Source organism: uncultured Bacteroides sp., assembly GCF_949298305.1.
In the GTDB taxonomy this organism is placed as follows: domain Bacteria; phylum Bacteroidota; class Bacteroidia; order Bacteroidales; family Bacteroidaceae; genus Bacteroides.
Genome location: NZ_CASFWU010000002.1, coordinates 1 through 57671, shown reverse-complemented (window position 1 = coordinate 57671; position 57671 = coordinate 1). Strand labels below are relative to the sequence as shown.

Below are 57671 nucleotides of genomic sequence, written 5' to 3'. Positions count from 1 at the left end.
GCTGACAGGGCGCTACAACTGGCGCTCGGAACTGAAGTGTGACGTGCTCTACGGATATTCGGCGGGCATCATACCGCCGGAGCGGGAGACGTTGGGCTCCATGCTGCGCAGGCAGGGCTACACCACCGCCGCCATCGGCAAGTGGCACCTGGGATGGGACTGGCCCGGAGTGGAACGCGGGAAGGACAGCGTGGACTACACCAAGCCCATAGCCAACGGGCCCGCCGACCGCGGATTTGACTACTTCTTCGGCTTCTGCGGCTCGCTGGACATGCCGCCCTACGTCTACGTGGAGAACCGGTTGCCCACCGCCGTGCCGGACACGGTGACGGCCGGACGGACCCGCTTCGGGTGGTGGCGCAAGGGGCCCACGGCGCCCGACTTCCACCACGAACAGGTGCTGCCCGAACTCATTGACCGGGCGTGCCGCTACATCGAAGAACACTCGAAGCAGGACCGGCCCTACTTCCTCTACCTGCCCCTGCCCGCCCCGCACACGCCCATCCTGCCCACGGAAGAGTTCCGCGGGAAGTCGGGAATAGGCGAATACGGTGACTTTGTGCTGATGGTCGACGCCATGGTGGGCCGCGTGATGGAGGCCGTGGAACGCGGAGGAAAGGCAGCGAACACCATCGTGGTCTTCACCACGGACAACGGCTGCAGCCCCGCAGCGGGCATTGAGGAGATGGAGGCGCTGGGCCATCACCCCAACTCCATCTACCGCGGACACAAGGCCGACCTCTACGACGGCGGGCACCGCATTCCCTGCATCCTGCGCTGGTCCCAGGGAGCCAAGCCGCACACGGTGGAGCAGACGGTGTGCCTGACAGACTTCTACGCCACCCTGGCCGACATCTGCGGCTACCGACTGAAGGACACGGAGGGCGAGGACAGCTACAGCCTGCTGCCGGCCATCCGGTCCACAACCGAGGTGGCTCCCATCCGCGAGGCCACCATCCACCACTCCATCGACGGACAGTTTGCCGTCCGGCAGGGAAAGTGGAAGCTGCTGCTCTCGGGCGGTTCGGGCGGATGGAGCTGGCCGACGCCTGCCGATACGGCCGCACTGGACTCGCTGCCCGCCATCCAGCTCTACGACATGGAGGCCGACCCCACCGAAGCACGCAACGTGCAGGACCTCTATCCGCAACAGGCCGACAGCCTGCGGCGCCTGCTGGAGCGCTACATCCGCACGGGACGGAGCACGCCCGGAGCGCCGCAACCGAACGACGGGGAATACCCGTGGAAACAGGCGGCGGAGATTGCGGATTTGTGATTTCAGAGTTCTGATTTCCGATTTCACAGTTCAGGCTTTTGATTCCGGCATCGCCTATAAAAAAAGAGGCAAGACGGCAAGGCATATCGGGATTCTACCGGCCTGACAATCAGCCGTCAGACCATGCAAGCATCGTCCACGGACCGTGCAAGCATCGTCCGCGGACCGTGCAAGCATCGTCCGCAGACCGTGCAAGCGTCGTCCGCGAGCCGTGCAAGCGTCCGACAAGCGGGGCGCAAACACCCCGTTTCGCACCCCCGTACCGATTCCAAGACCGGCCTTGAAATGCAAGGAGAATCACGGAAACGCGTAACGCGGATTTCATTTTTCAGTTGACAGGTTGTCCCAAAGGAAAGGACAACCGGGAAAAAGTCCCAACTAAAAATGAAATCCGCGTTACGCGTTGACTGTATCTTGATGGATGTACCGTCCGCACGGTCATCCTTCAGCGGCCTACATGCCGAAGGTGAAGCGGTCTATGGACTCGTAGACGATGCTGGCTATGCTGAGTGCCACGATGCCCAGCGTACAGAGCACCAGGCCGGCACGCGTATAGCGGTCGCTGCGGAAGGGGGCGGCCGGCTGCTCGGAAGGATTGATGTACATGGCCTTCACTATCTTCAGGTAGTAGTAGAGGGACAGCACCGTGTTGACCAGGGCGATGAACACCAGCAGGTGGAACCCGCCGTGGAAGGCGGCCGCGAAGATGAAGAACTTCGAGAAGAAGCCGGCAAACGGCGGAATGCCCGCCAGCGAGAACAGCGACAGGGTCATCACAAAGGCAATGCGCGGATTGGTGGCATAGAGGCCGTTGTAGTCGTCCAGCGTGTAGCGGCGACGCATGGCCATCACGGTAATGACGGTAAAGACGCAGAGATTGGCCAGCAGATAGACCAGCAGGTAGTAGACGAGCGAGGTCATGCCCTGCTGCGAGCCGCCCATGAGACCCAACATCAGATAGCCCGCCTGCGAGATGCTGGAGAAGGCCATCAGACGCTTCAGGTTCTGCTGGCGCAGGGCGAAGAGGTTGGCCAGCGTGATGGAGGCCACGATGAGCCACCAGAGGGCTTCTTCCCACCAGGCCACCATCGGAGCGAAGACCTTATAGAGGGTCGTCATCAGCACGAAGGCGGCTGCGCCTTTGGAAACGACGCTCAGGTAAGCGGTCACCGTACTGGGCGCACCCTGGTAGACGTCGGCCGTCCAAAGGTGGAAGGGCACCAGTGAAATCTTGAAGCCCATGCCCGAAAGGAAGAACACGAGGGCCATCACCTGCATGGGATTGCCGTCGAGACGGGCAGGCAGGTCGGCAAAGTAGAGGGTACCCGTAGTGCCGTAGATGAGCGAAATACCGTAAAGCAGCAGACCGCTGGAGAAGAGGGCGGCCAGGATGTACTTGGCGCCTGCCTCGGCCGAGTGATGGCGGTACTTGTCGAAGGCCACCAGCGCGGCCATGGGGACGCTGGCCGTCTCCAGTCCGATGAAGAACATGAGGAAGTGGCCGGCGGAAATCATCAGGTACATGCCCAGCAGCGTGCAGAGGGTAAGGAAGTAGAACTCACCCTGCTTGATGCTGGTGTCCGGCAGGCGCATCCATTGATGGGCCATCAGGAAGACAATCAGGGTGCCTACACTCAGGATGGACTTCACGATGCTCTGTATGGGGGTGTTGTGATACATGCCGCCGAAGGCCTCGGCCTCGGGACCGGGGACGATGGTGATGAGCGTGTGTACCAGCAGCAGGATGACGGGCAGCATGGTGTTCAGCACAGGCTTCCCGTCCTGTTTGTGTGCGTCGGGACTCATGAAGAGGTCGGCAATGAAGAGGATGACAATGACCGCTATCAGCGACAACTCTTCTTTCATCAGTAAAAATTGAGTATAATCCATTTTTTCAATGAAATATTAAGAATGAAAAATGAAGAATTCTGTAATCACAGGACTGCTGTCAGAAAGCAGAGACAATCGGCAGCACGCTTTCACCAATCATGCCGCTGATCCACCAGGGAGCCATACCCAGGGCAGCCACGCAGACAATGAGGATGATGACGGCCGTGCGTTCGTCCCACGTGGCGTCGGTCAGCGTCAGGTGGTGCTTGTTGGTGCAGGTTCCGTAAAGTATCTTGCCCACCAGCCGCAGGATGTAGACCGCCGTGATGACGATGCTGCAGCAGGCAATGACCGTCCACGTGCGGTGGAACACGTCAGCGTGCTGGAAGGCGCCGTTGAAGATGGTCATCTCGGCCACGAAGCCGCTCAGACCGGGCAAGCCCAGGTTGGCCAGACCGGCAATGACGTAGCACACGGAGAGGAAGGGCATGATTTTCATCAGCCCCGACAGCTCGCGGACGTCACGGGTGTGGGTGCGTCCGTAAATCATGCCGATGAGGGCGAAGAAGAGGGCTGTCATCAGGCCGTGGCTCAGCATCTGGAGCACGGCGCCCGTGCAGGCCGTCTGGTTCATCATCAGGATGGCGAAGAGCACCAGTCCGCAGTGGCTCACGGAGGAGTAGGCGTTGATGTACTTCAGGTCGGTCTGCACGCAGGCCGAGAAGGCACCGTAAACCACCGAAATGCCCGTCAGCACCAGGAATATCCAACCCAGCTCGTTGGCAGCCTCAGGCATCAGATACATCGCGATGCGGAAGCAGCCGTAGCCTCCCAGCTTCATCAGTACGCCGGCGTGGAGCATGGACACGGCCGTCGGGGCCGAGGCATGACCGTCGGGGCTCCAGGTGTGGAAGGGGAACAGGGCGCCCAGCACGCCGAAGCCCAGGAAGGTGAGCGGGAACCAGATGCGCTGCTGCTCGATGGGGATGTTGTGCAGCGAGGCAATCTCCAGCAGGTTCATGGTCGTGGCGCCGCTGCCGTAGTAGATGCCCAGAATACCGATGAGCAGGAAGGCGGAGCCACCCATCAGCATCAGCGTCAGCTTCATGGCGGAGTATTCCTTACGGCCCGAACCCCATACGCCGATGAGCAGGTACATCGGAATCAGGGCCACTTCGTAGAACATGAACATGGTGAAAAGGTCCGTAGAGATGAAGAACCCGAACACGCCCAAAGACAGGAACGTGAACCACAGGAAGTACTCCTTCGTCAGCGGCTGGAGGCGCCAGGAGGCGAAGGTACCCGTAAAGACGATGATGGCCGAAAGCAGCAGCATGGCCACCGAAATGCCGTCAACGCCTACGGAGTAGTGGATGTTGAGGGCGGGATACCAGGCCATGTCGGCACAGAACAGCATCTCGTCCGTTGCGCCCGCGTGGCGGGCATTGAGATACATCACGGTGAGCACCGCCGACAGGGCAAGCAGGGCCGAAGCTCCCGTCACCATCACGGCGCGTATCTGGCCGATGCCGCGCGCCAGCCAGAGGCCGAGAAGCATCAGCAGGGGAATCAGGACGAATAAGGATAAGAAGTTCATAATCAAAAGCCTCTCCCCCGGCCCCTCTCCCAAAGAGAGGGGAGGCGGGGAGTATTGTTTTTAGGGTTAATATATTAATGTATATTTATAGTCTTGCATATTCTCTTTCAATTCTTTCCCCTCTCTTTGAAAGAGGGGAACGAGGCCAGGCCTACAAAAGAATCAGAATCAGCACCAGCGCGCCCAGCAGGAACACAAACATATACTGCTGGATGCGTCCGCTCTGCAGGCCGCGAATCTCGTCGCTCGTAGCGTCGGCACCCCAGGCCAGGAAGTTGAAGAACCCGTCCACCACGTGGCGGTCCCACCAGGCAATGGGGCGGCAGATGCAGCCGAAGATAATCTTGTGGGTGATGAACTGATAAATCTCGTCGATGTAGAAGCGGTGGTAGGCTGCCGTCCACAGGCCGCGGAAGCGGCGTTGCAGGGCGTCGGCCAGGGGCTGGCGTTCGTACAGATACATCGGAGTGGCAATGGCGATGGCCAGGGCAGCTACGACGATGCTTGTGCCGGCTACCGTCCAGTCGAGGTGGATGTTGTAGGCTTGTCCGTCGGCCGAAACCAGGTGGCCGAAGGGGATGAAGCCTGCCACTACGGTAACGGCGGCCAGGAACATCAGCGGGAAGGTCATGTTCAGCGGGCTTTCGTGCGGCTTGTGCTCGGCGTGCAGCTCCTTGTTCTCCTTACCCCAGAAGATGCCGAAGTAAAGGCGGAACATGTAGAAGGCCGTCATGCCGGCAATCACGGTCATCACCCATCCCATCACGGGGCTGAACTGGAAGCAGGCAGTCAGTATCTCGTCCTTGGAGAAGAAGCCCGAGAACGGCGGGATGCCCGCAATGGCCAGACAGGCGATGAGGAACGTCCAGTGTGTAATGGGCATGTACTTGCGCAGACCTCCCATGGCCGACATCTCGTTGCTGTGGACGGCGTGGATGATGCTGCCCGCGCCGAGGAAGAGCAGGGCCTTGAACATGGCGTGCGTGAAGAGGTGGAACATGCCGGCCATGTAGCCCAGGCCGCCTTCGTGCGGATTGGTCGAGGTACATACGCCGAGGGCCACCATCATGAAACCTATCTGCGAAATGGTGGAGAAGGCCAGCACGCGCTTGATGTCACTCTGCACGCAGGCCACCGAAGCTGCATAGAAGGCGGTGAAAGCACCTACGTAGGCAACGATATGGAGCGTGTCGGGCGCATAGGCAATGAACAGCGGGAACATGCGGGCCACCAGGTAGACACCCGCCACCACCATCGTGGCAGCATGGATGAGGGCGCTGACGGGCGTCGGGCCTTCCATGGCGTCGGGCAGCCAGATGTGCAGGGGGAACATGGCGCTCTTGCCCGCACCGCCAATGAACATCAGCCCCAGGGCCAGCGGCAGCATGGCGCCGCCCTTCATCAGCGTCATTTCATCGGGCGTGAAGGTATAGGTGCCTGCGTAGTAGCCATACACCAGGATGCCGACAAGGAAGCCCAGGTCGGCAAAACGCGTCACGATGAACGCCTTCTTCGAGGCGGCGATGGCGGCAGGTTTGGTATAGTAGAACCCGATGAGCAGGTAGGAAGACACGCCCACCAGCTCCCAGAACAGGTACATCTGGAAGATGTTCGTGGCTACCACCAGTCCCAGCATGGACATGGTGAAGAGCGACAGGAAAGCGTAGTAGCGCTGGAAGCCCCGCTCGCCCTTCATGTAGCCGAAGGAATAAATGTGAACCATCAGGCTGACGGTGGAGATGACGATGAGCATCACTACCGAGATGGGGTCGAGCAGAATGCCCAGGTCGATGCTCAGGCTCTCGGTGAAGGGCAGCCAGCGGAAGTTGTAGGGCATCAGCGTGGCATACGTCCCGTCGGCCAGCCGCGGAGCGCTGAAGTAGCTCCAGGCGGTGAAGTAGGACAGCGCAGTCACTGCACCCAGCACCACCGTGCCGATGAGTCCTGCCGTGCGGTGCGTCATCCATTTGCCCCCAATTCCCAACGTAAGGAAAGAGAGGAATGGAAGGAGGAGAATAAGAATTGTCAGTTCCATATCTGTTTTATTGTTTTAATTTCTGTTTTACATGGCTCGAAGTCAGGAGCAGGCAGTTGTCCGCTTGTTCCTGCGCCCCAAGCCTACTACCTGAGAATTACCACTTCATCTCCTCCAGTCTGTTCACCTGGATGCTGCGGATATTGCGGTAGATGTTAATCATGATGGCAATGGCAATGGCCGTTTCGGCTGCCGAGATGGCGATGGAGAACAGGGAGAAGAAGTAGCCCTCCAGCCCGTCGGGGAACAGGAAACGGTTGAACACGGCGAAGTTAATGTCCGTGGCGTTCAGTATCAGTTCGATGGAAATCAGAATGGCCAGCGTGTTGCGGCGGGTAAAGAACCCGTAGATGCCGGCAAAGAACATGATGGCCGAAACCACCAGATAGTATTCCATGTGTATCATAAGTTGTAAGTTTTTGAGTTTTTAAGTTTTTGAGTTTTTAAGTTCTTGAGTTGATTAGTTTTTGAGGGTCAGTTTTTGGGGGTTCAGTTCTTTGGGGATTCCGAGTCCTTGAGTTGGCAAAGCTCATCAACTCAAAAACTCAAAAACTTAAAAACTCAAAAACTAAAACTTAAATCAAACATTTATCTCTTTCTCGCAATGAGCAGTCCGCCCACGATGCAGGCCAGCAGCAAGACACTGACAGCCTCAAAAGGCAGCAGATAGCCGTACTTCTCGCCGCTCAGCATGTGACTGCCGATGTTTTCTATGGTTACTTCCAAAGGACGGAGGTCGCTGGTGACCAGGAATTTGTGCTTCAACGTAATGAACAGCACAATGACGGCTCCGCCCGCCGTAGCTCCCAGTCCGGCCAGGAACTTGCTTCGCTTCAACTTGACGGTACGGTCACCCTCGCCGCTGGTCAGCAGGATGGAGAACACGTAGAGCACCACGATGCCTCCTGCATAAACCATAATCTGCACAGATCCCAAGAAGGTATAACCCAACAGGAAATAAATGCCGGCCGTGCCGAAGAGCACGAACAGCAGATAGGTGGCCGAACGCACCATGCGGTTGGTGGTCACCGTAAGAATGGAGAACACGGTGATGAAGGCCGCCAGAAAATAGAATACTACTGTTTCAAGAGTCAGTTCCATATTTATTCAGTGGTTAGTGGTTGATGGTTAGTCTGCTCGTCGCTGCCATCCGTACGGTTCAGGGTCAGAATCAGTTTGGAACGGTCGAATACGGCGTGCTCAAAGTTCTGGTCGAAGGTAATGGCGTCGTGCGGACAGGCATTGACGCAGAGCTGGCAGAACATGCACGAGCCCAGATTGTACTCGTACTTCACCAGTACCTTCTTCTTCTTGCCTTCGGGTGTCTCCACCGTCCGGCTGGTAATATGAATGGTGTCGTTGGGACAAGCCATTTGACACAGTCCGCAAGCCACGCAACGGTTTTGGCCGTTCTCGTCATGAGGCATGGTCAACGTCCCGCGGAAACGGTCGAACATTTGCAGTTTTTTGCGGTTTTCGGGATACTGTTCAGTGACTTTGGGCGTGAAGAACTCACGCATGGTAGTCTTAAGTCCGGTACCCAGGCTGCCTATGGCCCGGACTATCCCTCCTAAATATGATTGTTTTTCTTCCATATTGTTCAATAGCTGTTTGTCATTGTTCGTTACATCAGAAGTGCCATCCCAAGGCGGTACATACAGCCATCAGCAGCAGGTTTACCAGCGAGATGGGCATCAGGTATTTCCATTCCAGTGTCAGAATCTGGTCGATTCGTAAACGGGGGAACGTCCAGCGCATCCACATCATCAGGAATACCACGAAGAAGGACTTGGCAAAGAACCAGACGAAACCGGGAATGTAGTCCATCACCATATTGAAGCCGTCCAGCCCGCCGATGTGGAGCGGCATCCATCCGCCCAGGAAGACTGTAGCCGCAATGGCCGAAACGATGAACAGGTTAAGATATTCAGCCAGGTAGAAGAAACCGAAGTGCATACCACTGTATTCCGTGTGGTAACCTGCGGTCAATTCGCTTTCAGCCTCGGGCAAGTCAAAGGGGCCACGGTTACACTCCGCATTGCCTGCAATCAAGTAGATGATGAAAGCGATGACAGCAGGAATATGTCCTTTAAAGATGAGCCATCCGTCGGTTTGTCCTTCTACTAAATGAGAAATCTGCATGGTTCCAGCCAGCACAACCATTGTCAGGATGCTGGTCCCGACAGACAGCTCATAACTGACAATCTGTGCGCCGCTACGCATGGCACCAATCAACGAAAACTTGTTGTTAGAACTCCATCCGGCCAGCAGAATACCTACTACGCCGATGCTTGACGCAGCCAGCAGGAAGAATATGCCAACGTTAAAGTCCAGCACTTCCAAGCCCTTATTCATAGGCAAGCAAGCAAATGTAAGGAATGAGGCCAGCAGAATCATGTAGGGAGCCAGGTTATAGAGCGGTTTGTCCACTCCGTTTGGAGTGAAGATTTCCTTGGTGAGCATCTTCAGCACGTCGCTGATAACCTGGATGCTTCCTCCGGGGCCCACACGCATGGGACCCAACCGACATTGGAAGAAGGCGCAAACCTTACGTTCCATGTAGATGAGCACAATGGCCAAAATGGCATACATCAGGACGATGCACACGCCTACGGCTACACACTCGATAAAGATGGCCAGTCCTTCGGGCATCACCGAGGTGAGCATTTGGTGTATCCAGTTTGTTACAATACTAAAGTCAAACATTTCTTTAAATTGAAAGTTGGAAATTGAAAGTTGAAATCTAATAAACTGAAAGTCGCATCATGGAAAATTGAAAACCTACAAGACGTAAAACAGGATTTGCGCCGCCAGTAAAGCCACATCAACGTTCCATGTTCCTTTCTTATCATCGGTCAATGTCAGGCACCACGTAATCCAATGTACCGCCAATGGCTATAAGGTCGGCAATCTTGGCGTTGCGCGTAATGGTGTCTATAGCTCCTACCAGCGGCAATCCTGTAGAACGGTAGTGCAAACGGTAAGGAGTCTTGTCACCGCGGCTCTCCAGATAAACGCCGAACTCTCCTCGGCTACCCTCAACAGCGGCATACCAGCTGCCTTCGGGCACACGGATAATAGGCTTCATCTTTTCCTGATAAGGCCCTTCGGGAATGTTGTCTATCAGTTGTTCAATGATGCTGAGACTCTCCAGAATCTCGTCCATGCGCACCATGTAACGGGCAAAGCAGTCACCCTCGGTACGGACAATCTCCTTGAACTGGACTTTGTCGTAAGCAGCGTACGGCATGCGCTTGCGCACGTCGCAAGCCCATCCGCTGGCACGGCCCGTACCGCCCGTAGCACCGAAAGAGATAGCATCCTCGCGGCTCAGCATACCGATACCTTGCAGACGCTGGCGGGCTATGATGTTACCCGTAAAGATGTCGTGGTATTCTTTCAGATTCTTACGCATATAAGGAATGAACTCCTTCACACGCTTCACGAAGTTGGGATGGATGTCGGCCTGAACACCTCCAATGGTGTTGTAGTTCAGGATGAGCCGTCCGCCGCAGGTTTCCTCAAAGATGTCCAGCACCTTCTCGCGGTCGCGGAATCCATACAGGAAAGCCGTCGTGGCTCCCAAGTCCTGGCAGAGACAGGAGAAAAACAGGATGTGCGAATCGATGCGTTGCAGTTCGTCCATGATGGTACGGATGTACTGTACACGCTCGCTTACCTCCACACCCATGGCCTTTTCAATGCACATGCACAGTGCATGTCTGTTCTGCATGGCACCCAGATAGTCCAGACGGTCTGTCAAGGCCAGTGTCTGCGGATAAGTCAGACTTTCGTTCATCTTTTCAATGCCTCGATGGATATAGCCGCAGTTCACGTCTATCTTGTGGATGTTCTCACCCTCGAGCGAGACGCGGAAGCGCAACACACCGTGGGTAGCCGGATGCTGCGGACCGATGTTCACCACATATTCCTCGTCACCGAAAAGAGTCTTCACTTCCTCGGTGATGGTTCCGTCCTCGCGTATCTCCATTTGGCGGGTAGTGTCCACGGTAGGCTCGTTATCCATACGAAGTGGATTTTGTGCAGCAGGATCATCATCCTTACGCATCGGCCATCCCACCCAATCAGTCCGGAGGAAAAGACGGCGCATGTCCGGATGACCGCCAAAAGTTATGCCATAAAAATCGTATACCTCACGTTCGGGCAGCTCGGCTCCACGCCAAAGGTCGGTCACGGAGGGCAGTTGCGGATTCTCGCGATTCTCAGTAGCGCACTTTACCACCGCACGCCTTCCTGTTTCGGTCGACTCCAGGTGATAGACCACACCCAGCCCTCTCAAGGCATCCGGCGAGTCATCATCCTTCCGTTCTCCCCAGTCCATGCCCGTCAGACTTTCCAAGAAGTCCATTTTCTGTTCGTAGCGCAGGCTGCGCATCAATTCGTGCAGCCCGGCGGGCTCTGCTATATAGAGATTTGTCTGTTCCATCAATTTTAAAAATTATAAATATTAAGAATGAAGAATATAGGAAAAAGGATAGTTTGCATCAGCCATTTCCCCAACCTATTGTTTCTTCAATCTTTATTTTCTACTTTTTTTTCGATTGATTCCTCCGAAGAATTTTTCCATCTTCACTTTCCGCTGCAATTGCATCATACCATAAAGGAAAGCCTCAGGACGTGGAGGACAACCCGGCACATAAACATCCACAGGGATAATTTGGTCCACACCCTGCACCACGTGATAGGACTTCCGGAAGGGTCCGCCGCTCACGGCACATCCGCCCACAGCCACCACATACTTCGGATCGGCCATCTGGTCGTAGAGCCGCTTGAGAACAGGAGCCATTTTGTTAGTTATGGTACCGCTCACCAGAATCACGTCCGCCTGACGGGGGCTGTTACGCGTCACTTCAAAACCGAAGCGGGCAATGTCGTAACGGGCGGCACAAACGGCCATAAACTCGATACCGCAACAACTGGTAGCGAAAGTCAACGGCCACAACGAGTTGCTGCGTCCCCAGTCCACCAGGTCGTCCAAACGGGCCAGCACCACGTTGGTGCGACCTTCGTTCATCTGCGCCACCAGCTTCTCCAGCGTTTCATTGTCCTGAAACTCTTCGTAGGGGATTGACTTTATTTTCGGTTTTCCTTTTATTTCCATTGCAGCGCTCCTTTCCTCCAGGCGTATGCCAAGCCCAGAATCAAAATGAACAGGAAAAACAGAATGCCCAGCAAACCTCCCATTCCCAACTGGCGTGTCACTACCGCCCAAGGAAAGAGGAACACCGTCTCCACCTCAAACATCAAGAAAAGGATGGCAAACAAGTAATAGCCTACGCGGAATTGCATCCACGAACGTCCTCGTGTAGGAATACCGCATTCATAGGGCTCCATCTTCTGTTCATTGTACGAGTGTGGCGCTATCGCGTTGGATAGAGCAATGACCACACCGACAAAAATGATTGCCGTCAGGATGACGGCTACCAACATTGTAAAACTCATAAATCCGTCTTGTTTATATTTAACAGTTATTTTTCCGGATAAAACAATATTCACCGTCTGGCATCCCTCCGGACGCCAATCGGTATCTCATGGACAAGGCCCGTCACAGGGGCTTGCCATTTAAAGACAGGGAACAGCAGTCCCTTTCTATCTATATAATGATTTCCTCCAGCCCGTAGACATAACGGTCCGGCGGATAGGCCGGTTCGGGTCCGCTATAGGCCGGACGCGAGCCGCAGGCAAGGGCGCGTTCCGTCTGTCCCTGCTGTATATATTCCGTAGGTATCAGCCGATAAGCCTTCTCGGGTACTTGGGTAGAGATTGTTGTTTCCGTGCAGAGAGACATCCTCTGGACAAGGCTGTAATATCTGCGGAGGTTCTGTTGGGGAGTGGGAGCTTGTGTCAGGCATGTGCCTGCAACATGTTGTAAGTGAGTGGTGCGAGTGGCAGCGGACGTATCGGCTACACCTTCGTGCAGGCATACGGCCAGCAGGATTATCATCAGATATTTGAAACATTCTTTCATACAACCAAAACTCGCTTTTCCTTTTGTGCTGCAAAGGTATAATAAATATTGTGCATTTTGTTGGGCGGAATTTACAAAATGCGCAATATTTAGCACTTTTTTTACCTTCGTCAATTCCTTTTCCAGAAATCGGGCGTAAAAAGCAGGAGGATGGTGAACAATTCCAAACGGCCCAGCAACATGAGAAGCGACAGCAACCACTTGGACGCAGCGGGCAACGCGTTCCACGAATAGGCCGGTCCGGTTTCTCCCAATCCCGGCCCCATGTTGCCGATGCTGGACACGACACACCCTATCGACTCTTCGGCGCCGACTCCCATCAGCATCATCAGCAACACGCTGACAATCACAATAGCCAGATAGATAAAGCTGAATGCCAACACCGTAGAAATGATAGAAGGAGGGAGCACCTGCTTGTTGATGCGCACCGGCAATACCGCATTGGGATGGAGGATGTGCTTGAATTCATTTTTTGCCACCTTGCCCAGAATGACCATGCGGATGCACTTCATGCCTCCTGTCGTGCTGCCGGCACAGGCTCCTATCAGCATCACGATGGTCAGCATGCCCCACGTGACAGGCGCCCAAAGCATGTAGTCGTCGGTAGCAAAGCCGGTCGAGGTGTGAAGGGACACGACCTGGAACAAGGACTTCCGGAAAGCCTCTTCAAGCCCCATCGGGCTGGTGTAGCGAAGCACAACGGTAATGAGGCCTGTAAACAGCAATACCGAGCAGAAATACCATTTCAGTTCCGCATCGCAAATGAATTTCTTGAATTTCCGATTGACAAACAGCAGAATCAGCGTAAAGTTGATGCCCGAAATGAACATGAAGATGGAAATGACATATTCGATGTAAGGCGAATGATAGTAGGCGATGCTGGCCTGCTTCGTCGAAAAGCCGCCCGTGCCGGTAGTGGCAAAAGCGTGGCAAATACTGTCGAACCAGTTCATGCCGCCCAGCATCAGCAGGACAACAAGCAGGCACGTGATGCCGGTATAGATGCTCCAAATCCACTTGGCAGTGATGCCTATGCGGGGATGCACCTTGTCGTGGGTAGGGCCGCTGGATTCGGCCGCAAAGACCTGCAGGCCGCTGACGCCGAATATGGGCAGCACGGCAATCGTAAACATAATGATTCCCAAACCGCCTATCCATTGCGTCATGCTCCGCCAGAAGAGCAGGCCCTGGGGCAACGCCTCGATATTGTCCAGTATGGTTGCGCCCGTGCTGGTAAAGCCGGACATGGTCTCAAAAAAAGCATTGGTGACATTGGGGATATAACCACTTATGTAGAAAGGGAGCATGCCGAAAAACGAAAATGCAATCCAGGCCAGGCTGACCAGCACATAGCCGTCACGGCGGGTGAGCTGTCGGTCTCCACCCTTGCCCAGCGCGAACAGGAGTATGCCGACTCCGGCCGTAATGCCGGCCGACACCCAGAAATCCATCAAGGCCTTGTCCTGATAATAAAAGGATATGCCCGAGCACACCAGCAGCATGACCGTTTCGAGCAGAAGCAGGATGCCGATAATCCGTATGATGGTCTTGAAGTTTATCATGCTCAGCTGAAGAATTTCTCTATTTTCTTTATCATCATGCTCAGACAGAACACCACGACATGGTCGCCGGGCTGTATCAGCGTGTTACCCGTCACCACGACGCCCTCGCCCTGCCTGATGAGTCCTCCGATGGTGGTGCCTTTGGGCAGGCCCAGGTCCTTGACGGGATGTTTGGTTATCTTGGAGTCGGGCTTCACGGTGAATTCCGCCACATCGGCATTGGCAAAGGTCAGGCACTTCACGTTGCTCACGTCGGCATCCAGCATCATCTGGTAGATGTGGCTGGCGGCAATCATTTTCTTGTTGATGACGGTGCCGATGTCCAGGCTCTCGGCCATGCCGATGTAGTCAATGTTCTCCACCTCGGCCACCGTCTTGCTGACGCCCATGCGCTTGGCGGCCAGACAGGCCAGGATGTTCGTTTCCGAATTGCCGGTCAGGGCCACGAAAGCCTCCGTGTTCTTCAGCCCTTCTTCCACCAGCAAGTCCATGTCGCGGCCGTCGCCGTTGATAATCATGGTCTTGTCGTCCAGCAGTTCGGTCAGCCGGTTGCAGCGGGCCAGGTCATTGTCCACAATCTTCACCTGCATGTAGTCGGGGACGTACTGTGCCGTGCGGACGGCAATGCGGCTTCCGCCCATAATCATCACGTTGCGCACGTCGGCATAGTTTTCCTTGCCGGTAATCTTGCGGATGTAGGGCACATATTTGCGGGTCGTCGTAAAATAGACGATGTCGTGCAGCTGGATGGCGTCCTCGCCGCGGGGAATCAGGGTCTCCCCTCCCCGCTTGATGGCCACCACGTGATAGGGCAGTTCGGGACTGCCCAGCTTGTAGAGGGGCACATCCAGTATCTCGGCTTTCTCGCGCATCTTGGCGCCTATCAGTATCAGCGCCCCGCCGCAGAACTCCCACCACTGGCGCACCCAGCTCATGCGGACGGAGGAGACAATCTCCTTGGCCGCCAGCATTTCGGGATAGATGAGCGAATCAACGCCCAGTTTCTTGAAGAACTCCTTGTTCTTGGGCAGGAGGTACTCGTAATTGTCTATGCGGGCCACGGTCTTTTCCGCTCCCAGGTTGTTGGCCAGCATACAGGCCGTCATGTTGCGGCTCTCGTCGGGCGTGACGGCTATGAACAGGTCCGCTTCGCCCGCCCCCACTTCCTTCAGTCCGGTGATGGAGGTGGGAGAAGCCGTAACGGTCATCAGGTCGAAATTGGAGCTGAGCGTGCTCAGACGCTCCTCGTTGTCGTCCATCAAGATGATGTCCTGCTTTTCGCGGGACAACAGCTTGGCCAAATGTGTGCCTACTGCGCCGGCACCGGCAATGATTATCTTCACTTCTTCTGGTTGATAGAGGTCAATACTTTATAGATTCCTTCTTCGTCCATTTCGCACAGACGGTACAGCTGCTGTATCGTGCCGTGTTCCACAAACCGGTCGGGCACACCGATGCGCCTTACCTGAGGCGTATAGCCGTTGTCGGCCATGAACTCCAGCAGGGCACTGCCCATGCCCCCCTTCAGCACGCCGTCCTCCACCGTGACGACATGGGCGAAGCGGCTTCCCACTTCGTGCAGCAGTTCCTCGTCCAGCGGCTTCAGGAAACGCAGGTCGTAATAGGCAATGGAGAGTCCCGTCTCCTTTTCGGCCCGGCCAATGGCCTGCGCGGCCAGGTTTCCGATAGGGCCCAGGCTGACCACAGCCACGTCCTTACCCTCCTTCAGCCTGCGTCCCCTGCCCACGGGCACTTCCTCCAGCGGGCAGCGCCAGTCCAGCCGCGTGCCCCGTCCGCGCGGATAGCGGATGACGAAGGGGCCCCGGTCGGGCAGCTGCGCGGTGTACATCAGGCGGCGCAGCTCGCATTCGTCCATCGGCGAAGCGATGGTCAGATTGGGGATGGGACGGAAGTAGGCCAGGTCGAACACGCCGTGATGCGTAGGGCCGTCCTCGCCCACCAGGCCGGCACGGTCCAGGCAGAGCACGACAGGCAGGCGCAGCAGGGCAATGTCGTGTATCACATTGTCATAGGCCCGCTGCATGAAGCTCGAATAGATGTTGCAGAACGGTTGCAGGCCTTCCTTGGCCATGCCTCCCGAGAAGGTGGCGGCATGTCCTTCGGCAATGCCTACGTCGAAAGCACGGCCGGGCATGGTTTCCATCAGCTTGTTCATGGAGCAGCCCGTGGGCATGGCGGGCGTGACGCCCACAATGCGCGGATTGGCCTTGGCCAGTTCCACCAACGTCTCGCCGAACACGTCCTGATAGAGGGGCGGCAGGTGGCTGGTATCGGCCAGGATTCGCTCGCCCGTGTCCGGATTGAACTTTCCGGGCGCGTGCCAGACGCCCGGGTCCTTCTCGGCAGGCTCGAAGCCCTTGCCCTTGATGGTGTGCAGGTGCAGAATCTTAGGACCCTGCAGGTCCTTGATGTCGTGCAGTATCCGCGTCAGGTTCTTGATGTTGTGCCCGTCTATGGGGCCGAAGTATCGGATGTTCATCCCCTCGAAGATGTTCTGCTGCTGGGCAGCCATCGACTTCAGGCTGTTGGCAAAGCGGATGAGCGCCTTGCGGCGCTCCTCGTTCAGCACGCCCATCTTGAACAGCAACTTGGAGACCTTGAACCGCAGCTGGTTGTAGCGGTTCGAGGTCGTCAGATTGAAGAGATACTGCTTCATGCCCCCCACGCTGCGGTCTATGGACATGTCGTTGTCGTTGAGGATGATGAGCAGGTTGTTGGGAGTGGACGAAGCGTTGTTCAGCCCCTCGAAGGCCAGTCCGCCGCTCATGCTTCCGTCGCCGATGACGGCCACCACATGCCTGTCTTTTTCGCCCTTGTTCATGGCCGCTACGGACATGCCCAATGCCGCCGAAATGGAGTTGGACGCATGTCCGCAGACAAAGGTGTCGTATTCGCTCTCTTCGGGCGACGGGAAAGGACGGATGCCCTTGAAGCAGCGGTTGGTCGAGAAAGCCTCGCGCCGCCCTGTCAGTATCTTGTGCCCGTAGGCCTGGTGCCCCACGTCCCACACAATGCGGTCGTAGGGGGTGTTATATACATAATGTAAGGCTACAGTCAGCTCCACAGTCCCCAGACTGGCGGCAAAGTGCCCCGGGTTGCGCGACACTTCCTCGATGATGTCCTGCCTAAGCTCCTTGCACACTTGGGGCAGCTGGTCTACGCTCAGTTTCCGCAGGTCCTCGGGGGTAGAAATAGAATTCAACAAGCTATATGTAGTCAGATTTGTATCCATCTCTTCGTTGTTATAGATTGCAAAAGTAACAAAAAGAAATCGGATGCAGGAAATATTTTCAGGAAAAACACTGCAAAGGGGCTGTGCAGGCACGCCGGAATGCCGCCAGCCGCACACAGGAGGGGCTGCGCAAGGGGCAGGCGGCAGACGGACGCCAGCCGACACCCGCAAAAAACAATTGACCTCCGGTCCGCCCTTATCCCCCCGTCCGGCATCCGTGCCACCCGGCTCCAAGGGGGAAGCTGACACGGACAATATTTCACAGCGCGCACCTCGCCAAGTCCGCCCGCAGGGCAGCGGAAAGAGGTCATCCGCAGCCGCCGCAGACCATGCAAGCATCGTCCGCAGACCATGCAAGCATCGTCCGCGGACCGTGCAAGCGTCCTGCAAACGGAAGAAGAGCACCGCCCCCGACCCGCACAGCCATTCCGCTCCCGCCGTTCACATTTCCACACAACGCACTATCCGTAAGCGGTTTGCGCCGGGATGACTTTTCCCTTTCCTCCGGCGGCCTGATTCAAGCCCGATTCCTCGAAAATAAAAACTTGCAAGGCCCGATTTATTATTTTTTAATGACCGTCTGCTAATTCTCAAAAGAAGGAGTATATTTGCACGAATAAAAAAAACAACCAAGAATATGAAGAAGTTTTGTCGGAGCCTCATCGGGGGGCTCCTGTTGAGCGGAGCATGGACCTTGGGTTCCTGCTATTCCTATGAAGTAACCCAGGTAGAGGGCACCCGCGTAGCGATGGACAGCACATGGGACGCCCGCCCCGACGCGGAAGCGGTGGCCATGCTGAAGCCCTACAAGGCAGCGGTGGACAGTGTGATGGGACGCGTGGTGGGCGAAGCTGAAATGAGCATGGACAGCAAGCGCCCGGAAGACCTGCTCTCCAATCTGGTGGCCGACGTGCTCCGTGAGGCAGGTTCACAGGTCATCGGCATTCCGGCCGACATGGGACTGGTGAACGTAGGCGGACTGCGCAGCGTACTGAGCGCGGGAACCATCACCTACGGCCATGTGTACGAAATATTGCCTTTTGAGAACTCGCTCTGCGTACTGACGCTTTCGGGCGATGTGCTGCGGCAGCTGCTGCAGAACATCGCGGCACGTGGCGGCGAGGGAGTGAGCGGCGTGAAGATGGAAATATCGGCCGACGGACAACTGCTGGACGCCACCATTGGCGGACGCCCCATTGACGACGAGCGCCTCTACTCGGTAGCCACCATCGACTATCTGGCCGAAGGCAACGACGGCATGACAGCCCTGCTGAACGCACAAAGCTGCGACTGCCCCGAAGGGGCCACCCTGCGGAACCTTTTCCTGCAATACGTAGAGAAGCAGACCGCAGAGGGAAAGAAGGTGGCCTCGGCCCTGGAGGGACGGATTACGGTCAAAGCCGGAAAATAAGAGAAAGGAAACTGGAATATTGAAAACCGAAAACAGACAAGAAGATGAAACCAATCAGATACATCCTGTTGCTGCTGTTGGCCTGCACGGCCATGAGCCTGTCCGCCCAACGCACCAAGCAGTTGTTTATCCTGCAAACCAGCGACACGCACAGCCGCATTGAACCCATCGAGGCCCATACGGCCGACCCCAACGCCAACATGGGCGGCATCGTGAGGCGCACCGCTTTTGTCAAGCAGTTCCGCGAGGAACATCCCGACATGCTGCTCTTCGACTGCGGCGACATCTCGCAGGGTACACCTTATTATAATATGTTCAAAGGCGAAGTGGAAATAAAGGCCATGAACCTGATGGGCTATGACGCCATGACCATAGGCAACCACGAATTCGACTTCGGCATGGAGAACCTGGCACGGCTGTTCAAGATGGCCGACTTTCCGGTGGTCTGTGCCAACTACGACGTGACGGGCACGGTGCTCGAAGGCCTTGTGAAACCCTACGTCGTGCTGGAAAAGAACGGCCTGAAGATAGGCGTACTGGGCGTAGGTCCCAAGCTGGAGGGACTGGTGCAGTCCGACAAGTGCAAGGGTGTGAAATACAGCGACCCGGCAACGGCCGCACAAGAGGTGGCCGCCCTGCTGAAGGAGCAGGAGGAATGCGACGTCGTCATCTGCCTGTCCCACCTGGGCGTCATGCCGGGCGCGGAGCCTTCTACGGAGTATGACGACCACCTGGTGTCCACGTCACGCTACATTGACGTGGTGCTGGGCGGACATACCCACACCTACATGAAGCAGCCGGCCATGTACCTGAACGCCGAAGGCCGTAGCATACCGGTAATGCACGTGGGCAAAAGCGGGGTGTACGTCGGCCAACTGAAGCTGACCTTAGAGGGACGCTGAACAGGCGCCGGCCGTTCCCCTTGGACAAGGGGCATATACAGAATATAACTAAACGAACCAATCATGAGAAAAAGCTTTTTATTGCGCGTGCCTGCATTCATTTTGATTCTGCTGCAAATGTCTGTCTTGCAGGGAAACGCATCGGATGTTTCGGACGGCGCAGGCCGTCAGTGGGCAGACTCCATCGCCTCCGCATGGACAGTGGACGAGAAGGCCGGGCAGTTAATGGTTGTAACCGTGCCGGCACGAGCCGACCGCCAGACCAAAAGGCTGGTGCGCGACCTGGTAAAGAAGTACAAGGTAGGCGGACTGATTTTCAAGGGTGGAACCGCCGAAGAGCAGGCCATACTGACCAATCTGGCCCGCAAGGATGCCGTGGCGCCGCTGCTGGTTACGACCAACGGACAGCGGCTGTCGGACTGCCTGTCGGGGGTTCCCGTATTTCCCGGCGACGAAGCCCTGGCCTGCATTGCAGACCAAACGCTGTTGCAGGCCTACCGCCAGGAAATGAAACGCGAATTTAACGAACTGGGCATGGTCTTCGATGACTCTGCGGAAGGGACGGACATCGCCGACTGGGCCTACGTAGTCCGCCCGGGCAAAGTGGCAGTGCTGCTGGATTCGCTCCGGCTTGGCAAGCTGTCCGAGTCCGACCTCGACGCCCGATGCCGCAAGATGCTGGCCTACAAGCACCGGGCAGGGCTGAATGCCCCCCAAAGCCAGCTGCAGGTCAGCGGTCTGAGTTTCCGCATCAACTCGGAAGAGGCGCAGAAGCTGGCCAGGCAGTTGCGCCAGGCAGCCATAACCGTGACACACAACTATTTCAACAGCCTGCCTCTGTCTCCGGTAGAGGGAGGCATAGCAGTACTGAGCATGACCGAGGAAGGAACGGACTCCGTCTTTGTGGAAGCCCTGAAAAAGCATACGCAGATTACGTCCTTCCACCTTTCCCAGTCTGTCGATGAAGCCGGGTGGCAGGAGACGGCCCGTAAACTGCGCTCCTTCCGCCGGGTCATTATCAATGTCATGAACAAGGAAAAGTTCTTTGTCGACGACCAGATGGGCGATTTCCTGAACGGTCTGGAGTTGCAGATGCCGGTAGTCTACACATTCTTCTCACCCTATTATTACCCGCTGCTGACGCTTGAACCGGCAGTATCCCGCTCGAGCGCAATGATTCTGGCCCACTCCATGGAACCCGACTTGCAGCAATACGTAGCCGATTTGCTGTTTGCCCAGGTTCCGGCAGGCGGCAGGCTGGCAGTCGATGTCGGCAGAACGTTCCCGGCCGGTGCCGGATGCGACATCCTGCCCGGCATGAAGCCCGGAAAACTGATTCCCGAAGACCTGGGCATGAAATCATACATCCTGCATCAGGTGGACAGGCTTGCCCGGCAGGGAGTGACGGAAGGAGCGTATCCGGGATGCCGCATTTTGGTACTGAAAGACGGCAAGGCTGTGTATGACAAAGGTTTCGGTACACATTCCGACAAAGACACCACTTCGGTACGCCCGACCGATTTGTTCGACCTCTCTTCGCTGACCATGTCGGCCGCTACGGTATTGGCCGTAATGAAGCTGTATGATGAAGGCAAACTGAATCTGGACGATAAAATCTCCAAATACGTACCCCAGATGCGTACCGGAAACAAGGCCAACATCACACTCCGGGATTTGCTGTTGCACGAATCGGGACTGCCGCCACACCTCCGCTTCTACATAGAAGCCATAGACCCCAACTCCGTACACGGACCGTATGCGCAAAGTTGGGAAGACCAGTGGCACAAAACCCGAATAAGCGAACACAGCTATTTCTGCTCGGACTTCAAGTTCAAGAAAGGGCTGGTCTCTTCACAAAAGACAACCAACCACACCCTGCACATGGCCGAAGACATGTGGATGAACAAAAGCTTCAAGAACACCATCCTCCAGCAAATCGCACGGAGCGACCTCGAAGGCAGGCGTTATATATACAGCCAGGTAGGATTCATCCTTTTGCAGCAGGTTGTCGAAAAGCTTTCGGGACTTCCCATGGACTTGTACGTGGCCAAAGAGTTCTACGCGCCCATGGGCCTGCTGCGCACTATGTTCCTACCGCTTTCCAAGTACCCGAAGGAAGAAATCATACCGACAGCCACCAACGATTTTCTCCGCCGGCAGGATTTGTGCGGTTACGTGTATGATGAGGCGGCAGCCTGTCTGGGCGGCGTTTCGGGCAATGCAGGCCTGTTCTCTACGGCCGAAGAGCTGGCAAAGATTTACCAGATGCTGCTCAATGGAGGCGAATGGAGGGGGAAGCGTTATCTAAGCGAACAAACCTGCCGCTTGTTTACCACCGAAACTTCCCAACGCAGCCGCAGCGGATTGGGCTTTGACCGCCCCGATGTTTCCATCCCCATGAGAAGTCCTTGTGCGGCTCAGGCTCCGGCTGCCGTTTTCGGCCAGAACGGTTTTTCCGGCACGGCGGTTTGGGCAGACCCACAGAACGACCTGATTTATGTCTTCTTGAGCAACCGCCAGTGCCCTCATGCCTGGAACACCAGACTGGCCGACATGGAGATAATCAAAGAAATACAGGAAGTCATCTATAAGAGCCTGATTGAAGAAGAGAAAGCGGATTGATAATTGAAAGGAAACAGGAGAATGGATACCATGAAAAAGCTGATATTGTTTTTGTTGCTTTGTGTCGGTAACTGTGGACAATTCGTCTCGGACGCCAAGCGATATGCCTTCCCCGACGGCAGCACCGCCCCGGAAAAGCCGGGCCTGGTGCGCTCATTGACCGAAAACGCACACTGCCGGCAATGGGTGGACTCGGTGATGGCCACACTGAGCCCGAAGGAAAAGGTCGGACAGCTTTTCATCTATACCATTGCTCCGCAAACCAATGAATCCAACCGGAACCTGCTGCGTAAAGTCGTAAAGGAATACAAGGTGGGCGGCCTGCTCTTCTCGGGCGGCCTGATGCAGAACCAGGTGACACTGACCAACGAGGCGCAGAAGATGGCCGACGTTCCCCTGCTGATTACCTTCGACGGCGAATGGGGGCTTTCCATGCGCCTGAAAGGGACGCCTGTCTTTCCGCGCAACATGGTGCTGGGCTGCATCCGGAATGACTCCCTGATTCATGCCTACGGTCTCGAAATGGCACGCCAGTGCAGGGAACTGGGCGTGCAGGTCAACTTTGCCCCGGTGGCCGACGTCAACATCAATCCGCAGAACCCTGTCATCAACACCCGTTCTTTCGGCGAAGACCCAGTGAACGTGGCCAACAAGGTAGTGGCCTACGCCACGGGGCTGGAGGAGGGAGGCGTCCTCTCCGTCTGCAAGCACTTCCCCGGACACGGCGACACCGATACGGACTCGCACAAGGCCCTGCCGCTGCTGCCCTTCAGCCGCGAAAGACTGGACAGCATCGAACTCTATCCGTTCAGGAAAGCCATTGCCGCCAGACTGGGCGGCATGATGGTGGGACATCTGGAAGTGCCGGCCATTGAAGAGCAGGCCGGAGTACCTTCCTCGCTCTCGCGGAGCGTGGTGCACAACCTGCTTCGCGAAGAGCTGCAGTTCCAAGGGCTTACCTTTACCGACGCACTGGCCATGAAGGGCGTGGGAGACGTTTCCACCCTCTGCCTCCAGGCGCTGAAAGCCGGACACGACCTGTTGCTGGTGCCCCGTCGCATCAAGGAGGAAGTAGAGGCGGTGATGGACGCACTGAAGCGCGGCGAACTGACCGAGAACGAAATCAACCAGAAGTGCCGCAAGGTGCTCACCTACAAATATGCGCTGGGACTGAAGAAGAAGCCTTCCGTCCGGCTTTCGGGTTTGGAAAACCGCATCAACACACCCAAGACCCGTGCCCTGATTAAGGAACTGAACCAGGCAGCCATCACCGTGCTGGACAACCGCGCGGACCTGCTGCCCCTGGATGCAGGCGTCAGGGAAGTGGCGGTATTGAATGTGGGGGCGAAAGAAGAACTACGCCCCTTCATCCAAGCCTTGTCGGCCTACACCCGCCCGGTCGAAATCCGGTTGCCCAAGGAGATGACCGCTGCCGAAAGCCGGCAGTTGCAGGACTCGCTGGCAGCCTACAAGCGCATTCTGGTTTGCGTGACGGAGCAACGACTGAGCGCTTACCGCTCCTTCTTTGCCAACTTCCGCCCCCAGGTGCCTACGGCCTATCTGTTTTTCATTCCCGGCAAGCAGATGCTTCAGATACAGCGTGGAGTGGAAGCGGCCGGAGCGGTTGTCCTGGCCCACTCTTCCAACGACGACGTGCAACGCCGGGTGGCGGCCATCCTCTACGGAGAGGCACGGGCGGACGGCAGGCTGTCGGCCAGTCTGGGCCAACTGTACCCAACGGGTGCGGGCATAACCCTGGGCTTGCAGGCACAACCGAAGTCCATTCCCGAGGACTATGCCGTAAGCTCGAAGCAACTGGCACGGATTGACGCCATTGCCGAGGAAGGCATCCGGGAGAAAGCCTATCCGGGCTGCCAGATTGTGGTGCTGAAAGACGGGAAGACTTTATATAACAAGGCATTCGGCACACATACCTGGAGCGGAGAAGGCGGTAAAGGCGCAAAGGCACGCCCCGTCACTCCGACGGACGTGTATGACATCGCCTCGCTTACCAAGACCACAGGTACGCTGCTGGCCGTGATGAAACTGTACGACAAGGGCCGCATCAGCCTGACAGACCGCGTGGCCGACTACCTGCCCTTCCTGCACGACACGGACAAGCGGAACATCACCGTGCGCGAACTCCTGTTTCACGAATCGGGACTGCCCTCCACCCTGCTGTTCTACCTGGAAGCCATCGACAAGGAGAGCTATCCGGACCGTCTGTTCAAGGCCGCACCGGACAAGCTGCACCCGGCACGCATCGGAAGCCGCACCTGGGCCAATCCTGATTTCAGCTTTCTGAAAGGGCTTACCTCCAAGACGGGCAAGGGTCCTTATACACTGCAGGTGTGCGACAGCCTGTGGCTGGACAGTACCTTCAGGCAGACCTATCTGCAAAAGATAGCCGACGCGCCGCTGAAAGACAAGCGCTACCGTTACAGCTGCGTGGGTTTCATCCTGCTGCAGCAGCTGGTAGAAGCCCGTTCGGGAATGTCGCTGGACGCTTTCCTGGAACAGGAGTTCTACGCCCCTATGGGCCTGCGGCGCACCGGCTTCCTGCCCCTGCGCAGGCTGAAGAAGGACGAGATTGTCCCCTCGGCAGCCGACCCGTTCCTGCGGAAGACGGTGCTTCAGGGCTACGTACACGATGAATCGGCCGCCTTCCAGGGAGGCGTTTCGGGCAATGCGGGCCTGTTCTCCAACGCCACGGAGGTGGCCAGCATCTACCAGATGCTGCTCAACGGCGGCGAACTGGACGGGAAACGCTACCTGAGTCCGGAGACCTGCCGTCTGTTCACCACCACCGTGTCCAAACGGAGCCGCCGCGGACTGGGATTTGACAAGCCCGACCCGACGAACCCCGCCAAGAGCCCCTGTGCGGAGTCGGCGCCCCGCTCGGTCTACGGGCACACCGGCTTTACGGGCACCTGCGCATGGGTAGACCCGGACAACCGCCTGGTCTACGTATTCCTCTGCAACCGCATCTATCCCGAGGTGTGGAACACCAAACTGATGAAGATGGACATCCGCACCCGCATCCAGGAAGTGCTTTACGACGCGCTGAAGTAGATTGCGCCCGACTGCGCTTCCCCGTTTTTTTTCTTCATGCTCCGAACCTTTTAAGTCCGCTCTTGTTCTTTGTGGAAAGGCCTAAGGTACCATAGGAACGGACTTTTTTTTTAAACCTAAACAATTATAAAAGTATGAAGAAATTAATTCCCTTATTATTGACAGTCCTGACTTTCGCCGCTTGCGAAAAGGATCCGGACACGGATAAACTGGACAACAACTATCTGGTTTATACCGATTACGACCAGAAGGCCGATTTCGGCTCCTTCGCAACCTACTACCTGCCGGACAGCATTCTCATCATCGGCGACTCCAAAGAGGCTGAATACTGGAAAGACGACAACGCCCAGGAGATTCTCAATGCCTATGTGGAGAACATGACCAACCGCGGCTACTTCCGCGTGGACGACCGTGAGGAAGCCGACCTCGGCTTGCAGGTAAGCTACATCAAGAGCACCTACTACTTTGCAGACTATGGCAACTGGTGGAACTATCCCGGCTACTGGGGAGCTCCTTACTGGGGCAACTGGGGCGGATGCTACTATCCGTATGCCGTGAGCTATTCGTACAGCACCGGTTCCTTCATTGCCGAGCTGCTGAACCTGGACGCTCCGCAGGGAACAAGCGCCAAACTGCCCGTGTTGTGGAACTGCTATATGACGGGACTGCTGAGCAACTCCACCTCATTCAACCTCAAGCTGGCCGTGCAGGGCGTCAACCAGGCATTTATCCAGTCACCTTACTTGAACGCGGAATGAAATCCGTCGTTCATCACCAACCATTCTATCCAACATTTACCATCAATCATTCATTCGTATGAGAACAATCAAATACATGGCTGCCAAAATATTGGCGGTAACGGCTTTGACCCTTGCCTTCGCGATGCCGGCCAAGGCGCAACTGACGGACAACTGTTATGCCAACATCGACTGGCAGTATAACTTCCCCCTGGGCAACCATTTTGCCGACAATGGCAGCGGCTGGGGCATGAACTTTGAAGGAGGCTATTTCCTGACTCCGAATTATGCGCTGGGACTTTTCCTTTCCTACCACAGCAACCACGAGTATTTCGGACGCCAGACCCTGCCCTACGGCGAAAGCGGCAGTCTGAATACCGACCAGCAGCACACGCTGTTCCAGCTTCCTTTCGGTCTGGCCAGCCGCTACACGTTCAACCGTGGCGGAGCCTTCCAGCCCTACCTGGGCGTGAAGCTGGGGGCCGAGTATGCACAGATGAAGTCCACCTTCAACGTGTTTGAGACCAGCAAGGACACCTGGGGCTTCTATGTATCGCCCGAGGTTGGCATGAACATCTATCCGTGGGCTTACGGACCGGGATTGCACGTAGCCGCCTACTACAGCTACGGAACCAACAAGGGCGACCTGATGACTTACAGCGTCGACGGACTGGACAACTTCGGCCTGCGTGTAGGTATGGCTTTCTGAGGAACGGGATTCCCTGCATGCCGACAGCCGGCCCGGCCCGCTTGGCGGAACCGGCTTGTGCAGGCAGGAAATCCGGCCCTGAAAATCAGCGCTTAGGCCATGCTTGCTTCGTCCATGCACCGTGCTTGCTTCGTCTGCGGACGAAGCAAGCATGCCCCGCGGACGAAGCAAGCTTCCTGCAAACGGGATGCGGACACCCTTCCTGCGGCACCTTTCAAGGAGTGCCGGCACCCATCCCGAAGAAGCTCGCCCGGCATGACGACGCGTCCGCCCCCACTCCGGCGGACAGCATACAACAGGCTGCGGGTTACAAGTACGCGAGACTTCCTGTCTCAAGGCTTGTAACCCGCAGCCGTCTGTCGGTATGCCCCAAGTTGTCCGGGGCGTGTTACATCCGCAGTATCTTCTCTATCTCTTCCAGCTCGTCGGCGGCGAAGGTTGTCTGCTCAAGGGCTTTCAGGTTGTCCGCCAGCTGGCCTACGGAGCTGGCGCCCACGATGACGGACGTCACCGCCTCGTCCTTCAGCAGCCAGGCCAGCGACATCTCGGCCAGCGTCTGTCCGCGGCGCAGGGCCAGGGCGTTCAGCGCCTCCACCTTGGCCAGCACGTCTGCGGTCAGCGCCTCTTTCTTCAGGAATCCGCCCCGGGCTATGCGCGAGTCTTCGGGGATGCCGTTCAGGTAGCGGTCGGTCAGCAGCCCTTGCGCCAGGGGCGAGAAGGCGATGAAGCCCGTCCCGTTCTCACGGGCCTGGCGCAGGATGCCTTGGGCTTCGGGCTCGCGGTTGAAGAGGTTGTAGCGTCCCTGATAGAGCAGGCAGTGGACGTCCCTCTCCGCCAGATAGCGGTAGGCAAAGGCGGCCTTGTCTGCCGGATATTTGGAGAGGCCCACGTAGAGCGCCTTTCCGCGCCTCACAATGTCCACCAACGCCTGCAGCGTCTCTTCCAAGGGCGTCTCGGGGTCGTAGCGGTGGGTGTAGAAGATGTCCACGTAGTCCAGGTTCATCCGCTTCAGGCTCTGGTCCAGACTGGCCATCAGCGACTTCCTCGAACCCCAGTCGCCGTAGGGGCCGGGCCACATCGGGTGTCCCGCCTTGGTGGAGATGAACAGCTCGTCCCGATAGGGCATGAACGACTTTTTCATAATCAGCCCGAAGGTCTCCTCGGCCGAGCCGGGCGAGGGGCCGTAGTTGTTGGCCAGGTCGAAGTGGGTGATGCCCCGGTCGAAGGCATAATGGGCCATGGCCTGGGCGTTGGACAGGGTGTTGACGTCGCCGAAGTTGTGCCACAGGCCCAGCGAGACTTCGGGAAGCAGGATGCCGCTGCGTCCGCAACGGCGGTATTGCATGCCGCCTGAGTAACGCTCGGGCGACGGGGAGTAGATAAGGTTGTTCATGTCGTTGACTGTATAAGCAAGGGTTAATAATCAATGGTGACAGGCTTTGCCAGCCTGTACCGGACGGGGCGTCGGACATCTGACAATCCATCTCGGGAGGCAACAGCTCCAACGCCAGGCTTTTCTTTTCTCAATTGTACTTGATGTCCTCCCACCGCGGCGGATTCTGCCCCATCAGATGGCGCACAAAGAAGTCGTAGCGCTTGTGCTCGCCGAAGTCCTCGCCCATGGTGTGGCGGGCGCCGGGAATGACCACCAGCTCGAAGTCCTTGTTGGCCTTTATCAGGGCGTTCACCACCTGCATGGTCGAGGCCGGGTCCACGTTGTCGTCCATCTCGCCCACCACCAGCATCAGCGGACGGCGCAAGAGGTGGGCGTTCTCCACGTTGGAGCACTCCTTGTACTGCCCGCCTACGGGGTAGCCCATCCACAGTTCGTTCCACCAGATTTTGTCCATCCGGTTGTCGTGGCATCCGCAGGCCGAGTAGGCGGCCTTGTAGAAGTCGGGATAGAGCAGCAGGGCGTTGGTCGATTCCTGTCCGCCGGCCGAGCAGCCGTAGATGCCCGTCCGCCCGATGTCCATGTAGGGATATTTCTGCGCGGCGGCCTTGATCCAGGCGATGTGGTCGGGCAGGCCGGCGTCCTTCAGGTTCTGGTAGCAGACGTTCTCGAACTCGCGCGAGCGGAAGGAGGTGCCCATGCCGTCCACCATCACCACGATGAAGCCCAGTTCGGCCAGCGAGGTCATGTACCAGTTATAGGAAATGAAGGTCTTGGGCACGTACTGGTCGCCGGGGCCCTGGTAGATGTATTCGATGACGGGATACTTCCGGGACGGGTCGAAGTTCGTGGGCCGCACAATCAGGCCCCACATGTCCGTCTTCCCGTCGCGGCCCTTGGCCACGAACACTTCGGGCGCTTTCCAGCCCTCGGCCAGCAGGCGGCTGATGTCTGCCGTCTCCAGCGGCATCAGCACTTTCCCGTCGCGGGCACTGCGCAGCACGGCTACGGGAGCCTTGTCCACCATCGAGTAGACGTCCACCAGGTAGTTCATGTCTGCCGAGAACCAGGCTTTGTGCATCCCCTCGTCGGGCGTGAGGCAGGTCAGTCCCTCGCCGTCGAAGCCGATGCGGTAGTAGCGGATGAGGTAGGGGTCTTCGCCGGGCTCCATGCCGTTGGCGGCAAAGTAGATGACGCGGGCCTCCTCGTCCACCCGGATGACCTCGCGCACGTACCACTCGCCGCGGGTAATCTGCCGAACGGGTTGGGCCGTGGTGCGGTCGTAGAGGTAGAGGTGGTTCCAGTTGTCGCGCTCGCTCATCCAGATGATGTGGCGTCCGTCTTTCAGGTCGTGGCGGAAATGGCGCGGATAGTTCACGTACTTGTCACTGCTCTCCTCTATCAATGTACGCACCTGTCCGCTCTCGGCCGAGAGTTCCAGCACACGGTAAATCTGGTGTCCGCGCTGGTTGTACTCGAAGGTGACGGCACGGCTGTCGGCGTCCCACACGGGGGCCGACAGGTCATACTGGCTGCTGAACAGGCCGGTCGGCGGAATGACGGCTCGTCCCGTCTCCACTTCGTAGATGCAGGGCACCTTGAAGGGCAGTTCGTCGCCGGGCTTGGCATATTCCTGCTTGTGAAGTTTCGGTTGAAGCTGGTCGGCGGGCGAGGACTCCACGTAGTAGACGTAGCGTTTCTCCGTCGGGCGGATTTTGCAGGCGGCCACCTTGCGGCTGTCAGGCGACCAGCGGATGTAGGCCGAGTAGTAGTTGCCCAGCGTGCCGTCCAGGCTCAGCTGCCTTTCCTTACCCGTGGCGTTCTCCTTCACACAGATGTTATGGTTCTTGATGTAAGCTGTGTAGCGGCCGTCGGGCGAGAGGGCGGGTGCGGCCTCCTTCTCGTCGTCACGCTCCATCCAGTGCTTCTGCCGGGGTGGTACGGGCACGGCCCCTTCGTCCGTCAGGCGGTTCTTGCGCACGGCGTAAAGCCATTGGCGGTTGGCGTAGTGGAAGCGGAGCGTGTCCAGCCCGCTGCTGACGCGCAGCCGCTCCAGCCGGATGGCCCCGGGCTTCACGTCCTGCCCGGTGGCCTGGCTCAGCGCGGCTGCCAGGCGCTTGTGGTCGAAGAGGTCTTTCCTTGCCTGCCGCGAGGCGTCCACCGACACGTAGACACGTCCTTCGGGCGTGTTGCGCACGTACCAGAAGCAGTCGCTCCCCCCTATCCACTGCGGAGTGACGTTGGAGTAATAGACTTTGTTGGCGCTGAACTTTCCTCTCAGCGCATAGGCGCGGTTATAGTCTTCCACCGTGCCTTGGGCCGCGGCCGTCCCTGCGCACACAAGCAGAGCGGCCACCAGCAATTGACGAATTTTACCGTTCATAATCAGTCTGTTCTTGGGGTTTATGTTTGTTCTGTCTGCAAAGTAAACGAAAAAAAGGAAACGGGAAGTGAAGGGAGAGTATCATTTTAGTACAATTTTTCAGGCTGGAGATTCCTGTTCGGGCCGGCAAGAAAGGACAGGAGTGCGAAAAACGAACCAGGAGAAGCGAAAAATAGACCAAAAGAATGCAACAATGTTCCAAAACATACACGAATCGTTCATTCTCCACGATTCTTTCATAGTTGTGGACAATCGTCCACCCCGTTCCGGAGAAAAATGCTTTTCTTTGCACAGCTGAAAAGAACTGATACCAATGAGATTGCGGGGTTGGCGAATGACTCAAAAAGGAGAAAGGCCATTGCCCTGCTTTTCATGCCAATTATTTACTACTATCAACTGCCATGATGAAGAAAACGAACCGAATCCTTTGGGGTTGCGTGGCCCTCGTCGTAATGAGCGCCTGCACGGAAGCCGCCTACGTACAACCCGACGCACCGATTGAGGAGGTGCCTTTCACCCAAGTCCGTCTGGACGATGCCTTCTGGACACCCCGCATCGAGACCAACCGCACCGTATCCATCCCTTCAGCATTCAAGGAATGCGAGAAGAACGGACGCTTTGACAACTTCGCCATTGCGGGCGGGCTGATGAAGGGAGAGCATCGGGGAGATTTCTCTTTCGACGACACCGACCCCTATAAAATCATAGAGGGTGCTTCCTATTCGCTGGCGGTGAAATACGACAAGGCTTTGGACGCCTACCTGGACAGCGTCATCACACTGATAGCGGCGGCTCAGGAACCGGACGGTTACCTGACCACCTGCGTCACCAACCGTTGCGAGCGTCTCTCGGGTTGGTGGGGCAAAAGCCGCTGGGAGAAAATCAACAGCCACGAACTCTATAACAGCGGACACCTGTATGAAGCGGCGGTGGCCCACTTTCTGGCCACGGGCAAACACAGCCTGCTGGACGTGGCCGTCAGGAACGCAGACCTGGTCTGCCAGGTGTTCGGGCCGGGCGAAGGACAGAAGCATGTGCCCTCCGGTCATCCCATTGTGGAAATGGCGTTGGCCAAGCTCTACAAAACAACGGGAAATGAAAAATACCTGCAAACAGCCCGCTACTTTGTGGAAGAAACCGGACGCGGCACCGACGGACACCGCCTGAGCCAATACAGCCAGTACCACAAGCCCATCCTGCAACAGGAGGAAATCGTGGGCCATGCCGTACGCGCGGGCTATCTCTACTCCGGTGTGGCCGACGTGGCCGCACTGACGGGCGACACGGCCTACTTCCATGCCCTATGCCGCATCTGGGAGAACATGGCCGGCAAGAAACTGTACATCACCGGCGGCATCGGGTCGCGGGCGCAGGGCGAAGGCTTCGGCCCCAACTACGAGCTGAACAACCATACCGCCTACTGCGAGACCTGTGCTTCCATAGCCAACGTGTACTGGAATCACCGCATGTTCCTGGCCACGGGCGAAGCCAAATATGCCGACGTGCTGGAACGGGCTCTCTACAACGGCGTCCTTTCGGGCGTATCGCTGGACGGCGACAAGTTCTTCTACGACAATCCGCTGGAGTCCATGGGCCAGCACGAACGCCAGCGCTGGTTCGGGTGCGCCTGCTGCCCGGGCAACATCACCCGCTTCATGGCCAGCGTTCCCAACTATATGTATGCCACTCAAGGCGATGACATTTACGTAAACCTCTACATACAGAGCCGGGCCCACCTGCAGACTATGACCAACGAGGTAGAACTGGAACAGACCACGGCCTATCCCTGGGAAGGCAAAGTGTCCGTACGCGTCAACCCTGCCCATGAAGGACGCTTCGCTCTCCGCCTGCGCATTCCCGGCTGGGCACAGAATGCCCCCGTGCCGTCCGACCTCTATTCGTTTACCGACAGACACGGGAAGTACACCCTCACGGTCAACGGAAAGAAAGCCGACGCCAGTCTGACGGACGGGTATGCCACCGTAGTCCGCAACTGGCAGGCGGACGACGTGGTGGAACTCACTCTTCCCATGGACATACGCCGTGTCCGCGCCAACGAAGCGGTGGAAGACGACCGCGGCAAGCTGGCCATCAGCCGCGGCCCCATTGTCTACTGTCTGGAAGGCAAGGACCAGGCAGACAGCACGGTGTTCACCAAGTTCATTCCCGACGGAACCCCGATGGAAGCCACTTTCGATGCGGATTTGCTGAACGGAGTGATGGTACTGACGGGCACAGCCCACGAAGTGGAGAAAGACGGAAGCGTGAAAGAAGTTCCTTTCAAGGCCATTCCCTACTCCACCTGGAACAATCGTGGTGCCGACCAAATGGCCGTCTGGATTCCCGAAGCGGCGGAGTTCGCCCGTCCCACGCCCGAGCCCACCATCGCCAGCCGTGCCCGCACGCTGATGCTTCAGGCGCCTATTCAGAAGGACGCCCCCGAATCGGCTGCCGTGGAGACATGGGCCTGGGGAGTCAATGACCAATGGGAGCCGAAGCGCTCGTCGGATACTTCCAAGCCTTACCACTACTGGTGGTTGAAGAACGGTTCGCTGGAAACACTGGCCTACGACTTCGACCGCTCCTATACGGTGTCCGGCGTGGATGTCTATTGGCTGGACTTCGACCACTACGACGGCAACTTCCGTGTGCCCGAAAGCTGGAAACTGTACTACAAGACCGATAAAGGCTGGAAAGAAGTGGAGGCACTGAACAAGTACACCGTCAAGAAAGATTGCTATAACCACCTCGACTTCAAGCCCGTGGAAACAACCGGACTGAAGATTGCCGCCCAGCTGCAAAAAGGCAATTCGGGCGGAGTCATCGAATGGAAAGTGAACTGATTATACTGAAATGAATGATGTCTGACAGAAACAAAATCCTCAATGGCCGCGGACAATCCGCGGCCATTGTCTACGCCTGCGTGGCCGTATTAAGCTGGTCTACCGTGGCCACAGCCTTCAAAATCGCCCTCAAACATCTCACTCACTTTGAGATGTTGCTTGTAGCCAGCGTCACCTCTCTTGTCATCTTTGCCCTGTTGCTCACCTTCCGGCGCAAGTGGCGGCTGATAGCCTCTCTGACCATCCGTCAGTGGGGCTACTTCGCTTTGTTGGGGGTGCTCAATCCTGTGGCCTATTACCTGGTGCTGTTCAAGGCCTACGACCTGCTGCCCGCGCAGGTGGCGCAGCCCATCAACTACGCCTGGCCCATCGTGTTGCTGGTCCTGCTGGCTCTGTTTGCCCGTCAGCCCATTCCGCGCAAGAAGTACATCGGCATGTTCATCTCCCTGGGCGGTGTGGTGCTCATTTCGGTGGGGACAGGACGCTCGGGCAACATGCAGTTGCCCCTCAGCGGCCTCCTGCTGGCCGCCCTGAGCGCCCTGCTGTGGGCCTCTTACTGGATGGTGAACAACCGATACAAGGACCGCACGGACGGCAGCGTGGCCCTGTTCATGAGTTTCCTCTTCGGCACGGCCTACCTGCTGGCGGGCGCCGCGGTGACAGGCGTTGACCTCCACACCCTGCCCGGCATCCTGAGCGGCATGTATGTGGGCGCTTTCGAGATGGGCATTCCCTTCATCTGCTTCAGCCTGGCCATGCGCAAGACCAATAATCCCGCACTGGTCAACCAGCTTTGCTACCTCTCGCCTTTCCTCTCTCTGTTCTTCATAGCCGTGGTTTTGGGCGAGCAGATTGTCTTCAGCACATACGTCGGGCTGGCACTCATCGTGTCGGGCATCGTTTTCAACCAGTATTTTGTGAAATCAAAAGCCTGACCCATAGTACCAACGTAATGAAAAGAAGAATTTAGTATCTTTGCGGACTACAAAAGCCAAATACAGATGAACAGAATTATAGTAGTAACAGGAGGAGCCAACGGCATCGGCCGTTGCCTGGTAGAACACTTTGCCGCCGAGAGAGACACCGTACACTTCATAGACAGCGACGCCGAAGCCACCGCCGCTACGGTTGCCCGGTTACAAAAGAAAGGTTGGAATGTCATCGGTCATACGGGCGACATAGCCGAAAAGCAGGCCCTGACCGACTTTGCCGCAGAAATACTGGCACAACACCCCGAAGGCATCCATTGCCTCATCAACAATGCCTGCCTGACGCGCGGCGGCATTCTGGGAGGCTGCAGTTACGACGACTTTCTCTACGTCCAACGAGTGGGCGTAGCAGCCCCCTACATGCTGTCCCTGCTGTTCAAGGACCACTTCAACGGCCTGGGCTCCATTGTGAACCTTTCGTCCACACGAGCTTTCCAGTCGCAACCCGACACCGAGAGCTACACGGCAGCCAAAGGCGGAATCACCGCCCTGACCCACGCGCTCGCCGTCAGTCTGTCGGGCATTGCCCGTGTCAACTCCGTGGCACCGGGCTGGATTGACACCGGCCGCTATCACGACGACAGCTACGAGCCCCATTACAGCGAAGGCGACCTGCGCCAGCATCCGTCCGTCCGCGTGGGCGAGCCAGAAGACATTGTACGTGCCGTGGACTTCCTTTGCGACGAGCGAAACACATTTGTCAACGGCACCAACCTCACCGTAGACGGAGGCATGGGCAGGCTGATGGTGTACCACAACGACTGCGGCTGGAGCTACAACGGATAATAGACGGAAGAAAGGCGAAATCAATATTCCACCTTGTCTTCCTTCTGCCGCCACAAGTCGAACGCACGGATGGCCTCATCCGGCAGCAAGACTTCGGAAGGAAGTTTCCGCTGGTCGTAGGGCAGCTCCAGTTCGTCGTAGATGAAGGAGTCGTCAAAGCCGATGTCCTTGGCGTCGGTCTTGTCGTTGCCGTAATAGACCTTGTCCAGATGCGCCCAGTAGATGGCACCCAGACACATGGGACACGGCTCGCAGGAGGTATAAATCTCGTAGCCGCTCAAGTCGAAAGTGCCCAGCTTCTCGCAGGCGGCGCGTATGGCGCTCACTTCGGCATGGGCTGTAGGGTCGTTGTTGGCCGTCACGCGGTTTACACCCGTGGCCACAATCTTCCCGTCCTTCACAATGACGGCTCCGAAAGGCCCGCCGCCGTTCTTCACATTCTCCACCGACAGTTCGATGGCCTTCCGCATCAGTTCTTCCTGAGACTGGGAAGCCTCATCGGCCTTGCTCCCGCTACCGCACGAAGCAAGAGCCCCGCCAAGTGCCACAAGCACACACAAGCTCTTCAAGGCACTCTGTTTTCCTTTCTTAAAGCATACTTTCATTGACATTTCCAATTAATCAGTTTGCCGCAAAAGTAATGATTTATTTGTGAGTACGGATGACGGTATCCGAAAAATGCAGCCCGCGCCGTACAAAAAACAATGAGGCCGTACTCCATTGACATGGAGCACGGCCCTTGTATCAGGATTCACATTCCTGTGCGTCGCTTATTCGGCAGACTGTACCAGTACGACACGGTTCAGAATGGGCTGGCCAAACTTGTCTACGCCACCGTTGGCATCAATCTTCAGGCGGTCGGCCGAGATGCCATAGTTCTTCACCAAAGCGTTTACAACTGCCTGGGCACGTTTCAAGCTCAACTCCTTGTTGAATTCGGGAGTACCGGTAGAAGAGTCAGCATAGCCGTTCACGGTATAAGTCGTTTCGGGGAACTGCTTCATCAGGTCGGCCAGGTAAGACAGGTTCATAGCCTCACGCGGAGAGATTTCGGCAGAACCGATGTTGAAGAACACCGTGCGCGGTGCAATGTCGGCCGGAACAACCACCTCGGTTTCGTTCACTTCGGCCACGACCGGCTGCTGGCTCTCGGCCTGTGCCAACTCACGCTTCAGATTGGCATTCTGTGCAGCCATACGGGCAATCTTGTCCTGCATGGCAGCCAGCTCTATCTGAGAAATCAGCTGAGGCATGGGACGGCTGAAGCCACGGGCAGGGAAGCGATAGGTGAAACCGGCAGTGGCGCTGAGCACTGCATCGTAGTTGTGCTTGTTGCCTACCTCACCGTCGAACTTGTCTTCAACGCCCATAGCGCTCAGTTCGATATTGAAATCTACTGCGCTGGACAGGCGGAAGCGGTTGATAAGACCGGCGTTCACAGCCAGTGCCTCGCGTTTGGGCTTCGAATAGTTGTGTGTGATACCCGCACCTACATAAGGAATGATTTCATAAATGCGGTCGGGGTTGTATCCTCCGAAGAGGGCATTCAGGTTAAACATCACGTCGCCATGCAAGTTCATGTAGTTGAAACGCTGCTTGTAGTAACCGTCGTCCGTACGGGCGCCTTTCACATAAGGAGCATTTGCGTCGTAAGTGAAGCCCTTGGCCTGAAGGCCGCTGTATTGCAGACGCAATCCCAGCCCCGGAGTGAACCATTTACCCAAAGCCACATTCAGCGTCGGGCTGATGCGCTGGCCAAAGCTGCCGGCCTTGTCGTTGTCACCATACATTGTCTCGGCACCGCCGCCAATAGAGAAGAACCAATTGCTCCAGAAAGGATTGGTAATCACCTGGTACTTATCCTGCACCTGGATTATCGCAATCTCTTCTACAACTTGCGTCTTTTGCTGCGCAACGGCGGCAGAAGACAAACCGGCCAAAGCCAGTAACATCAGAATTTTTTTCATATTAATGTTAATTGTTAAGTGGTTAAGTAATTTCTTTTTCATTTAAACCAAACAATTAACACCCATAAGCATAAAAGGTTTGGAGAAGTGGAAAAAATATTGGAACCGGCAGCCCAAACGCCCAGAGAAAAGAAATCTTCAGCAAAGAGGAGGCCGTTCCATTTTTTATGCTTACTTTCATAGCCGATAAGTCCTTCAGGGCTCTTGGCACCGCACAAGAAAGCCTCCCGCATTCCTGCCCGAAAACTTGCAGACCCAAGTTTCGCGCGTGCGAATTGAAAATCGGCGAGGCCCAGCTTGCAGGAGCTGAACGAGTGGAAAGGAGTTGTCGCCCACCAGAGTGGCTCAGGAGTTAGAGCCGACAGTTCAAGCGCATGGCCGGCATCCCTTTCACTAAGGCATCGGCCCAACTCCTTAACTTCCCGACTCCCTGACTGCGACCTATTCAGAAACTTGCAAAACTTAAATTTCAAAGCGATGAAGAAGCTATTGTCACTTCCGCCCAACCTGACGGAATGTTTTCACGATATCATGCATGCCGACCGCCGGGAATGGTTCTGCACATCGGACCCGGCGGGAAAGAAGTTAGGCTCGGGCGGCGGAACTGCCTGGCTGCTGAACGCCTGCAAAGAACAGGAAAAAAGCCCCCAAGGCCTGAAGGAATGGCTGGCCCGGGAGAAGCGCATCCTGCTGCACGCGGGAGGACAGAGCCGCCGCCTGCCCGCCTATGCGCCTTCGGGGAAAATCCTGACCCCCATCCCGGTGTTCCGCTGGGCAAGAGGACAGCGGCTGACGCAGACCCTGCTGTCGCTGCAACTGCCGCTCTACGAGGAAATCATGGAACGGGCACCGCAGGGACTGCATACGCTGATAGCCAGCGGCGACGTGTATATACGGGCTACGGAACCGCTGCAGGAAATACCCGAGGCGGACGTGGTGTGCTACGGGCTGTGGGCCGACCCGCAACTGGCCAAGAACCACGGGGTATTCGTGTCCACCCGCAAGGAACCGGAGAAACTGGACTTCATGCTGCAAAAGCCCAGCGTGGAGGAGATGGGACGGCTGATGCAAGACTACCTGTTCCTGATGGACATAGGCATCTGGCTGCTCAGCGACCGCGCGGTGGAACTGATGGTGAAGCGCTCTACAGCCCCCGAAGGCGGCCTGAAGTTCTACGACATGTATTCGGAGTTCGGGCCGGCCCTGGGAGCGCATCCGCGCATTGCGGACGAGGAGCTGAACGGCCTGAAGGTGGCCATCCTGCCCCTGCCCGGAGGAGAGTTCCACCACTATGGCACCAGCCGCGAAATGATTTCGTCCACACTGGCGGTGCAGAACTGCGTGACAGACCAGCGGGCCATCATGCACCACAAGGTGAAGCCTCATCCGGCCATGTTCGTACAGAACGCGGACATCGGATACAAGCTGACGGCGGAAAATGCAGAAATATGGATAGAAAACAGCCACATAGGGCGCAACTGGCACCTACACTGCCGCCACATCGTGACCGGAGTGCCGCGCAACGACTGGAAGCTGGACCTGCCGGAGGGAGTGTGCATCGACGTAGTCCCCGTGGGCGGACACCAGCTGGCGGCAAGGCCCTACGGATTTGACGACAAGTTCAATGGGGCGCTGACGGATGCCTCGACCCTCTACCTGGGCAGGCCGGTAACGGAATGGCTGGAGGCCAGAGGGCTGAAGGCGGAGGACATCAGGGGTCGGGAGGACCTGCAGGCGGCGGCCCTCTTCCCCGTCGTAGACTCGGCGGACGAACTGGGCGCCGTGCTGCAATGGATGACCGACGGCGGAAAGGGCGAAGCCGGAAGGAACATCTGGACAAAGGCACGGAAAGTCTCGGCCGACGAGCTGTCGGCTTCCGCCAACCTGCGCAGGCTCTTCGCCCAAAGGGAGGACTTCCGCAGGCAGAACTGGAGCCTGCTGGCCAGGAACCAGGAACGGAGCGTGTTCTACCAACTGGACCTGCAGGAAGCGGCGAAAGAGTTTGTGCGGGGAGACATCGGGCTGCCGGACGAACTTCCGAACGATGCCCCCCTGCTGAAACGCGTCAGCGACGCCATGTTCCGCGCCAAGGTGCTGGAAGGGAAACCCGGGGCGGAAGCAATGGAAGAACGGGCATTCGGGCTGATGAGGAAAGGACTGACCGGCACCGCCGACTACCGGCAGCAGCCCCGGCTGTCGGTCTACGCCGACCAGATTGTGTGGGGACGCAGCCCCGTACGCATCGACCTGGCAGGCGGATGGACAGACACGCCGCCCTACAGCCTGATGGAAGGCGGAAACGTGGTGAACCTGGCCGTAGAACTGAACGGACAACCGCCGCTGCAAGTCTACGTCAAGCCCTCCAAAGAACACCGCATCACCCTGCGCTCCATCGACCTGGGCGCCATGGAGGTCGTGTCCACCTACGAAGAGCTGCAGGACTACAGACGGGTGGGCTCCCCCTTCTCGATACCGAAGGCCGCACTGACACTGGCCGGCTTCCATCCCGACTTCGCCCAGGAACGCCACGACACGCTGGAAGAACAGCTGAAGGCATTCGGTACGGGGCTTGAGGTGACGCTGCTGTCGGCCATACCCGCCGGCTCGGGGCTGGGCACCAGCTCCATACTGGCCGCTACGGTGCTGGGAGCGCTGAACGACTTCTGCGGACTGAACTGGGACAAGCAGGACATAGGCAGCCGGACACTGGTGCTGGAACAACTGCTGACCACCGGAGGCGGATGGCAGGACCAGTATGGCGGCATACTTCACGGCATCAAACTGCTGCAAACGCAGCCGGGCTGGCAGCAGGAGCCGGGCGTCAGATGGCTGCCGGACTTCCTGTTCACGGGCGACGAATACCGGAAGTGCCACCTGCTGTACTACACGGGCGTCACCCGGACGGCCAAAGGCATCCTGGCGGAAATTGTGCGGGGCATGTTCCTCAACTCGAACAGGCACCTGCACCTGCTGGAGCAGATGAAGAGCCACGCCATGGACATGTACGACGCCATCCTGCGGAACGACTTCGAGGAGACCGGAAAGCTGGTGAGAAAGACGTGGAAGCAGAACCAGCTGCTGGACGAAGGCACCAATCCCCCGCCCATCCAGGCGCTGACCCGTCTGGTGGACGACCTCTGCCTTGGCTACAAGCTGCCGGGAGCCGGAGGCGGAGGCTACCTCTACATGGTGGCGAAAGACCCGGACGCAGCCCTGCGCATCCGCAAAGCCCTGACGGAACAACGGCCCAACGGCCGCGCCCGGTTTGTGGAAATGAGCCTCTCGGGCAAAGGGCTGGAAGTGAGCCGGAGCTGAGACGGACGAGGAACGCACGCAGGAGGCCTATCCGGCCTTTCAGGTACGGATTGGCCGACAGTTCACGGAGGCAGCCTTTCTCCACCAGACCGCCGGCCCCATCCGTGCCAGGCGGAGGCCATGAGCACGCCCCCGTCCCCCACCGGCCGTCTTAAAACACGGACAGGGCTTATACAGCCCTGACAATCAGCGCTCGGACCACGCTTGCATGGTCCGTGCTCCGTGCTTGCACGGTCCGTGTACCATGCTTGCATCGTCCGCAGACCATGCAAGCATCGTCCAAACGGGTGGCAGGCATCGCCCCACATCCCCCCTCGGGAGGAGGGGACTCCTGCCCTGGCCGCCGCTGCATGGCGGCGGTTCTACCGGGCAAACAACTTCTCTATCTCTTCTTCCTTGATGGTGGCCAGTATGGTATGCCCGTCCGGCGTATAGTTGGGCGATGGGCAGGCAAAAAGGCTGTCAACCAGAGCAGACATCTCGTCATTGCCCAGCACCTGTCCGTAGACAATGGCGGCGGCCTGAGCCAGGGTCAGCGCCATCAGCCCCTGGATTTCCTCTTTCGCATCGTTACCTTTCTCCATGGCCGTGTGAAGCATGCTGCGCACCAGTTCCACGGGGTCCAGCCCCTCGATGCCCGCCGGTATGCCGTTGATGGCATAACTGCCACCGCCCAGCGGGGTCAGCTCGAAGCCCACGGAAGAGAAGTCCTCGGACATGCCTTCGAGCACGGCCGCCTCGGAAGCGGGCAACTGGATGATTTCAGGGAAAAGCACCCCTTGCGAAACGCCCTTACGCTCGTGTATCTGGCTCATGTAACGCTCGTAAAGCACCCGTACATGGGCGCGATGCTGGTCTATCAGCATCAGGCCGGACTTTACCGAAGTAAGGATAAAACGCCCCTTGAACTGCAAGTGCTGCGCCCCCTTCTCCAGGGCCGAAGCCGTGCCATAGAGCGAAGCCGTGACGGCACCTCCGTCCGGAAGCGGGTCAGCCGGGGCACTCTCCACAGCCGCAGCAGAGGGGATGCTCCATTCCTCCTCCGAGGCCAGTCCGTCGCTGTCCGGCAGGTCGGCCGAAGCGGCATTGCCGAGGCCGGCATAAAGCTCCTCCCAACCGGTGTTGCTGCGGGAGCTTCCGCCCGCGTATGACGAAGCCGAAGAAGACTTGAAGGGGTTATAGTCGGCATTGAAATTCATCTTGGGAGGCGTAATCGGACGGCTCTGCTCGAAGGCGGGAATGTCCGGCATGTCTTCCGTATCGAAGTCAATCTGTGGAATGGCGCTGAACTTGCCCAGCGACTCCTTGACGGCAGCCGACAGGATTTGCCAGATGGCCTGCTCGTTCTCAAACTTGATTTCGGTCTTGGTGGGATGGATGTTGACGTCGATGTTGGCGGGGTCGACCTCGAAATAGATGAAATAGGAAATCTGCTCGCCCGCAGGAATCAGGCGCTCGTAGGCTTCCATCACCGCCTTGTGGAAGTAGGGATGTCGCATGTAGCGTCCGTTGACGAAGAAGTATTGGTGTGCCCCCTTCTTGCGGGCCGTTTCGGGCTTGGCCACGTAGCCCGTAATCTTCACCAGCGTAGTGTCCACCTCCACCGAGAGCAGATGCTGGTTCAGCTTCTTGCCGAACACGGCCAGGATGCGCTGGCGCAGGGGCATGACGGGCAGGTTGAAAAGTTCCGTGTCGTTGCTGTACAGATAGAAGCCCACTTCGGGATGCACCAGGGCGATACGCTCAAACTCGGCCAGGATGTTGCTGAGTTCCGTAGAGTTGGCCTTCAGGAACTTGCGGCGGGCCGGCACATTGAAGAACAGGTTCTTCACCGAGAAGTTGCAGCCCTTGGGACAGGCAACCGTCTCCTGGCTCTCCACCTTGGAGCCGGCAATCAGCAGGCGTGTGCCCAGTTCCTCGTCGGCCTGGCGGGTCTTCAGTTCCACCTCGGCCACCGCCGCGATAGAGGCCAGCGCCTCGCCGCGGAATCCCATGGTGCGCAGGGCAAACAGGTCGGCCGCCTCGCGTATCTTGGAAGTGGCGTGACGCTCGAAGGAGAGGCGGGCATCCGTCTCCGACATGCCTTTACCGTTATCAATAACCTGGATGCAGGTCTTTCCCGCATCAGTCACCAGCACGTGCACTTCCTGCGCGCCTGCGTCGATTGCATTTTCCACCAGCTCCTTCACCACAGAAGCCGGCCGCTGGATTACCTCTCCGGCCGCAACCTGGTTGGCCACCGAATCGGGCAGCAAATGAATGATGTCGCTCATCAACTAAAAAACAGTTCGTTCGTAATTAAATGATTCCATTGGAAATGGCATACCACAGGTAGATGAGTATGGCTATGATGCCCAATGCCAGACCAAGGTGCATGGGCTTCCGCCCGCTCTCCTTGCGGCGCTTCAGGTGAGTGGTGCTTTCAACAAACTTTCCCCGAATATCCTCGGGCGAGAATTCCTTCTCGGGGAGCATACCCAGCTCGCGTTTGGCCTTTTCTTCCATCTTGGCCAGCTTCTCTTTCCGTTCGTCTACATAAATGTAGGGATGATTGAAGCCCCGTGGCTTCCGCATCGTAAACATTCCCATAGCGATTACTTTTTATTTCGTTTGATATGCATGTTTCTGGGCGAAGTTACCGGTTTCCGGTCACTTTTCTGCAACATTTCGTCCGCTTTTTTGCCTCTCCACACAAAAATGTCCTCCTTGCTGAGCGGACGCATGTATTCCAGCCACACAAAAGGAGGCAGCTTGTACTTGTCTGCCGGAATCTGGTCCATCGGGTAGGCAATGCCGTTGGCCTTTCCGATGAAGGCTCCCTGCTCCATCTTGCGGTCCTTCAGCAGCATCCGCAGAAAACCTCCTTCCGAATAGTTCAGCATCATCAGTGTGGTGTCCCGTTCTTCCACGGGATAGAAGATTACCAGCACGTTGCCGTTGACGTCTACCTGCCGCATCTCGCCGTTGATGAAATAGGCCTTCATCTCCTTGCCGGTCACCTGGTTGTAGTGGATGGAGTCTTTCTTCTCCACCGCCAGGGCCTGGTTGATGATGTGCGCCCAGTCTATGGTACTGTCGTTGACGTAGACCTTGATTTCCTCGCCCAGCAGTTGCTGTTCGCCATACCACAAGACGGGGTCGGTGTACATCGTCATGCAGGAATCCTTGGAGTTGTAGACCAGCGAGTCGCACACGGCCTGTACGTCCGTGCGGTAAGCACGCACTTTGTGGTAAGCGCGCATCTCGCGGTACACGGAATCGGTATTCAAGTTGTAGGTGATGAGCCGCAGGGTGTCGCCGTGCATGAAAAGGCTGTCTCCCTGCGAATAATCGACTGCAACAGCCCTGTCGGTGGCCAAGGCGTTACCTGTCAGTTCATTGTAGAAGCAATAGTCGCCCGTCAGCATGTTGCGGTTGACGGTATCGTTCATCTGCACGTTGTTGAAGGCTTCTCCATAGCCTTTTGCCCGGTCATAAAAGAGGCTGTCGCCCGTCAGCTTCTTGCCCTCATTGGTCAGCACGGAACGGTCCAGCAGTTCTGCCTGCTCGGTTACAGTGTTGTACTCGCCCCGTTCGGAATAAATATGGTTCTTGTCGCTCACTATTTCCGAAGGTCCAAGAATCGTTGCAATCTTGGTAAACGTACTGTACTTCAATGTATCCGAGGTCAGAATAAACTGCGGATTCACCAGCCTGACATCGTGGTTGAACACGGCCAGCTTGGTGGCCGGACTGTATTCACCCCAAATGGAAGTCAGCACATTCTCCTCGTCGGTCAGCGTACCGCCTTCAAAATAATAGCCCAAATTGTACAGGCGGTCATAGTTCAGGCTGTCAGTGGTCAGCACGGTGTTGCGGTTAATCATCTTCACGTTCTCGCGCAACATGGCCAGTTGTGACATGCCGTCGTAATAAAGATAATCACCATAGATGAACAGCGTGTCGCCCTGCTCCATGCGGACATTGCCGAAAGCCTCCACCGAATTGATTTTCTCGTAAATCAGGGCGCTGTCGCAGAACATGTACATGCTGTCGTGCTTCAGCCTGACGGAGCCTATCAGCACCTGCACATCGGGGCGTAACTGCTTGTCGGCCTGCGCTTCGTCGGCATACAGCAGGTCTACGCGGGTTTTCTTCTTTTCGGGCCGTGCCGTCGTGTCTTTCCCGGCCACCGCCACTGCCTTCTTTGCCGGTGCCTGCGGAGCCGCTTTCCTGTCCTGCGCACCCAGCAGGCACACGCCAAACAGGCATAGAACACCTGCCAGCAGGTATCTATGCCTGTATAGAAAGCCATTGATTCGTTTCTTCATATTCCATTCGTTAGTTCATGCATCCATACTTCCGTTCCCCAATCAGCAGGAACGCTCTTCTCCACTGGAAAAACCGGAAAAGCAAACGGATACGGACTCAATCCTTAATCCAGCCCGGATACTTGAATGCACAGTTTGACTTCCACTTGTCATTGATGCGGACATACGTGTTTTTCTGTTTCTCGCGAATCCACTTGTCCAGCACCTCTTCACGACGCTTGTCCAGTACAATGTTCTTCAAGTTCTGGTAGTCGTCGGCCACCGTAGCCTTATGTCCGTTAATACGGCTTTTCAGCTTCACAATCACACATTCTTCCTTACCCGTATTGGCCGGAATCATAGTAAAGGCTTCCGATATTTCACCAACCTTCATCTTATCCACCACTTTCGCTATTTCGGGGGGCAGCTCCTGCATTTCAAACTTGGAGGTATTGGTATTCGGATTGGGCAGCAGTCCGTGGTTGTTGCGCGTATCCTTGTCGTGAGACAGCCTCAAAGCCGCTTCCTCAAAAGTAAACAGGCCGTTGCGGATATCGTCTGCAATGGAGTCCAGACGTGCATTGGCCGCCATCAGCGCTTCTTCGGGAATATGAGGCTTGAGCAGGATGTGACGTACCTTGATGCGGTCGCCGCGCTTCTCAATCAGCTGGATGATGTGGAAACCGAACTCAGACTCCACAATCTTGGAGACCCTGTCGGGACTTTGCAAGTTGAAGGCCACATTGGCAAAGGCCGGGTCCAACTCAGCGCGCCCCATGAAGCGAGGCAACTCTCCGCCATTCATGGCCGAGCCCTGGTCTTCGGAATACATACGGGCCAGCATCGTAAAGCTCTCGCCCTTGTTCACGCGGTCGGTATATTCGCGCAGGCGTCTCTTCACGTCCTCAATCTCTTCCAGAGGGACTTTAGGCTGTTGCGTAATAATCTGTACCTCCACCTGTGTGGGGATATAGGGAATGCTGTCCTGAGGCAATTTCTGGAAGTAGCGGCGGACCTCGGCCGGCGTAACCTTAATGTCGCCAACCAGTTTCTGCTGCATCTTCTGCACGGTAAGTCCTTCGCGTGCATTCTCACGCAAGGTCTCACGAATCTGGGTCGAAGTCTTGTTGAAGTATTCCTCCATCTTCTCGCGCGAGCCGATGTTGGCAATATACATATTGGTCATATAGTCAACCCGCTGAATGACTTCGCTTTCGGACACCTCTATACTGTCCAAAGCCGCCTGATGCAGAAACAGCTTCTGCACGGCAATCTCTTCAGGAATCACACAATACGGGTCGCCTTTCAAATCGCGCCCTTCGTATAAGGCACTCATACGGGCTTCTTCCACTTCCGACTTCCATATAGCCTCGTCGCCTACCACCCAAACCACTTCGTCAATCACGTTGTCCTGTCCATAGACAGCTGAAGCGGACAGCAGGGTCAAAGCCAATAAAACTACAAACCTAAAGTTCATAAACGTATTCATTCTTATTCTAATAATATTTAATCCTATTCCTCTCCACCGCTCTCTCATACAAATCGTTTTTCACTTGTTCCATGAACTGCACCTGTTTCATATTCAGCAACATGTCCTTTACCTGACGGGCGGCGAATTCGTAGGGTTCCTGCTCACCGGCCTGACGGCAGTCCGTCACGTTCAGGAAATAGTAAAAGGCTGAATCCTTCAGTTCCACATGGCGGTTTTTGTTGAGGTATTCTTCCGCATCACCCTCCTGCAAAGGCAAGAGGTCAAGAACCTCGGAGACCGGTATCCACCGGTCGTAGAAGTACTCGTACTTCACGGCATTCTGCATCTGGTATTTCTCCAGATGTTCTACGGCGTCCTGTGTCTCCGTTTTGTACCAGCGGCGGACACTGGATAACTGGGGAGCCGTCAGGGGCACCTTGATGAACAGGCCCTTTATCAAGGGTCGTTCCAGCTTGAAAAGCTCCTGGTTCTTGTTGTAATAGTCGGCCAGTTCTGTTTCCGTTATTTCATCACTCAGCTTCTGATGTATCAGTTCCTGCTGGTACGTATGCATAATCAAGGCTTTGCGGTAGTTTTCCACCAGCAAGTCTATCTCTCCGCTGTTGGGGATGTTGCTCTGCGCCTTGTCGTAGAGCAACACATCTTCCACCCAATTGCGGATGTAATGCTCGGCAAACAACAGGCTGTCATCGCTCGACAAACCGGGAGGAAGCACCGACTGCAAGTCTTCCCGATAGAGGAAGTTGCCGTCCAACTCCACCAGGGGAGTCTTTCCCTTATGGTCGTACTTACTGCCGCACGACACACAGAGCAGAAAAACGAGAATCCCAAAGCAAACTGTCCGCATTGCCAACCGATATTTACATTTTAAGTTACGAAGATAGTGCTTTAATCGGTTGCATCAGTGATTATTAACGGTTTTTAAAACCTCTTGGTTAATTTCAACCTTACTTGCCGCACGCAGTTTGGACAACCATCGCCTCTCCAAGTCACTCTGATAATCGGCCACCAACCGGTCGTACACCTCCTGATAGTCTTCCGGCCCCTTCATCTTCTCGCCCAGCACCACTGTGAAGGGATAGGCGTCCTTGGCAGCAGCCTCGGCCTTCTTGAACACCAGATGGTCTACATACGGATTGTCGCCGGGCGCAAAAACGCCTTGCTCTGCCACAATCTGCGACTGCCCGTCCGCATTGAAAGTCAGCCGGATAGCATCCTGCCATTCCTCTTCGGGCAGTTTCTTCAGGAGCTTGCGCGCCCGCTTGGCCACCCGCTTGTTCACCCCATGAATCACAATGCCCTTGTAACGGACATCCTCCCAATAATAATTGGGGCGATGCGCTTCGTAATAGGCCTGCAGGAGTTCGTCGTTCCAGTAGCGTTTTCCGTACATCTCACGCTCACTGATTTCGTGCACCAGCAGACTGTCTCTGTACTCCTGCAACCGCCTGCAAAGTTCGGGGTGCGAGTGTTCCAGACACAGATTTGCACAGTCCAGCACGGACTTGGCGACAAAGTTCCCCAACTGCATGCGTACACCGCCGGGATATGCCGCCGCAAACAGGGCAAAGTCCGCCCCCGTATAAGGCTTGCCGTCCAGGGTGAACAACGTACGCCCGGTATGTCCCCGGCGACAGAGTTCATCCATAGCGGCCTCGTCGGGCACATAGCCATACTCGGCCATCAGGCTCTCCACACGGGCCGCGCTTCCGCGGTCTGACGCATAACGTCTGGCCTGTCCACAGGCAATCTGTTCCTTCACCTCATCGAAAGAAGGCATATCCTCCCGCTCCAGCACCTTGACGATGTGCAGCCCCAGCGGTGTGTAGAACGGACGTGAGAACTGTCCGCACCCCAGCACCCGCACCGAGTCCTCAAACTCGGCCGGCACCTGCAAGCGGCTTATCCAGCAAGTTTCCTTTTCATCCGAAAACCGCCTGACACACTCTGCAAACGACGCGCCGCCCCGCAAGGCCTGATAGATGGAATCCATGCGCTGCTCGGCCCGCCGCAATGCGTTTCTTGAGACATTCTGCGGAAGATAGCAACATATCTGGCTGACCCGTATGCGTCCTCCACGCGTCTGCATGCGGCTATACTCTTCCTGTGCCGCCTGCTCCGCCGCCTTCCCGTCAGTCAGACAAGCGCGGAGCAGCCCGTTACGATAGGCTTCCATCCGGTTGCGAAATTCGGGCAAGGTGTCCAGCCCCACAGCCTCTGCCGCAGCGACCTTCAGCTTGAAGTCCACAAAGCGGTCCACACGCTCCTTCAGCGGCCTCTGCCTCCAAGCCGAAAGGGCGGCATTCTCGCGGCAGGCCTGTTCAAACTCCGACAGGCTCACCTGTTTTCCATTGATACGCACCAGCGTAGGACTTTGCTGCGCGTGCAGCGACAAGCCGGCCAGCAGCAGGCCCATCCACAACCAACGGTTTATCGACATACTAACCTGTTTTATATTCAATTCATTTTGTATTTCTTTCCCATACCCGTTCCGACGAGAAAGCCCGAAAAGCATACGGCACATATACTCCCCGGGCGTTCAGTTTCATCTTATCGGCCCTGTGTCCGCCTGACGTTCCGCCTTTCGCGGACACAAGATTTACAGAATTAACGCCTGCATGCCTCGGTTGTTCGGCCATGCAGGCAAACAATTATTCAGGACGGCTGTAGTTAGGAGCCTCGCTGGTGATGGCCACATCGTGCGGATGGCTTTCCAGCACACCTGCATTGGTGATGCGGGTAAACTTGGCATCGTGCAGCTTCTCGATATTGGGTGCTCCACAGTAACCCATACCGGCACGCAGACCGCCCACCAGCTGATAGATTACCTCGTACAGCGTACCTTTGTAGGGCACACGGGCAGCGATTCCTTCGGGCACCAGTTTCTTCACATCGCTGGTACCGCTCTGGAAGTAACGGTCTTTCGAGCCGTTTTCCATGGCCTCCAGCGAACCCATGCCGCGGTAGGACTTGAACTTACGTCCGTTGAAGATGATGGTGTCGCCCGGCGATTCTTCCGTTCCGGCCACCAGCGAACCAATCATCACGCTCCAGCCGCCGGCTGCCAGCGCCTTCACCACATCGCCCGAATAGCGCAGGCCGCCGTCGGCAATCAGAGGCACGCCGGTGCCTTCCAGCGCCTTGGCCACGTCGTACACGGCCGTCAGCTGGGGTACACCCACGCCGGCCACCACACGGGTGGTACAGATGGAACCCGGACCGATGCCCACCTTCACGCCGTCGGCACCGGCTTCAACCAGCGCCTTGGCAGCTTCGCCGGTAGCGATGTTGCCCACTACGATATCGATGTTGGGGAAATATTTCTTGGCTTCCTTCAGTTTCTCAATCACGTACATGGAGTGTCCGTGAGCCGTGTCAATCACGATGGCATCCGCACCGGCCTCAACCAGTGCACGCATACGGTCGAGCGTGTCGGCCGTAACGCCCACGCCGGCTGCTACGCGCAGGCGGCCCTTGGCATCCTTGCAGGCCATGGGTTTGTCCTTGGCTTTCGTAATATCCTTATAAGTAATCAGGCCGACCAGTTTGTTGTCCTTGTCCACCACCGGCAGTTTTTCAATCTTATGCTCCTGCAGGATTTGGGCGGCGGCTTCCAGGTCGGTAGTCTGGTTGGTCGTTACGATATTCTCTTTGGTCATCACCTCGTCAATCCGCTTGCTGTGGTCTTTCTCGAAACGGAGGTCACGATTGGTCACGATGCCCACCAGGTGGCCTTCGTCGTCCACTACGGGAATACCTCCAATCTTGTACTCGGCCATCAGGTCCAGAGCGTCGGCCACGGTAGAGCCCCGCTTGATGGTCACAGGGTCGTAAATCATACCGTTCTCGGCACGCTTCACGATAGCCACCTGACGGGCCTGTTCCTCAATGGACATATTCTTGTGAATCACGCCGATGCCTCCTTCGCGTGCAATGGCAATGGCCATCTTTGCCTCGGTCACCGTATCCATGGCGGCGGTCACGAAAGGAATTTTCAGCTCAATGTTTCTTGAAAACTTCGTCGAGAGCTCGACGGTTTTGGGAAGTACTTCGGAATAAGCGGGAATCAACAATACGTCGTCGTATGTCAATCCGTCCATAACAATCTTATCAGCAATAAATGACATAGGAGAATGCTTTTAATTTTATTGCGTGCAAATATACGTTTTTTATTCAAGAGAGAGAAGAGGTCTGCCATTTTTTTAAACGAATTTCAGAATACTCAAGTTCCGAATTTACCGGACCGGAAACCGGCAATGCCAGACATGCAGAGCCCCAAGGAAACGCCGCCCGCCTCGGGGGAGCCAAGATTTTGAAGACAGCGATTGCGCAGGACGGGACTGGCGCATCGACTTTACCTGCCGGCCGCGCCATACCTCAACCGGTCCCAAGAAATTTGCCTCCGGAATTTGAACAGGACATGCCTCCGTCAGACTGACAGCTATCGAGCCGGCGAGTTCGCGGATTTACAGTCCGGCAAGCACGTTTGCACGGCCTGCGGACGATGCTTGCATGCTCCACGAACCGTGCAAGCATCGTCCACGGACCGTGCAAGCATCGTCCGCAGACCGTGCAGGCATGCTCCAGGAAGCCCATACACGCTCCTCCATCCTCCTTTCACGCCTCCTCGCTATCCGCTCGAAACGAGCGGGTTAGCGCAAGTCCCCATTCTGCAGCCCCGGCACACAGGCGGCGGAGCGCCTACACCGCCAAACACAAAAAAAGAGTCAAGAAGCAAATCCGCCAACCCCTCTCTCCTATGCAAGAGGGTATGCTTTGCTTCTTGACTCCCCAAAGCCGTTCGCCGCATTCAGGTTCTGCACGCCTCCGCCGCGCGGGCAGAAGCCGCAGGCTTAGTTGGCCATTTCGGAAATGAACTTGATGCGCACCAACCGCACTTCTTCCTCGGTAAAGTCATCGCCCAGTTCTTCCAGAGCCTCCTCAATGTCGTCGGTAGTAGATTCCTTGAAGTAATCATAAATGTCGAGCATGTGGTCCTCGTCCATGATTTCCTCCAGGAAGTAGTCGATGTTCAGTTTGGTGCCCGAATAGACGATGGCCTCTATCTCGTCCAGCAACTCGTCGAACTCAATGCCCTTGGACACGGCTATGTCGTCCAGCGCGACCTTACGGTCGATGGCCTGTATGATGGCCACCTTCATCTTGGACTTGTTGGCCACGGTGCGCACGCGCAGGTCTTCGGGACGTTCTATCTCGTTCTCCTCGCAGTGCCGCTTGATGAGCTTGCAGAATTCCTCTCCATAACGCTTGGCCTTTCCCGCTCCTACGCCTGGAATGTTCTGCAACTCTTCCAGCGTAATGGGATAGATGGTAGCCATGGCTTCCAGCGAAGGATCCTGGAAGATGACGTAAGGCGGCACTTCCAACTGCTTGGACAGTTTCTTGCGCAAGTCCTTCAGCATCGAGTAGAGCGCGGGGTCTACGGCGCAGGAGCCACCGCCCCGCATCGGAGCTTCCTCCTCCATCTCCTCAAAGTCCGTATCTTCGACAATCTTGAACGATTTGGGGTGCTTCAGGAACTTCCTGCCTTCGTCTGTCACCTTGAGCAGTCCGTAGTTTTCCACATCCTTACTCAGATAGCCGGCAATCAGTGCCTGACGGATGACGGCATTCCATGTCTTGTCTTCTTCGCCCATACCGGAACCGAACACCTCGAGGTCTTCGTGCAGATGGGCCTGCACCTCCGAGGTTTCCTTTCCCTGTATGACATCTATGATATAGTCCGCCTTGAAATTTTCCTTCACCGCAAGCACGGCTTCAATGACGGTACACAATAAATCTTGAGCTTCCACTTGTTTTTTCGGATTTAAACAATTGTCACAGTTTCCACAATTATCCTCCGTGTACTCTTCGCCGAAATAGTGCAAGAGCGTTTTTCGGCGGCATACGGAAGATTCGGCATAGGCAGCGGTTTCCAGCAGAAGTTGCTTGCCAATTTCCTGCTCTGCCACAGGCTTTCCCTGCATGAACTTCTCCAGTTTCTGCAGGTCTTTGTTGGTATAGAAGGTAATGCACTGCCCCTCGCCTCCGTCGCGTCCGGCACGTCCTGTCTCCTGATAGTAGCCCTCCAGGCTCTTGGGGATGTCGTAGTGGATGACGTAGCGCACATCGGGCTTGTCAATGCCCATGCCAAAGGCAATGGTTGCCACAATGACGTCTATCTTCTCCATCAGGAAGTCGTCCTGGTTCTGCGTGCGGGTGGCCGAATCCATGCCGGCGTGATAGGGCCGCGCATTGATGCCGTTGGCCTGTAGGATTTCCGCCAGCTCTTCCACTTTCTTCCGGCTCAGACAATAGATGATACCCGACTTTTCGGGATTGTTCTTGATGAACTTGATGATGTCCTTGTCGATGTTCGCAGTCTTGGGCCGTACCTCGTAATAGAGATTCGGACGGTTGAACGACGACTTGAACACCTGCGCGTCTACCATTCCCAGGTTCTTTTGGATGTCATGCTGCACCTTCGGCGTGGCGGTTGCGGTCAGCGCTATCAGCGGCGCTTTTCCGATTTCATTGATAATGGGGCGGATGCGGCGGTATTCCGGGCGGAAGTCATGTCCCCACTCCGAGATACAATGAGCCTCATCCACGGCATAGAAAGAAATCTTCACCGTTTTCAGGAAGTCCACATACTCTTCCTTGGTCAGCGACTCCGGAGCCACATAAAGCAGCTTGGTCTTTCCTGCCAGGATATCGGACTTCACCTGATCTATCGCGCTTTTGTTCAGGGAAGAGTTGATGAAGTGTGCCACGCCATCTTCTTCGCTGAAGTTGCGCATCGCGTCGACCTGGTTCTTCATCAGGGCAATCAGGGGAGAAATGACAATGGCCGTTCCCTCCATCAACAAAGAGGGCAACTGATAGCACAAAGACTTTCCTCCGCCGGTAGGCATCAGCACGAACGTATCGTTGCCTGCCAGCAGATTTTCTATAATAGCCTCCTGATTTCCTTTAAATGTGTCGAACCCGAAGTATTTCTTCAGCTGGTCTGTCAAATTAATATTCTTCCCTGCCATGATTTAAATAAGGTTGTTTATTAAATTATCAGTATAATCGCGGCACATCCATGTACCCTTTGTTACAAAGAACCCTAACAAAGTTATAAACAACTTCTTAAATTTCAAGCATAATCTGCCGAATATTTTTTATACAGACACGAAAAAAAACGTCAGCACCACATTACCTTTCTGATTTTAAGCATTTTGCAGCCGTGCCACATTCGCCTTTTCCAGCTGTTGCTTGGCGTATTCCAAGGTTACGACAAAACTTTTGCGTTCCTCGGAAGGGATTTCAAACATGGCATCCATCATGATGGTCTCCACAATGGAGCGCAGTCCTCGTGCTCCCAGCTTGTATTCAATGGCCTTGTCTACAATGTATTCGTAGACAGCATCCTCGAAAGTCAGCTCCACGCCATCCATCTCGAACAGTTTGACATACTGCCGGATAATGGAATTTTTGGGTTCCGTCAAGATGGCACGCAAGGCATTGCGGTCCAACGGATTCAGATAAGTAAGCACCGGCAGACGGCCGATGATTTCAGGAATCAGCCCGAAAGCCTTCAGGTCTTGCGGAGCAATGTACTGCATCATGTTGCCACGGTCTACGACAGCCGTGTTGCGCACGGCATTGTAGCCCACCACATGGGTGTTCAGGCGCTGCGCAATCTTCTTCTCGATACCGTCGAAGGCACCGCCGCAGATAAACAGGATGTTCTTCGTATTCACCGGAATCATCTTCTGGTCGGGGTGCTTGCGTCCGCCCTGGGGAGGCACGTTCACCACCGAGCCTTCCAGCAGCTTCAGCAAGCCCTGCTGCACGCCTTCGCCGCTCACGTCGCGGGTGATGGAAGGATTGTCGCCCTTGCGGGCTATCTTGTCTATCTCGTCAATGAAGACAATGCCCTGCTCTGCCAGGGGCACGTTATAGTCGGCCACCTGCAACAGGCGTGTAAGGATACTCTCAATGTCCTCGCCCACGTAGCCAGCCTCGGTCAGTACCGTAGCGTCCACAATGGTGAAAGGCACATGCAGCAGCTTGGCAATGGTACGCGCCAGCAGCGTTTTCCCGGTACCTGTACTGCCCACCATGATGATGTTCGACTTTTCAATCTCCACATCATCGCCCTCATCTTTCTGCAGCAGACGTTTGTAGTGATTGTAGACCGACACCGAAAGGAAACGCTTGGCATCGTCCTGTCCGATGACATACTGGTCCAGGAAGTTCTTGATCTCCATCGGCTTGGGCAGTTCCTTCAGGTTCAGCCTGGCCGCGCCGCCTTTATGGGCGTTCATGGCTTCCTGTGTGATTTCGTATGCCTGCGTGGCACAACTGTCGCAGATGAAGCCGTTCATTCCCGTGATGAGAAAGCCCACTTCATCTTCCGTACGTCCGCAAAAGCTGCATCTGTTTTTGGTTCGTTTTGAGTCTGCCATACTTATTTCTTAATCAACACTTCATCCACCATGCCATATTCCTTGGCCTCCTGGGCCGTCATCCAGTAGTCACGGTCAGAGTCGGCCCACACCTTGTCAAACGGCGTATGCGAGTGGTCGGCAATGATGGTATAGAGTTCTTTCTTCAGTTTCTGGATTTCGCGGGCCGTAATCTCAATGTCCGACGCCTGTCCCTGCGCACCGCCCATGGGCTGATGAATCATCACGCGCGAATGCGTCAGCGCCGAACGCTTGCCCTCGGCTCCTGCCACCAGCAACACGGCCGCCATGCTGGCCGCCATACCCGTGCAGATGGTAGCCACATCGCTGCTGATGAACTGCATGGTGTCGTAAATGCCCAATCCGGCATACACCGACCCGCCGGGAGAGTTGATATAAATAGAGATATCCTTACCCGGATCCACCGAGTCAAGATACAGCAGCTGAGCCTGAAGCGTGTTGGCTGTATAGTCATCAATCTGTGTGCCCAAAAAGATGATGCGGTCCATCATCAGTCGTGAAAACACGTCCAGCTGCGTTACATTAAGCTGGCGTTCTTCCAAGATGTATGGGTTCAAATAACCGGCTTGCGACTTGATAACATCATCCAGCACAAGACTGTTCATGCCCAGATGCTTGGTGGCATACTTTCTAAAATCATCCATAATCTTACTATTTTAAATTGCGGGTGCAAAGGAACAAAAAAGAATAGAGAGACACAAAAAAAACAGGGGGCGTTTGAAAAGTTTTTCAAACGCCCCCTGTTTTTCTGTTACGGGGTTACGGACTGCAAGCGGTGTTTCAGCGCCGCTCCCCCGCAACTTGTATCTTGCAGCTGTTTCTTACTCAAACATCTTGTTGAAGTCGGCAGCCGTAATGCTCTTGTGCTTCAGTGTCACCTGAGGCTTCAAGGCTGCTGTCAGCTTCACCTCAATCACGCGGTTCACAAGGCCTTCGATGCTTTCCTTTTTCTTGAGCATCTCCTTGGAATAGTTCTCCAGAATTTCATCGGGCACGTTGAGCATGCCGTACTGGGCGAACTGCGCACGCGTAACCTCTTTGGACATGTTGGTAATGTCTTCCTGCTCAACCTTGATATCGTTAGCCTTCACGAGCTGTTCCTTAATCAGGTGCCAGGTCAGCTCCTCAATGCTCTTATCGTAATTCTCCTCTACGAACTTCTCGCCCTTGTCGGCATTGTTCAGCAGCATGATACGCTTCAGCAAAGCATCGGGGAATTCCAGCTTTCCGACCTTCTCCATCAACACCTTGCGCAGGTCAATCAGGAACTTGTAGTCACTGTCCGTAGCAAACTGCTTGGCAAGAACCTCTTTCACTTTGGCGCGGAATTCCTCTTCAGTCTTCACTACGCCTTCGCCAAACACCTGGTCAAAGATTTCCTGGTTCAGCTCACCTTCTACAAAGCGGGTGATTTCCTCAACCTGGAAGCTGAAGTCAGCCTTTACATTGGCGGCAGCCTCCTTGTCAATCTTCAGCAGCGAAGCCATTTCGGCCGGATTGCCGTCCCAAGCCTTATGCGGGTTGAACACCAGCACATCGTTCACCTTCGCATTGGCAAAGATGGCCTTCTGTTCATCGTTCTTCATATACATAGGCATCATCACGGCGCCTTCCACCTGAATGCCGCCCTCTTTGGTGCTGCCATCTTCGTTCAGCTCGGCCAGCAAGCCCTTCAGCATGTCGTTGTCGGCATATTCTTCCACCTTATCGTACTTGCCGTTGCGCTGCGTGTAAGCCTTCACCTGGTTGTTCACCATTTCGTCGGTCACTTCAATGTCGTAATAGTCCACCTTATCGGCAGCGCTCACGGCAACTTCAAACTCGGGAGCCAGCGCAATGTCAAACAGGAATTCAAAGTCCTCCATCGTGCCGAAGTCTATTTCCGGCTGCTTGTCCTCATTGGGCAGCGGCTCGCCCAGGATGTTCACGTTGTTGTCCTGGATATATTTGTACACTGCCTCCGAAAGCAGTTTGTTCACTTCCTCAGCCATGGCCGATTTGCCATACATTTTCTTTACGAGACTCATCGGTACCATACCTTTGCGGAAACCCGGCATCTGAGCCTTCTGGCGGAAAGACTTCAATGCCTTTTCCACCTTCTCCTGGTAGTCAGCCTTCTCAAGCTTCACGGTAAGCAGCGCGCTTACCTTATCAATGTTTTGCAATGAAACGTTCATCGTGACAATTATTTATTTGATTTATACTATATTCCAATAATCTCCAAAAGAGTGCGCAAAATTAGTGTTATTCTTTCAAATAACAAAAAAACCTTCTGCAAATTATTTTTAAGAGCCAGTGATGCACCATATTGACGGGCCGGCTTCAAGCGGCCGCCTACATCTCGGCCAGACGCGCGAATTGCGCACGGTATTCCGCCAGCAGGCTGTCAAAAACCTCCTGAACCGTAGGAACATCATCAATCACAGACGAAATCTGCCCGATTTCAAGTTCCCCGTCTTCCAGGTCCCCTTCAAAGATGCCTTTTCTCGTCCGCCCGAAGCCGATGAGTTCTTTCAGCTCTTCGGCAGAAGCGCCCCTGTTCTCCGCCTCTTCCATCTGACGGAAGAAGCCGTTCTTTATCAACCGGGTCGGCGACAGTTTTTTCAGCGACAGCATCGTATCTCCTTCACGCAGGCCGGCACACAGCTCCTTGAAACGGACGTTTGCCGAGCTCTCTTGCGTGATGGCAAACCGGGTGCCCATCTGCACGCCCTCCGCCCCCAGCGCAAAGGCAGCCAGCAC

Annotated in this window: 42 protein-coding genes (1 of these 42 running past the window's edge); 11 read left to right on the top strand and 31 right to left on the bottom strand. The window is 56.2% G+C overall.

Features of this window, described 5'->3' with window-relative positions; translation table 11 throughout:
- Window positions 1–1276: the 3' portion of an arylsulfatase gene (locus Q1Y74_RS00520; RefSeq protein ID WP_300811734.1), read on the top strand. It extends 239 nt beyond the left edge of the window; the window shows 1276 of its 1515 coding nt (coding positions 240–1515); the start codon falls outside the window, past its left edge; the stop codon is at window positions 1274–1276.
- Window positions 1277–1729: 453 nt separating this feature from the next.
- Here the strand turns inward: Q1Y74_RS00520 and Q1Y74_RS00515 are convergent, their stop codons facing one another.
- The 14 genes from Q1Y74_RS00515 to dxs all read right to left on the bottom strand — a co-directional run bounded on the left by Q1Y74_RS00515 (window position 1730) and on the right by dxs (window position 17542).
- Window positions 1730–3166: an NADH-quinone oxidoreductase subunit N gene (locus tag Q1Y74_RS00515; protein WP_300811733.1), complete on the bottom strand. Its 1437-nt coding sequence runs from the start codon at window positions 3164–3166 to the stop codon at window positions 1730–1732.
- Between the two features lie 58 nt (window positions 3167–3224).
- Window positions 3225–4703, bottom strand: a complete 1479-nt coding sequence (locus Q1Y74_RS00510; RefSeq protein ID WP_300811732.1) for an NADH-quinone oxidoreductase subunit M — start codon at window positions 4701–4703, stop codon at window positions 3225–3227.
- Window positions 4704–4854: 151 nt separating this feature from the next.
- The gene (nuoL, locus tag Q1Y74_RS00505; protein WP_300811731.1) at window positions 4855–6738 is read right to left on the bottom strand and encodes an NADH-quinone oxidoreductase subunit L; all 1884 of its coding nucleotides are present in this window, start codon (window positions 6736–6738) and stop codon (window positions 4855–4857) included.
- A 97-nt stretch (window positions 6739–6835) separates the two neighbouring features.
- Window positions 6836–7144: an NADH-quinone oxidoreductase subunit NuoK gene (gene nuoK / locus Q1Y74_RS00500; protein WP_300811730.1), complete on the bottom strand. Its 309-nt coding sequence runs from the start codon at window positions 7142–7144 to the stop codon at window positions 6836–6838.
- A gap of 182 nt (window positions 7145–7326) precedes the next feature.
- Window positions 7327–7839 (bottom strand): NADH-quinone oxidoreductase subunit J, encoded by a 513-nt coding sequence (locus tag Q1Y74_RS00495; protein ID WP_300811729.1) that lies wholly within the window; start codon window positions 7837–7839, stop codon window positions 7327–7329.
- Between the two features lie 2 nt (window positions 7840–7841).
- Complete coding sequence (locus Q1Y74_RS00490; RefSeq protein ID WP_300811728.1) at window positions 7842–8333, bottom strand: NADH-quinone oxidoreductase subunit I; 492 nt, start codon at window positions 8331–8333, stop codon at window positions 7842–7844.
- Between the two features lie 34 nt (window positions 8334–8367).
- On the bottom strand, window positions 8368–9444 hold the full coding sequence (gene nuoH, locus Q1Y74_RS00485) for an NADH-quinone oxidoreductase subunit NuoH (protein ID WP_300811727.1): 1077 nt from the start codon (window positions 9442–9444) through the stop codon (window positions 8368–8370).
- Window positions 9445–9586: 142 nt separating this feature from the next.
- A complete protein-coding gene (locus Q1Y74_RS00480) occupies window positions 9587–11185 on the bottom strand; it encodes an NADH-quinone oxidoreductase subunit D (protein WP_300811726.1) in 1599 nt (532 codons plus the stop codon).
- 93 nt (window positions 11186–11278) lie between these two features.
- Entirely contained in the window at window positions 11279–11860 is a 582-nt protein-coding gene (locus Q1Y74_RS00475) for an NADH-quinone oxidoreductase subunit B (RefSeq protein ID WP_300811725.1), read from the bottom strand.
- Window positions 11851–12201 (bottom strand): NADH-quinone oxidoreductase subunit A, encoded by a 351-nt coding sequence (locus Q1Y74_RS00470; RefSeq protein WP_300811724.1) that lies wholly within the window; start codon window positions 12199–12201, stop codon window positions 11851–11853. The genes Q1Y74_RS00475 and Q1Y74_RS00470 overlap by 10 nt, the downstream gene beginning before the upstream one ends.
- A gap of 151 nt (window positions 12202–12352) precedes the next feature.
- A complete protein-coding gene (locus tag Q1Y74_RS00465) occupies window positions 12353–12727 on the bottom strand; it encodes a hypothetical protein (RefSeq protein WP_300811723.1) in 375 nt (124 codons plus the stop codon).
- 110 nt (window positions 12728–12837) lie between these two features.
- Window positions 12838–14289: a TrkH family potassium uptake protein gene (locus Q1Y74_RS00460; protein WP_300811722.1), complete on the bottom strand. Its 1452-nt coding sequence runs from the start codon at window positions 14287–14289 to the stop codon at window positions 12838–12840.
- Window positions 14290–14291: 2 nt separating this feature from the next.
- Window positions 14292–15632 carry a Trk system potassium transporter TrkA gene (gene trkA / locus Q1Y74_RS00455; RefSeq protein ID WP_300811721.1) on the bottom strand — a complete coding sequence of 447 codons (1341 nt, stop codon included), beginning with the start codon at window positions 15630–15632 and terminating at the stop codon, window positions 14292–14294.
- The gene (gene dxs / locus Q1Y74_RS00450) at window positions 15629–17542 is read right to left on the bottom strand and encodes a 1-deoxy-D-xylulose-5-phosphate synthase (protein WP_300811720.1); all 1914 of its coding nucleotides are present in this window, start codon (window positions 17540–17542) and stop codon (window positions 15629–15631) included. Before dxs ends, trkA begins: the two co-directional genes overlap by 4 nt.
- A 637-nt stretch (window positions 17543–18179) precedes the next feature.
- Between dxs and Q1Y74_RS00445 the strand changes: the two genes are divergently transcribed.
- From Q1Y74_RS00445 to Q1Y74_RS00420, 6 genes are all read left to right on the top strand, one after another.
- Window positions 18180–18953: a 5'-nucleotidase gene (locus tag Q1Y74_RS00445; RefSeq protein ID WP_300811719.1), complete on the top strand. Its 774-nt coding sequence runs from the start codon at window positions 18180–18182 to the stop codon at window positions 18951–18953.
- 44 nt (window positions 18954–18997) lie between these two features.
- The gene (locus Q1Y74_RS00440) at window positions 18998–19855 is read left to right on the top strand and encodes a bifunctional UDP-sugar hydrolase/5'-nucleotidase (protein ID WP_300811718.1); all 858 of its coding nucleotides are present in this window, start codon (window positions 18998–19000) and stop codon (window positions 19853–19855) included.
- 63 nt (window positions 19856–19918) lie between these two features.
- A complete protein-coding gene (locus tag Q1Y74_RS00435; protein ID WP_300811717.1) occupies window positions 19919–22477 on the top strand; it encodes a serine hydrolase in 2559 nt (852 codons plus the stop codon).
- 30 nt (window positions 22478–22507) lie between these two features.
- On the top strand, window positions 22508–25549 hold the full coding sequence (locus Q1Y74_RS00430; RefSeq protein ID WP_300811741.1) for a glycoside hydrolase family 3 N-terminal domain-containing protein: 3042 nt from the start codon (window positions 22508–22510) through the stop codon (window positions 25547–25549).
- Window positions 25550–25683: 134 nt separating this feature from the next.
- Entirely contained in the window at window positions 25684–26307 is a 624-nt protein-coding gene (locus Q1Y74_RS00425; protein ID WP_300811716.1) for a DUF4136 domain-containing protein, read from the top strand.
- Between the two features lie 58 nt (window positions 26308–26365).
- Entirely contained in the window at window positions 26366–26995 is a 630-nt protein-coding gene (locus Q1Y74_RS00420) for a porin family protein (protein WP_300811715.1), read from the top strand.
- 388 nt (window positions 26996–27383) lie between these two features.
- Here Q1Y74_RS00420 and Q1Y74_RS00415 read toward each other — a convergent pair whose 3' ends face one another.
- The gene (locus Q1Y74_RS00415; protein WP_300811714.1) at window positions 27384–28388 is read right to left on the bottom strand and encodes an aldo/keto reductase; all 1005 of its coding nucleotides are present in this window, start codon (window positions 28386–28388) and stop codon (window positions 27384–27386) included.
- Window positions 28389–28518: 130 nt separating this feature from the next.
- A complete protein-coding gene (locus tag Q1Y74_RS00410; protein ID WP_300811740.1) occupies window positions 28519–30774 on the bottom strand; it encodes a S9 family peptidase in 2256 nt (751 codons plus the stop codon).
- A 401-nt stretch (window positions 30775–31175) separates the two neighbouring features.
- On the opposite strand from Q1Y74_RS00410, the gene Q1Y74_RS00405 reads away from it, so the two are divergent.
- The 3 genes from Q1Y74_RS00405 to Q1Y74_RS00395 all read left to right on the top strand — a co-directional run bounded on the left by Q1Y74_RS00405 (window position 31176) and on the right by Q1Y74_RS00395 (window position 35389).
- Window positions 31176–33614 (top strand): glycoside hydrolase family 127 protein, encoded by a 2439-nt coding sequence (locus Q1Y74_RS00405; RefSeq protein ID WP_300811739.1) that lies wholly within the window; start codon window positions 31176–31178, stop codon window positions 33612–33614.
- Between the two features lie 14 nt (window positions 33615–33628).
- A complete protein-coding gene (locus Q1Y74_RS00400) occupies window positions 33629–34549 on the top strand; it encodes a DMT family transporter (protein ID WP_300811713.1) in 921 nt (306 codons plus the stop codon).
- A 66-nt stretch (window positions 34550–34615) separates the two neighbouring features.
- A complete protein-coding gene (locus tag Q1Y74_RS00395; RefSeq protein ID WP_300811712.1) occupies window positions 34616–35389 on the top strand; it encodes an SDR family oxidoreductase in 774 nt (257 codons plus the stop codon).
- A 20-nt stretch (window positions 35390–35409) separates the two neighbouring features.
- Here the strand turns inward: Q1Y74_RS00395 and Q1Y74_RS00390 are convergent, their stop codons facing one another.
- The 3 genes from Q1Y74_RS00390 to Q1Y74_RS00380 form a co-directional block, all read right to left on the bottom strand.
- A complete protein-coding gene (locus Q1Y74_RS00390) occupies window positions 35410–35958 on the bottom strand; it encodes a nucleoside deaminase (protein WP_366914062.1) in 549 nt (182 codons plus the stop codon).
- 201 nt (window positions 35959–36159) lie between these two features.
- Complete coding sequence (locus tag Q1Y74_RS00385; RefSeq protein ID WP_300811711.1) at window positions 36160–37356, bottom strand: OmpA family protein; 1197 nt, start codon at window positions 37354–37356, stop codon at window positions 36160–36162.
- A 38-nt stretch (window positions 37357–37394) separates the two neighbouring features.
- Entirely contained in the window at window positions 37395–37862 is a 468-nt protein-coding gene (locus Q1Y74_RS00380) for a hypothetical protein (RefSeq protein WP_300811710.1), read from the bottom strand.
- On the opposite strand from Q1Y74_RS00380, the gene Q1Y74_RS00375 reads away from it, so the two are divergent.
- A complete protein-coding gene (locus tag Q1Y74_RS00375) occupies window positions 37834–40671 on the top strand; it encodes a bifunctional fucokinase/fucose-1-phosphate guanylyltransferase (protein WP_300811709.1) in 2838 nt (945 codons plus the stop codon). The two genes, Q1Y74_RS00380 and Q1Y74_RS00375, sit on opposite strands and share 29 nt — an antisense overlap.
- Window positions 40672–41033: 362 nt before the next feature.
- Here Q1Y74_RS00375 and mutL read toward each other — a convergent pair whose 3' ends face one another.
- The 12 genes from mutL to Q1Y74_RS00315 all read right to left on the bottom strand — a co-directional run.
- Window positions 41034–42944 (bottom strand): DNA mismatch repair endonuclease MutL, encoded by a 1911-nt coding sequence (mutL, locus tag Q1Y74_RS00370; protein WP_300811708.1) that lies wholly within the window; start codon window positions 42942–42944, stop codon window positions 41034–41036.
- Between the two features lie 25 nt (window positions 42945–42969).
- Window positions 42970–43260 (bottom strand): hypothetical protein, encoded by a 291-nt coding sequence (locus Q1Y74_RS00365; protein ID WP_300811707.1) that lies wholly within the window; start codon window positions 43258–43260, stop codon window positions 42970–42972.
- Between the two features lie 5 nt (window positions 43261–43265).
- On the bottom strand, window positions 43266–44981 hold the full coding sequence (locus Q1Y74_RS00360; RefSeq protein ID WP_300811706.1) for an OstA-like protein: 1716 nt from the start codon (window positions 44979–44981) through the stop codon (window positions 43266–43268).
- 97 nt (window positions 44982–45078) lie between these two features.
- On the bottom strand, window positions 45079–46449 hold the full coding sequence (locus tag Q1Y74_RS00355) for a peptidylprolyl isomerase (protein WP_300811705.1): 1371 nt from the start codon (window positions 46447–46449) through the stop codon (window positions 45079–45081).
- Between the two features lie 7 nt (window positions 46450–46456).
- Entirely contained in the window at window positions 46457–47299 is an 843-nt protein-coding gene (locus Q1Y74_RS00350; RefSeq protein WP_300811704.1) for a peptidylprolyl isomerase, read from the bottom strand.
- A gap of 54 nt (window positions 47300–47353) precedes the next feature.
- Window positions 47354–48892: a peptidylprolyl isomerase gene (locus Q1Y74_RS00345; RefSeq protein ID WP_300811703.1), complete on the bottom strand. Its 1539-nt coding sequence runs from the start codon at window positions 48890–48892 to the stop codon at window positions 47354–47356.
- A gap of 211 nt (window positions 48893–49103) precedes the next feature.
- Window positions 49104–50579 (bottom strand): IMP dehydrogenase, encoded by a 1476-nt coding sequence (guaB, locus tag Q1Y74_RS00340; RefSeq protein ID WP_300811702.1) that lies wholly within the window; start codon window positions 50577–50579, stop codon window positions 49104–49106.
- 726 nt (window positions 50580–51305) lie between these two features.
- Window positions 51306–53489, bottom strand: a complete 2184-nt coding sequence (gene recQ, locus Q1Y74_RS00335; RefSeq protein WP_300811701.1) for a DNA helicase RecQ — start codon at window positions 53487–53489, stop codon at window positions 51306–51308.
- A gap of 177 nt (window positions 53490–53666) precedes the next feature.
- Window positions 53667–54908 (bottom strand): ATP-dependent Clp protease ATP-binding subunit ClpX, encoded by a 1242-nt coding sequence (gene clpX, locus Q1Y74_RS00330; RefSeq protein WP_300811700.1) that lies wholly within the window; start codon window positions 54906–54908, stop codon window positions 53667–53669.
- Between the two features lie 2 nt (window positions 54909–54910).
- Window positions 54911–55573, bottom strand: a complete 663-nt coding sequence (gene clpP / locus Q1Y74_RS00325; RefSeq protein ID WP_021847796.1) for an ATP-dependent Clp endopeptidase proteolytic subunit ClpP — start codon at window positions 55571–55573, stop codon at window positions 54911–54913.
- 177 nt (window positions 55574–55750) lie between these two features.
- Window positions 55751–57106, bottom strand: a complete 1356-nt coding sequence (gene tig / locus Q1Y74_RS00320) for a trigger factor (RefSeq protein WP_300811699.1) — start codon at window positions 57104–57106, stop codon at window positions 55751–55753.
- Window positions 57107–57263: 157 nt separating this feature from the next.
- Window positions 57264–57671 (bottom strand): nitronate monooxygenase (locus tag Q1Y74_RS00315; protein WP_300811698.1); only part of this gene is annotated, 408 nt, incomplete at its 5' end.

Excerpts from the sequence above, each read along its gene's own strand:
- Q1Y74_RS00515 (WP_300811733.1), bottom strand. The coding sequence starts at position 3,166 with ATGGATTATACTCAATTTTTACTGATGAAAGAAGAGTTGTCGCTGATA.
- Q1Y74_RS00510 (WP_300811732.1), bottom strand. The coding sequence starts at position 4,703 with ATGAACTTCTTATCCTTATTCGTCCTGATTCCCCTGCTGATGCTTCTC.
- nuoL (WP_300811731.1), bottom strand. The coding sequence starts at position 6,738 with ATGGAACTGACAATTCTTATTCTCCTCCTTCCATTCCTCTCTTTCCTT.
- nuoK (WP_300811730.1), bottom strand. The coding sequence starts at position 7,144 with ATGATACACATGGAATACTATCTGGTGGTTTCGGCCATCATGTTCTTT.
- Q1Y74_RS00495 (WP_300811729.1), bottom strand. The coding sequence starts at position 7,839 with ATGGAACTGACTCTTGAAACAGTAGTATTCTATTTTCTGGCGGCCTTC.
- Q1Y74_RS00490 (WP_300811728.1), bottom strand. The coding sequence starts at position 8,333 with ATGGAAGAAAAACAATCATATTTAGGAGGGATAGTCCGGGCCATAGGC.
- nuoH (WP_300811727.1), bottom strand. The coding sequence starts at position 9,444 with ATGTTTGACTTTAGTATTGTAACAAACTGGATACACCAAATGCTCACC.
- Q1Y74_RS00480 (WP_300811726.1), bottom strand. The coding sequence starts at position 11,185 with ATGGAACAGACAAATCTCTATATAGCAGAGCCCGCCGGGCTGCACGAA.
- Q1Y74_RS00475 (WP_300811725.1), bottom strand. The coding sequence starts at position 11,860 with ATGGAAATAAAAGGAAAACCGAAAATAAAGTCAATCCCCTACGAAGAG.
- Q1Y74_RS00470 (WP_300811724.1), bottom strand. The coding sequence starts at position 12,201 with ATGAGTTTTACAATGTTGGTAGCCGTCATCCTGACGGCAATCATTTTT.
- Q1Y74_RS00465 (WP_300811723.1), bottom strand. The coding sequence starts at position 12,727 with ATGAAAGAATGTTTCAAATATCTGATGATAATCCTGCTGGCCGTATGC.
- Q1Y74_RS00460 (WP_300811722.1), bottom strand. The coding sequence starts at position 14,289 with ATGATAAACTTCAAGACCATCATACGGATTATCGGCATCCTGCTTCTG.
- dxs (WP_300811720.1), bottom strand. The coding sequence starts at position 17,542 with ATGGATACAAATCTGACTACATATAGCTTGTTGAATTCTATTTCTACC.
- Q1Y74_RS00445 (WP_300811719.1), top strand. The coding sequence starts at position 18,180 with ATGAAGAAGTTTTGTCGGAGCCTCATCGGGGGGCTCCTGTTGAGCGGA.
- Q1Y74_RS00440 (WP_300811718.1), top strand. The coding sequence starts at position 18,998 with ATGAAACCAATCAGATACATCCTGTTGCTGCTGTTGGCCTGCACGGCC.
- Q1Y74_RS00435 (WP_300811717.1), top strand. The coding sequence starts at position 19,919 with ATGAGAAAAAGCTTTTTATTGCGCGTGCCTGCATTCATTTTGATTCTG.
- Q1Y74_RS00430 (WP_300811741.1), top strand. The coding sequence starts at position 22,508 with ATGAAAAAGCTGATATTGTTTTTGTTGCTTTGTGTCGGTAACTGTGGA.
- Q1Y74_RS00425 (WP_300811716.1), top strand. The coding sequence starts at position 25,684 with ATGAAGAAATTAATTCCCTTATTATTGACAGTCCTGACTTTCGCCGCT.
- Q1Y74_RS00420 (WP_300811715.1), top strand. The coding sequence starts at position 26,366 with ATGAGAACAATCAAATACATGGCTGCCAAAATATTGGCGGTAACGGCT.
- Q1Y74_RS00415 (WP_300811714.1), bottom strand. The coding sequence starts at position 28,388 with ATGAACAACCTTATCTACTCCCCGTCGCCCGAGCGTTACTCAGGCGGC.
- Q1Y74_RS00405 (WP_300811739.1), top strand. The coding sequence starts at position 31,176 with ATGAAGAAAACGAACCGAATCCTTTGGGGTTGCGTGGCCCTCGTCGTA.
- Q1Y74_RS00400 (WP_300811713.1), top strand. The coding sequence starts at position 33,629 with ATGATGTCTGACAGAAACAAAATCCTCAATGGCCGCGGACAATCCGCG.
- Q1Y74_RS00395 (WP_300811712.1), top strand. The coding sequence starts at position 34,616 with ATGAACAGAATTATAGTAGTAACAGGAGGAGCCAACGGCATCGGCCGT.
- Q1Y74_RS00385 (WP_300811711.1), bottom strand. The coding sequence starts at position 37,356 with ATGAAAAAAATTCTGATGTTACTGGCTTTGGCCGGTTTGTCTTCTGCC.
- Q1Y74_RS00375 (WP_300811709.1), top strand. The coding sequence starts at position 37,834 with ATGAAGAAGCTATTGTCACTTCCGCCCAACCTGACGGAATGTTTTCAC.
- mutL (WP_300811708.1), bottom strand. The coding sequence starts at position 42,944 with ATGAGCGACATCATTCATTTGCTGCCCGATTCGGTGGCCAACCAGGTT.
- Q1Y74_RS00365 (WP_300811707.1), bottom strand. The coding sequence starts at position 43,260 with ATGGGAATGTTTACGATGCGGAAGCCACGGGGCTTCAATCATCCCTAC.
- Q1Y74_RS00360 (WP_300811706.1), bottom strand. The coding sequence starts at position 44,981 with ATGAAGAAACGAATCAATGGCTTTCTATACAGGCATAGATACCTGCTG.
- Q1Y74_RS00355 (WP_300811705.1), bottom strand. The coding sequence starts at position 46,449 with ATGAATACGTTTATGAACTTTAGGTTTGTAGTTTTATTGGCTTTGACC.
- Q1Y74_RS00350 (WP_300811704.1), bottom strand. The coding sequence starts at position 47,299 with ATGCGGACAGTTTGCTTTGGGATTCTCGTTTTTCTGCTCTGTGTGTCG.
- Q1Y74_RS00345 (WP_300811703.1), bottom strand. The coding sequence starts at position 48,892 with ATGTCGATAAACCGTTGGTTGTGGATGGGCCTGCTGCTGGCCGGCTTG.
- guaB (WP_300811702.1), bottom strand. The coding sequence starts at position 50,579 with ATGTCATTTATTGCTGATAAGATTGTTATGGACGGATTGACATACGAC.
- recQ (WP_300811701.1), bottom strand. The coding sequence starts at position 53,489 with ATGGCAGGGAAGAATATTAATTTGACAGACCAGCTGAAGAAATACTTC.
- clpX (WP_300811700.1), bottom strand. The coding sequence starts at position 54,908 with ATGGCAGACTCAAAACGAACCAAAAACAGATGCAGCTTTTGCGGACGT.
- clpP (WP_021847796.1), bottom strand. The coding sequence starts at position 55,573 with ATGGATGATTTTAGAAAGTATGCCACCAAGCATCTGGGCATGAACAGT.
- tig (WP_300811699.1), bottom strand. The coding sequence starts at position 57,106 with ATGAACGTTTCATTGCAAAACATTGATAAGGTAAGCGCGCTGCTTACC.